The sequence below is a fragment of the Halosolutus sp. YCN4 genome, from assembly GCF_059736495.1.
In genome coordinates, this window is sequence record NZ_JCASSM010000002.1 from 57134 (window position 1) to 112346 (window position 55213).

General features: G+C 67.1%; 59 protein-coding genes (2 of these 59 cut by a window edge). 34 read left to right on the forward strand and 25 right to left on the reverse strand.

The features are described from left to right. From AC6I6X_RS06460 to AC6I6X_RS06475, 4 genes are all read right to left on the reverse strand, one after another. Positions 1-48 carry the beginning of an ArsA family ATPase gene (locus AC6I6X_RS06460; protein ID WP_497929699.1) on the reverse strand. It extends 945 nt beyond the left edge of the window, so 48 of the gene's 993 nt are visible here — the first part of the coding sequence; its start codon is at positions 46-48; its stop codon lies off the left edge, out of view. A gap of 106 nt (positions 49-154) precedes the next feature. Further along, positions 155-1120: an ABC transporter permease gene (locus AC6I6X_RS06465; RefSeq protein WP_497929700.1), complete on the reverse strand. Its 966-nt coding sequence runs from the start codon at positions 1118-1120 to the stop codon at positions 155-157. Beyond that, a complete protein-coding gene (locus AC6I6X_RS06470) occupies positions 1117-2034 on the reverse strand; it encodes an ABC transporter ATP-binding protein (RefSeq protein ID WP_497929701.1) in 918 nt (305 codons plus the stop codon). The genes AC6I6X_RS06465 and AC6I6X_RS06470 overlap by 4 nt, the downstream gene beginning before the upstream one ends. Before the next feature lie 92 nt (positions 2035-2126). Further along, positions 2127-2396, reverse strand: coding sequence for a DUF7967 family protein (locus tag AC6I6X_RS06475; protein ID WP_497929702.1), 270 nt, complete (start codon positions 2394-2396; stop codon positions 2127-2129). A 102-nt stretch (positions 2397-2498) separates the two neighbouring features. On the opposite strand from AC6I6X_RS06475, the gene AC6I6X_RS06480 reads away from it, so the two are divergent. The 6 genes from AC6I6X_RS06480 to nrfD all read left to right on the forward strand — a co-directional run bounded on the left by AC6I6X_RS06480 (position 2499) and on the right by nrfD (position 8226). After that, positions 2499-3158, forward strand: coding sequence for a hypothetical protein (locus AC6I6X_RS06480; protein WP_497929703.1), 660 nt, complete (start codon positions 2499-2501; stop codon positions 3156-3158). 37 nt (positions 3159-3195) lie between these two features. Then, on the forward strand, positions 3196-4998 hold the full coding sequence (locus AC6I6X_RS06485; protein WP_497929704.1) for an excinuclease ABC subunit C: 1803 nt from the start codon (positions 3196-3198) through the stop codon (positions 4996-4998). A 112-nt stretch (positions 4999-5110) separates the two neighbouring features. Next, positions 5111-5407: an SUI1 family translation initiation factor gene (locus AC6I6X_RS06490; RefSeq protein WP_497929705.1), complete on the forward strand. Its 297-nt coding sequence runs from the start codon at positions 5111-5113 to the stop codon at positions 5405-5407. A 103-nt stretch (positions 5408-5510) separates the two neighbouring features. Then, positions 5511-6038, forward strand: a complete 528-nt coding sequence (locus AC6I6X_RS06495) for a GNAT family N-acetyltransferase (RefSeq protein WP_497929706.1) — start codon at positions 5511-5513, stop codon at positions 6036-6038. 181 nt (positions 6039-6219) lie between these two features. Beyond that, complete coding sequence (locus AC6I6X_RS06500) at positions 6220-6702, forward strand: GNAT family N-acetyltransferase (RefSeq protein ID WP_497929707.1); 483 nt, start codon at positions 6220-6222, stop codon at positions 6700-6702. Positions 6703-6906: 204 nt separating this feature from the next. Beyond that, complete coding sequence (gene nrfD / locus AC6I6X_RS06505; protein WP_497929708.1) at positions 6907-8226, forward strand: NrfD/PsrC family molybdoenzyme membrane anchor subunit; 1320 nt, start codon at positions 6907-6909, stop codon at positions 8224-8226. 18 nt (positions 8227-8244) lie between these two features. Here nrfD and AC6I6X_RS06510 read toward each other — a convergent pair whose 3' ends face one another. Further along, positions 8245-8565 carry a hypothetical protein gene (locus AC6I6X_RS06510; protein ID WP_497929709.1) on the reverse strand — a complete coding sequence of 107 codons (321 nt, stop codon included), beginning with the start codon at positions 8563-8565 and terminating at the stop codon, positions 8245-8247. A gap of 191 nt (positions 8566-8756) precedes the next feature. On the opposite strand from AC6I6X_RS06510, the gene AC6I6X_RS06515 reads away from it, so the two are divergent. Then, positions 8757-9983: a putative manganese transporter gene (locus AC6I6X_RS06515; protein ID WP_497929710.1), complete on the forward strand. Its 1227-nt coding sequence runs from the start codon at positions 8757-8759 to the stop codon at positions 9981-9983. A gap of 84 nt (positions 9984-10067) precedes the next feature. On the opposite strand, the gene AC6I6X_RS06520 is transcribed toward AC6I6X_RS06515, so the two are convergent. From AC6I6X_RS06520 to AC6I6X_RS06530, 3 genes are all read right to left on the reverse strand, one after another. Further along, complete coding sequence (locus tag AC6I6X_RS06520; protein WP_497929711.1) at positions 10068-10619, reverse strand: hypothetical protein; 552 nt, start codon at positions 10617-10619, stop codon at positions 10068-10070. Between the two features lie 49 nt (positions 10620-10668). Next, positions 10669-12723, reverse strand: coding sequence for an excinuclease ABC subunit UvrB (uvrB, locus tag AC6I6X_RS06525; RefSeq protein WP_497929712.1), 2055 nt, complete (start codon positions 12721-12723; stop codon positions 10669-10671). Positions 12724-12882: 159 nt separating this feature from the next. Beyond that, positions 12883-13626, reverse strand: coding sequence for a DUF4397 domain-containing protein (locus AC6I6X_RS06530; protein ID WP_497929713.1), 744 nt, complete (start codon positions 13624-13626; stop codon positions 12883-12885). Between the two features lie 333 nt (positions 13627-13959). On the opposite strand from AC6I6X_RS06530, the gene AC6I6X_RS06535 reads away from it, so the two are divergent. After that, complete coding sequence (locus tag AC6I6X_RS06535; protein ID WP_497929714.1) at positions 13960-14226, forward strand: DUF7553 family protein; 267 nt, start codon at positions 13960-13962, stop codon at positions 14224-14226. Positions 14227-14284: 58 nt separating this feature from the next. Here the strand turns inward: AC6I6X_RS06535 and AC6I6X_RS06540 are convergent, their stop codons facing one another. From AC6I6X_RS06540 to AC6I6X_RS06550, 3 genes are all read right to left on the reverse strand, one after another. After that, positions 14285-15415 carry an ORC1-type DNA replication protein gene (locus AC6I6X_RS06540; protein WP_497929715.1) on the reverse strand — a complete coding sequence of 377 codons (1131 nt, stop codon included), beginning with the start codon at positions 15413-15415 and terminating at the stop codon, positions 14285-14287. A gap of 101 nt (positions 15416-15516) precedes the next feature. Beyond that, positions 15517-15684, reverse strand: coding sequence for a DUF1059 domain-containing protein (locus AC6I6X_RS06545; RefSeq protein WP_497929716.1), 168 nt, complete (start codon positions 15682-15684; stop codon positions 15517-15519). A 195-nt stretch (positions 15685-15879) separates the two neighbouring features. Beyond that, entirely contained in the window at positions 15880-16512 is a 633-nt protein-coding gene (locus tag AC6I6X_RS06550) for a hypothetical protein (RefSeq protein WP_497929717.1), read from the reverse strand. Positions 16513-16724: 212 nt separating this feature from the next. Between AC6I6X_RS06550 and AC6I6X_RS06555 the strand changes: the two genes are divergently transcribed. From AC6I6X_RS06555 to AC6I6X_RS06580, 6 genes are all read left to right on the forward strand, one after another. Continuing rightward, complete coding sequence (locus AC6I6X_RS06555) at positions 16725-17495, forward strand: GTP cyclohydrolase IIa (RefSeq protein WP_497930489.1); 771 nt, start codon at positions 16725-16727, stop codon at positions 17493-17495. Positions 17496-17499: 4 nt separating this feature from the next. After that, a complete protein-coding gene (locus AC6I6X_RS06560) occupies positions 17500-18564 on the forward strand; it encodes a zinc-dependent alcohol dehydrogenase (RefSeq protein ID WP_497930490.1) in 1065 nt (354 codons plus the stop codon). Positions 18565-18661: 97 nt separating this feature from the next. Further along, on the forward strand, positions 18662-19039 hold the full coding sequence (locus tag AC6I6X_RS06565) for a 6-pyruvoyl trahydropterin synthase family protein (protein WP_497929718.1): 378 nt from the start codon (positions 18662-18664) through the stop codon (positions 19037-19039). Between the two features lie 4 nt (positions 19040-19043). After that, the gene (locus AC6I6X_RS06570) at positions 19044-20132 is read left to right on the forward strand and encodes a glycosyltransferase family 4 protein (protein ID WP_497929719.1); all 1089 of its coding nucleotides are present in this window, start codon (positions 19044-19046) and stop codon (positions 20130-20132) included. Between the two features lie 43 nt (positions 20133-20175). Next, positions 20176-21117, forward strand: coding sequence for a class I SAM-dependent methyltransferase (locus AC6I6X_RS06575; protein ID WP_497929720.1), 942 nt, complete (start codon positions 20176-20178; stop codon positions 21115-21117). A 94-nt stretch (positions 21118-21211) separates the two neighbouring features. Further along, positions 21212-21475: a hypothetical protein gene (locus AC6I6X_RS06580; protein ID WP_497929721.1), complete on the forward strand. Its 264-nt coding sequence runs from the start codon at positions 21212-21214 to the stop codon at positions 21473-21475. A gap of 144 nt (positions 21476-21619) precedes the next feature. On the opposite strand, the gene AC6I6X_RS06585 is transcribed toward AC6I6X_RS06580, so the two are convergent. After that, entirely contained in the window at positions 21620-23620 is a 2001-nt protein-coding gene (locus AC6I6X_RS06585; protein WP_497929722.1) for a MutS-related protein, read from the reverse strand. Between the two features lie 78 nt (positions 23621-23698). On the opposite strand from AC6I6X_RS06585, the gene AC6I6X_RS06590 reads away from it, so the two are divergent. Then, positions 23699-25282: a SagB/ThcOx family dehydrogenase gene (locus tag AC6I6X_RS06590; RefSeq protein ID WP_497929723.1), complete on the forward strand. Its 1584-nt coding sequence runs from the start codon at positions 23699-23701 to the stop codon at positions 25280-25282. Positions 25283-25300: 18 nt separating this feature from the next. Here the strand turns inward: AC6I6X_RS06590 and AC6I6X_RS06595 are convergent, their stop codons facing one another. Beyond that, on the reverse strand, positions 25301-26080 hold the full coding sequence (locus tag AC6I6X_RS06595; protein ID WP_497929724.1) for a TrmB family transcriptional regulator: 780 nt from the start codon (positions 26078-26080) through the stop codon (positions 25301-25303). A gap of 177 nt (positions 26081-26257) precedes the next feature. On the opposite strand from AC6I6X_RS06595, the gene AC6I6X_RS06600 reads away from it, so the two are divergent. After that, positions 26258-26488, forward strand: a complete 231-nt coding sequence (locus tag AC6I6X_RS06600; protein WP_497929725.1) for a hypothetical protein — start codon at positions 26258-26260, stop codon at positions 26486-26488. A 54-nt stretch (positions 26489-26542) separates the two neighbouring features. Here AC6I6X_RS06600 and AC6I6X_RS06605 read toward each other — a convergent pair whose 3' ends face one another. Beyond that, positions 26543-26884 carry a hypothetical protein gene (locus AC6I6X_RS06605; protein ID WP_497929726.1) on the reverse strand — a complete coding sequence of 114 codons (342 nt, stop codon included), beginning with the start codon at positions 26882-26884 and terminating at the stop codon, positions 26543-26545. A gap of 86 nt (positions 26885-26970) precedes the next feature. Then, positions 26971-27909 carry a metallophosphoesterase family protein gene (locus AC6I6X_RS06610; RefSeq protein WP_497929727.1) on the reverse strand — a complete coding sequence of 313 codons (939 nt, stop codon included), beginning with the start codon at positions 27907-27909 and terminating at the stop codon, positions 26971-26973. A gap of 224 nt (positions 27910-28133) precedes the next feature. Between AC6I6X_RS06610 and AC6I6X_RS06615 the strand changes: the two genes are divergently transcribed. Then, complete coding sequence (locus AC6I6X_RS06615; protein ID WP_497929728.1) at positions 28134-29228, forward strand: glutamate-cysteine ligase family protein; 1095 nt, start codon at positions 28134-28136, stop codon at positions 29226-29228. 113 nt (positions 29229-29341) lie between these two features. Here AC6I6X_RS06615 and AC6I6X_RS06620 read toward each other — a convergent pair whose 3' ends face one another. Beyond that, positions 29342-29911, reverse strand: a complete 570-nt coding sequence (locus tag AC6I6X_RS06620) for a DUF6789 family protein (RefSeq protein ID WP_497929729.1) — start codon at positions 29909-29911, stop codon at positions 29342-29344. A 118-nt stretch (positions 29912-30029) separates the two neighbouring features. Here AC6I6X_RS06620 and larE point away from each other — a divergent pair, with 118 nt between their 5' ends. Together larE and AC6I6X_RS06630 are read left to right on the forward strand one after the other, a co-directional pair. Then, positions 30030-30968, forward strand: a complete 939-nt coding sequence (larE, locus tag AC6I6X_RS06625) for an ATP-dependent sacrificial sulfur transferase LarE (RefSeq protein ID WP_497929730.1) — start codon at positions 30030-30032, stop codon at positions 30966-30968. A 241-nt stretch (positions 30969-31209) separates the two neighbouring features. Further along, on the forward strand, positions 31210-31566 hold the full coding sequence (locus AC6I6X_RS06630; protein ID WP_497929731.1) for a hypothetical protein: 357 nt from the start codon (positions 31210-31212) through the stop codon (positions 31564-31566). Positions 31567-31685: 119 nt separating this feature from the next. On the opposite strand, the gene tatC is transcribed toward AC6I6X_RS06630, so the two are convergent. Then, positions 31686-32873: a twin-arginine translocase subunit TatC gene (gene tatC / locus AC6I6X_RS06635; RefSeq protein WP_497929732.1), complete on the reverse strand. Its 1188-nt coding sequence runs from the start codon at positions 32871-32873 to the stop codon at positions 31686-31688. 153 nt (positions 32874-33026) lie between these two features. Between tatC and AC6I6X_RS06640 the strand changes: the two genes are divergently transcribed. The 3 genes from AC6I6X_RS06640 (at position 33027) to AC6I6X_RS06650 (ending at position 35953) form a co-directional block, all read left to right on the forward strand. Further along, on the forward strand, positions 33027-35384 hold the full coding sequence (locus tag AC6I6X_RS06640; RefSeq protein WP_497929733.1) for a twin-arginine translocase subunit TatC: 2358 nt from the start codon (positions 33027-33029) through the stop codon (positions 35382-35384). Between the two features lie 82 nt (positions 35385-35466). Next, positions 35467-35643 (forward strand): CopG family transcriptional regulator, encoded by a 177-nt coding sequence (locus AC6I6X_RS06645; protein WP_497929734.1) that lies wholly within the window; start codon positions 35467-35469, stop codon positions 35641-35643. A 52-nt stretch (positions 35644-35695) separates the two neighbouring features. Further along, positions 35696-35953 carry a hypothetical protein gene (locus AC6I6X_RS06650; RefSeq protein WP_497929735.1) on the forward strand — a complete coding sequence of 86 codons (258 nt, stop codon included), beginning with the start codon at positions 35696-35698 and terminating at the stop codon, positions 35951-35953. 60 nt (positions 35954-36013) lie between these two features. Here the strand turns inward: AC6I6X_RS06650 and AC6I6X_RS06655 are convergent, their stop codons facing one another. Continuing rightward, positions 36014-36799: a 23S rRNA (uridine(2552)-2'-O)-methyltransferase gene (locus AC6I6X_RS06655; protein WP_497929736.1), complete on the reverse strand. Its 786-nt coding sequence runs from the start codon at positions 36797-36799 to the stop codon at positions 36014-36016. Positions 36800-37059: 260 nt separating this feature from the next. On the opposite strand from AC6I6X_RS06655, the gene AC6I6X_RS06660 reads away from it, so the two are divergent. The 3 genes from AC6I6X_RS06660 (at position 37060) to AC6I6X_RS06670 (ending at position 38288) form a co-directional block, all read left to right on the forward strand. Further along, entirely contained in the window at positions 37060-37353 is a 294-nt protein-coding gene (locus AC6I6X_RS06660) for a UPF0175 family protein (RefSeq protein ID WP_497929737.1), read from the forward strand. Next, positions 37353-37841: a PIN domain-containing protein gene (locus AC6I6X_RS06665; protein ID WP_497929738.1), complete on the forward strand. Its 489-nt coding sequence runs from the start codon at positions 37353-37355 to the stop codon at positions 37839-37841. Before AC6I6X_RS06660 ends, AC6I6X_RS06665 begins: the two co-directional genes overlap by 1 nt. 261 nt (positions 37842-38102) lie before the next feature. Beyond that, positions 38103-38288 carry a hypothetical protein gene (locus tag AC6I6X_RS06670; RefSeq protein ID WP_497929739.1) on the forward strand — a complete coding sequence of 62 codons (186 nt, stop codon included), beginning with the start codon at positions 38103-38105 and terminating at the stop codon, positions 38286-38288. 134 nt (positions 38289-38422) lie between these two features. Here AC6I6X_RS06670 and AC6I6X_RS06675 read toward each other — a convergent pair whose 3' ends face one another. Continuing rightward, positions 38423-38617 carry a hypothetical protein gene (locus AC6I6X_RS06675; RefSeq protein ID WP_497929741.1) on the reverse strand — a complete coding sequence of 65 codons (195 nt, stop codon included), beginning with the start codon at positions 38615-38617 and terminating at the stop codon, positions 38423-38425. Here AC6I6X_RS06675 and AC6I6X_RS06680 point away from each other — a divergent pair. The 3 genes from AC6I6X_RS06680 to AC6I6X_RS06690 all read left to right on the forward strand — a co-directional run bounded on the left by AC6I6X_RS06680 (position 38529) and on the right by AC6I6X_RS06690 (position 40571). Further along, positions 38529-39143, forward strand: coding sequence for a PhnE/PtxC family ABC transporter permease (locus AC6I6X_RS06680; protein WP_497930491.1), 615 nt, complete (start codon positions 38529-38531; stop codon positions 39141-39143). The two genes, AC6I6X_RS06675 and AC6I6X_RS06680, sit on opposite strands and share 89 nt — an antisense overlap. 106 nt (positions 39144-39249) lie before the next feature. Further along, the gene (locus AC6I6X_RS06685) at positions 39250-39993 is read left to right on the forward strand and encodes a DNA polymerase sliding clamp (RefSeq protein WP_497929742.1); all 744 of its coding nucleotides are present in this window, start codon (positions 39250-39252) and stop codon (positions 39991-39993) included. 266 nt (positions 39994-40259) lie between these two features. Continuing rightward, a complete protein-coding gene (locus AC6I6X_RS06690) occupies positions 40260-40571 on the forward strand; it encodes a HalOD1 output domain-containing protein (protein ID WP_497929743.1) in 312 nt (103 codons plus the stop codon). A 71-nt stretch (positions 40572-40642) separates the two neighbouring features. Here the strand turns inward: AC6I6X_RS06690 and AC6I6X_RS06695 are convergent, their stop codons facing one another. Next, entirely contained in the window at positions 40643-41503 is an 861-nt protein-coding gene (locus AC6I6X_RS06695; RefSeq protein WP_497929744.1) for an alpha/beta fold hydrolase, read from the reverse strand. Positions 41504-41749: 246 nt separating this feature from the next. Between AC6I6X_RS06695 and priL the strand changes: the two genes are divergently transcribed. Continuing rightward, a complete protein-coding gene (priL, locus tag AC6I6X_RS06700; protein WP_497929745.1) occupies positions 41750-42829 on the forward strand; it encodes a DNA primase regulatory subunit PriL in 1080 nt (359 codons plus the stop codon). A gap of 111 nt (positions 42830-42940) precedes the next feature. Here priL and AC6I6X_RS06705 read toward each other — a convergent pair whose 3' ends face one another. Beyond that, a complete protein-coding gene (locus tag AC6I6X_RS06705; RefSeq protein ID WP_497929746.1) occupies positions 42941-43204 on the reverse strand; it encodes a DUF7472 family protein in 264 nt (87 codons plus the stop codon). Positions 43205-43491: 287 nt separating this feature from the next. Here AC6I6X_RS06705 and AC6I6X_RS06710 point away from each other — a divergent pair, with 287 nt between their 5' ends. After that, positions 43492-44136 (forward strand): SWIM zinc finger family protein, encoded by a 645-nt coding sequence (locus AC6I6X_RS06710; protein WP_497929747.1) that lies wholly within the window; start codon positions 43492-43494, stop codon positions 44134-44136. Positions 44137-44204: 68 nt separating this feature from the next. After that, positions 44205-46079 (forward strand): acyl-CoA dehydrogenase family protein, encoded by a 1875-nt coding sequence (locus AC6I6X_RS06715; protein WP_497929748.1) that lies wholly within the window; start codon positions 44205-44207, stop codon positions 46077-46079. Here AC6I6X_RS06715 and AC6I6X_RS06720 read toward each other — a convergent pair. The 4 genes from AC6I6X_RS06720 to AC6I6X_RS06735 all read right to left on the reverse strand — a co-directional run bounded on the left by AC6I6X_RS06720 (position 46076) and on the right by AC6I6X_RS06735 (position 54319). Continuing rightward, complete coding sequence (locus AC6I6X_RS06720; RefSeq protein WP_497929749.1) at positions 46076-47428, reverse strand: cytochrome P450; 1353 nt, start codon at positions 47426-47428, stop codon at positions 46076-46078. The genes AC6I6X_RS06715 and AC6I6X_RS06720 overlap by 4 nt on opposite strands. A gap of 144 nt (positions 47429-47572) precedes the next feature. Beyond that, the gene (hjc, locus tag AC6I6X_RS06725; protein ID WP_497929750.1) at positions 47573-48091 is read right to left on the reverse strand and encodes a Holliday junction resolvase Hjc; all 519 of its coding nucleotides are present in this window, start codon (positions 48089-48091) and stop codon (positions 47573-47575) included. Between the two features lie 43 nt (positions 48092-48134). Continuing rightward, positions 48135-48947 (reverse strand): CPBP family intramembrane glutamic endopeptidase, encoded by an 813-nt coding sequence (locus AC6I6X_RS06730; RefSeq protein ID WP_497929751.1) that lies wholly within the window; start codon positions 48945-48947, stop codon positions 48135-48137. A gap of 50 nt (positions 48948-48997) precedes the next feature. Then, on the reverse strand, positions 48998-54319 hold the full coding sequence (locus tag AC6I6X_RS06735) for a PAS domain S-box protein (protein ID WP_497929752.1): 5322 nt from the start codon (positions 54317-54319) through the stop codon (positions 48998-49000). 201 nt (positions 54320-54520) lie between these two features. Between AC6I6X_RS06735 and AC6I6X_RS06740 the strand changes: the two genes are divergently transcribed. From AC6I6X_RS06740 to AC6I6X_RS06750, 3 genes are all read left to right on the forward strand, one after another. Continuing rightward, a complete protein-coding gene (locus AC6I6X_RS06740; protein WP_497929753.1) occupies positions 54521-54769 on the forward strand; it encodes a HalOD1 output domain-containing protein in 249 nt (82 codons plus the stop codon). A 2-nt stretch (positions 54770-54771) separates the two neighbouring features. Continuing rightward, positions 54772-54945, forward strand: a complete 174-nt coding sequence (locus AC6I6X_RS06745) for a hypothetical protein (protein ID WP_497929754.1) — start codon at positions 54772-54774, stop codon at positions 54943-54945. A 170-nt stretch (positions 54946-55115) separates the two neighbouring features. Further along, positions 55116-55213, forward strand: the beginning of a protein-coding gene (locus AC6I6X_RS06750) for a PAS domain S-box protein (RefSeq protein WP_497929755.1). It continues 775 nt past the right edge of the window; only the first 98 of its 873 coding nucleotides appear in the window; its start codon is at positions 55116-55118; its stop codon lies beyond the right edge, outside the window.

The following is a 55213-nucleotide window of genomic DNA, read 5'->3' on the forward strand; positions in this document are numbered from 1 at the left end:
CGTCTTCCCGACGCCGCCTTTCCCGCCGTAGAAGATGCAGTCGGTCATAGCGCCAGTACCACGGACCGGTACCTAAACGTCGCGTCGGATCGTGCGTGGGAGTCGACGGCACTCCCGAGAACGGACCGCAGCGTCGAAACGCAGATCGACGCGTTCAGAGATCGACCTTGTCGAACCGGTAGAGCGCGACGGCGATCGGAACGACGATCCAGAACAGCAGGACGACGAGCGCGAACCAGTCCTGCATGTAGAACGGGACGTTCCCGCCGAACGCCGCTTCGACGTTTTGGACGGCCTCGGGATTTCGCTCGGCGACCGAGGTGGCAAGCGTCAGGACGTTCCGATAGGCGACGCCGGGATCGAAGTTGTTGAACAGGTAGAACACGTCGTGTGGCCGGGTCAACTCGACCGTCTGGCTGTCGGGGCCGGTGACCGTGTACTCGGTGCCGGGGAGGTAATCGAGCCGGACCAGCAGGTTGGCCATGCTAAGGACGGTCTCCCAGACGATGTAGAAGAGGACGAAGACGCCGAACGCGAACGCGCCGGCGAGGGTCGTCGAGCGCGCGAACGACGAGATGGCGACGGCGATGCTGGTGTAGGCGACGCCGTAGAGGATCGAGACCAGGAGCAATCCGACGTAGTCGACGACGTCGAACCCGCCGAACAGGACGGCGACGATGGCCGCCGCCAGGAGGAAGCCGGTGACGAGCGAGACGGACAGCACGCCCGCTCGGCCGATGAGTTTGCCGAGCAACACGTCCTTCCGGGAGTGAGGCAGGGAGAGCAACACCTTGATGCTCCCGGACTCGCGTTCGCCCGCGATCGCCTTCCAGCCCAGGACCAGCGCGATCACGGGGATGACGAGGCGCGTGACGTTGTGGGTCAGGCCGATGAGTCCCTCGGTCGTCGCCCCTGCCTGGGCGAGGTCGGCCCCGGTGTACCACAGGATCACCGTGGGAATCACCAGGATCATGAAGAAGAACAGGCTCAGGCCCATGAACAGCCACGATCGGACCGCGTCCTGGAAGTCCTTCTTCGCGATCGCGCGGATGCTGTCGGGATCGATCGAACTCGACGGGGTCGTGGTCGCTCGCGACCCGCCGGCGGTCTCCGTGCTCATGCTTGCACCCCCGTGGTGTAGGACTTGAAGACGTCGTCGAGCGAGGCCTCGGTCGTCGAGAAGTCCGCGACCTCGATCCCGTGGTCTTCGAGCGTCGAGAGGACGGCGGTCTTCGACCCGTTGACCTGGACGACGATCGTCGGCGGATTCTCGCTCTCGACGCCGGCGTCGCTCACGTCGGGGAGCGAGCGCACCGCGTGCAGAGCCTCGTCGTCGATCCGATCGACGGTGACTCGCAGCGCTTCCCCGCCGCTGACGGAGTCGCGAAGCCCTTCGACGGAGTCGACGGCGACCATCTCGCCCTCGCGGAGGATGCCGACGCGGTCACAGACCGCCTCGACCTGCTCCATGATGTGACTCGAGAAGAACACCGTCGCGCCGCGCTCGTTCTCCTCGCGGACGATCTCGCGCATCTCGCGGGCGCCGTTCGGGTCGAGGCCGGTGGAGGGCTCGTCCAGGATCAGCAGGTCGGGTTCGCCGACGAGCGCCATCGCGAGCATGAGCCGCTGGGACATCCCTTTCGAGTAGCCGCCGGCCTTCTTGTCGATCGCGTCGGCCAGGTCGACCCGTTCGAGGAGGGCTCGGGGGTCGTCGTCGACGCCTTTCGACTCGATCGCGAACTCGAGGTGCTGGCGGCCCGTGAGCCGATCGTAGGTCTGGTAGCCTTCGGGGAGGACGCCGGTCCGCGAGCGGATCTCGCGGCTGTGTGCCTGCGCGTCGAGGCCGAGGACCTGGACCTGCCCGGCGGTCGGACGGACGAAATCCAGGAGGACGTTGATCGTCGTCGACTTGCCGGCCCCGTTGGGACCGAGGAAGCCGAACACCTCGCCCTCCTCGACGTCGAACGAGAGGTCGTCGAGGGCGAGGGTCTGACCGTAGGATTTGGTCAGGTCGTCGACTGTGATTGCGGGCATAGCTATCTGTGTGGACACACCGTTCGCCGATAAGGTTTGTCACTTGCAGGAATGATATACGCCGTATTCGCGCAGGAATTAGTGGTCGGGTTTCAGATCGGATCGTCGGGATCGTACCGCTCAGCGGTTCGTTCGACCTCCGCGGCGTACCGTTCGCGGGTGTCCTCGTCCGGGACGGGTTCGAGGTCGTCCTCGGGAATCTCGGTCGCCGCCGTGACCGTCGGCCCGGTTCGAAGCGACGTCGAGGACCGCTGGCGTTGCTGGTAGCGCGACCCATCCGGCGTCGCGTAGACGATCGTCACGAAGTCGCGGTCGCCGAACTCGCGTTCGACGAGCCAGCACCGTACCGTCGACTCACTCATACCCGGGCCTTGCGGATCGAGGACCGAGAATGTACCGTGTCGGCGCCGCCACCCCGAGAAAGCACCGCCAAACTTTGAGGATCGGGGAGCGAGGGCGACACGATGGAGTGGACGGACCACGTCGATCAGTTGCTCCTCGACGGGGAACGCGAGCGCGAGCGGATCGAACTCGAGTCGGCGATCGTCGTCGTCACGACCCACCGCGTCCTCGCGTTCACCCCCGGGCGCGACGGGGCGGACTTCCGGGCCGTCGATCGGCCGAACGTCCGGTCCGTGACGGTCGACGACGACGGGAGCCGGTCAGCCGCCGGCTGGACGCTCGCGTTCGGCGTCCTCGGTATCGCGTTGCTCGTGACGTCCACGGTCGTCGATCCGAGCGGGATCGTCGGCGACGTCGACGGCACCGGCCCGGTCTCGGGCGTCGTCGAGACCGCGTTCCGGGTCGCCGAGACGGTGTTGACGGGCGTCGAACTCGCGCTGTTCGGCGGCGGATTCCTCCTGCTCGTGCTCAGCCTGCTGTTCGGCCTGTGGTACGGCTACTCGCGATCGCGCCGACTGGTCCTCCGGATCGCCGGCGACGACGACCTCGACCTGCCGATCACGGACGCCGATCTCGAGGCCGGCGCGGTCCCGGCGCTCGAGGCCGCGATCGGGCCGGAATCGGGCGAGAGCGGTCTCGCGGACGGGCCGAACGAGGGTGGCGGGACACCCGACCCCGATCGCGGCGGTGAGGTCACCCGCAGGGACGGGGCGAATCGGTGACGTCAGGCTGAAAGCCGCTCGCTACGTAGGGCCGCCGATGAACGCAGACGGGGTTCGCGAACGGGCGCGATCGGTGCCGCGTGAGCCCGGCGTCTACCAGTTCCAGGAGGGCGAGACGACGCTGTACGTCGGGAAGGCCGTCGACCTCCGAAGTCGCGTCGGTTCCTACGCCGACCCGCGGAGCGCGCGCATCCGGCGGATGGTCGATCGCGCCGACGGGATCGAGATCGCCGTGACCGATACGGAGACGCAGGCGCTGTTGCTCGAGGCGAACCTCATCAAGCGCCACCAGCCCCGCTACAACGTCCGGCTGAAGGACGACAAGTCGTACCCGATGGTCCAGGTGACCGACCACGAGGCCCCGCGGATCGAGATCACCCGCGATCCGGCGGAGTCGGCGACGGTATTCGGCCCGTACACGAACAAGGGACAGGTCGAGACCGTCGTGAAAGCCCTGCGCGAAACGTACGGCGTCCGGGGCTGCTCGGACCACAAGTACGCGGGACGCGATCGGCCCTGCCTCGACTACGAGATGGGGCTCTGTACCGCACCCTGTACCCGTGAGATCGACCTCGAGAGCTACGGCGAGGACGTCACGGCGGTCGAACGGTTTTTCGAGGGCGAGACCGGGATCCTCGCCGATCCGCTCCGCCGGGAGATGGAGGCCGCCGCCGAGGACCGGAACTTCGAGCGCGCGGCGAACCTGCGCGATCGACTCGAGACCGTCGAGGCGTTCCACGGGGCGGGCGGCGAGGCAGTCCAGTCGGTCGGCGACGAACGGGCCGTCGACGTGCTCGGAGTCGCGATCGAGGGCGAGGACGCGACCGTCGCCCGCCTGCGCGCCGAGGACGGCAAACTGGTCGATCGCGATCGGCACACGATGGACGCGCCGGGGGCCGTCGAGCCCCCGGCAGAGAGCGCCGGCGAGGGCGTTCCCGCCGTGCTCGCGGCCTTTCTCGTCCAGTACTACGCCGAGCGCGACCTGCCCGACGCGTTGCTCCTCCCCGAGCGCCACGGGGACGACGAGGTCGCGGCGTGGCTGGACGCCGAGGGGGTCGCCGTCCGGGTCCCTGGCGCGGGCCGCGAGGCGAAACTGGTCGAACTCGCGCTCAAGAACGCCCGCCGCAACGTCGGTGGCCGGGACGAGTGTGGCATGCTCGCGGACGCGCTCGGGATCGACGCCGCCCGGCGGATCGAGGGGTTCGACGTCAGCCACGCCCAGGGGAAAGCGGCCGTCGGAAGCGACGTCACGTTCGTCGAGGGGAGCGCCGAGAAAGCGGACTATCGCCGGAAGAAGTTGACCGACCAGAACGACGACTACGACAACATGCGGGCGCTCGTCGCGTGGCGCGCCGCTCGTGCGGTCGAGGGCCGTGACGATCGGCCGGATCCCGACCTGCTGGTGATCGACGGCGGCGAGGGCCAACTCGAGGCCGCTCGCGACGCGCTCGCGGAGGTCGGCTGGGACGTCCCGGCGATCGCGCTCGCGAAGGCAGAAGAGCGCGTGATCGCGCCCGATCGGGTTCCCACAAGCGGGAGTTCGTCGCGAGCGAAGCGAAGCTACGTCGAGTTCTCCTGGCCGTCCGACGCGCCGCATCTCCACCTCCTCCAGCGGGTGCGCGACGAGGCCCACCGCTTCGCGGTCCAGTACCACCAGACGGTCCGGGACGAGGTCAAGACCGTGCTGGACGACGTGCCCGGCGTCGGCCCCGAGACGCGCAAGCAGTTGCTCGGCCGGTTCGGCAGCGTCGAGAACGTCCGCGAGGCTTCGATCGATGACCTCCGGAGCATCGAGGGGATCGGCGAAAAGACTGCGGAGACGATCAAATCGCGACTGTGACGACGAGCGGGACGAGCGAGTCACCGCCGCGTGGCGCCGAATCACGCGGAGGGAAGCCGACCGTTGCGAGCGCAAGGACAGTAATATGCCCGCCAGCGGAGTATGTGACACCATGTCGAACGAGGACGAACTCGACGACCTGCTCGACGAACTCGACAGCCAGGGCGACCTCGAGACCTCACAGCAAGTCCTGTCGATCCGGACTGAGAGTCGCCGGTACGACAAACCGGTGACGATCGTCGAGGGGTTCGACCTCCCGGCGGACGAGATCAAGTCGATCGCCTCGGACCTGAAGTCCTCGATGGGGACCGGCGGGACGGTCGACGAGGGACGGATCGAACTGCAGGGCGACCATCGCGATCGGGTGCCGGACCTGCTTCGCGATCGCGGATTCGACGTCCGCGAGTGAGACGGATCGGGCGCAGATACCCGCCGAGCGGGACGACATCAACCGCTCGCGAAGAATTCGCGGTTGACGAACGACTTTGTACGATCACTATCAATGACCGGATATGGAGATCCGATCGGCGACCCCCGAGGACTTCGAGGCGATCAACGCAGTCGCACGCGAGACGTGGCACGACACCTACGACGAACTCGACGCCGAGACGATCGAGGACACCGTCGAAAACTGGTACACCGACGACTCGATGCCGCTCGAGGCGCCCGGGACGGTCGTGCTCGTGGCCGAGACCGAGGGGGACGCGTCGACGAGTAGCCGGACGCAGTCCAGCGACGGCGACGTCGTCGGCTTCACCCACGTCGTCGTCCAGGGCGAGCAGGCCGATATCCTCCGGATGTACGTCCACCCGGCCCATCAGGGCGAGGGTGTCGGGACCGCCCTCCACGAGCGGTTGCTCGCGGCGATCGAGCAGTACGACGTCGATCGCGTCCGATCGTTCGACTTCGCGTTCAACGACGTCAGCAGGGCGTTCTACGAGGGACTCGGCTTCGAGAAAACCGGCGAGGGCGAGGTCGAGATCGACGGCGAGTTCTACCCCGAAGCGGTCTACACGCTCGAACTCTATAGTCGCAACTGAAACGAGTTATACACTGATCGCACAGCCGTCCTGCGATCAGGTGTGCATTGACGTTCAGTTGCTACTATAGCGGCCGATCGGTCGCCCGAGAGCATCGCTGGCGGTGGGCCGCCCCGGCGTGCGCGGCCTCCCCAACGAGGCGGGTGGAACCACTTTGGTATTCGATACCGTAGCGACGGGTATGGAACTCCGACCAGCCTCGATCGACGATCGCGAGGCGATCCGCGAGGTCGCGCGAGCCACCTGGCACGACACCTACGACGAACTCGATGCGGAGACGATCGACGAGACGATCGACGACTGGTACGGCGACGAGGCCCTCCAGCAGGCGCTGGAACAGGCCGGGACCGCGTTCCTCGTCGCCGAGAAAGACGGAAAGATCGTCGGCTTCACCCACGGCGTCGTCCAGGGCGACGAGGGCGACGTCCTCCGGATGGCCGTCCACCCGAACCATCAGGGGGAGGGCATCGGAACGGAGTTACACGAACGGCTCCGGGAGGACCTCCAGGACTTCAACATGGAACGGATGCGGGCGATCGACCTCGCCTCGAACGAAGGGGGACAGCGGTTCTACGAGGAACAGGGCTTCGAACAGACCGGCGAGGGAGAGGTCGAGATGGGCGGCAAACAGCGCCGGGAAGTGGTCTACACGCTGGAACTGTAGCGGAGTCGGGAGGAGCGACAGTTGGCTTACGGACCGGGAGGCCGTCACCGCCGGTGTGCGCTCCCGAGATTGCGGACGTCGTTCGAGCGCCAACCGGGTGAGCGGGCCGGAAACCACGTTCGGGAGGACCACATGAAGGGGCTTGCAAATTCACCGGACGGAAGCAAGTGGTTCGCTATCATCTGTTAGTGAAGAACTCCCATCATGGCCACGAAATCGCCGAGTGAGGCGGACATTCTCCGTCCGATCAGACACACGTCGACGAAGTATTACGCGCTGGTCGCCATCGCCGGACTGCTGTTCGGGATCTTCCTGGTCGGATGGGGATACCAGCTCGCACAAGGGCTCGTGGTCACCGACCTCTCGGACTGGGGCACCGGCGGTGGCGTGACCTGGGGGCTGTACATCGGCGCGTTCATCTGGTGGGTCGGCATCGCTCACGGCGGGATCATCCTCTCGGCCGCCGTTCGGCTCCTCGGGATGGACCGGTACATGCCGGTCGCCCGGCTCGCCGAACTGCTGACGCTCGGCGGACTCTCCGCCGCGGGCTTTTACATCATCATCCACCTGGGCCGACCCGATCGGATGGTCACCAGCGTGCTGGGCCACTACCACATCACGGTGCACAACTCGCCGCTGGTGTGGGACGTGACGGTCATCACGGCCTACTTCGTGCTGACCGCGACGTACCTGGCGTTGACGGTCCGGTACGACGTCACGCGCCTGCGTGACGACCTACCGGATCGGCTGAACCCGATCTACAGGGGGCTGACGCTCGGCTACACCGAGAAAGAGGACGAGATCGTCCAGCGGATGGTCTGGTGGCTCGCGCTGGCAATCATCATCATGGCCCCGCTCTTGCTCCACGGTGGCGTCATTCCGTGGCTGTTCGCGGTGATCCCGACGTACCCGACGTGGTACGGCGGCGTCCAGGGACCGCAGTTCCTCACGATCGCGCTCACCTCGGCGATCAGCGGCGTGATCCTCCTCTCGTACGGCTTCCGCTGGAGCTACGACTGGGATCACATCATCACCGACGACATCTTCCGCGGCCTGTTGCTGTGGCTCGGGTTCTTTTGCCTGCTGTTCCTCTGGCTCCAGCTCCAGCAGAACGTCACCGGCCTCTTCAAGCCCCCGGTGGACGTGGGCCACGCGGCGGAGGCACGGCTCGGGAGCCCCATCTATCAGACCTCGATGTTGCTGGTCTTTACGGTGCTCGCGTACATCTTCGCACAGACGCTCCGACCGAGCCTCTTTACGAAGAAACGGGCCGTCGCAGCCGGGATTCTGGTGCTCACCGCGACGGTCATGGAGAAAATTCTCTTCGTCGTCGAGGGCTTTCTGCACCCGACGTTCGACATCTACGAGGCGACGCCCGGCGAGTACTTCCCGAGCCTCATCGAGATCATGTCGCTCGTCGGGACGATCGCCATGGTGACGCTGTTCTTCGCGCTCGTCGCGAAGGTCGTCCCCGTGGTGGAACTGCACGCGATCGAACACCTGCGGGACGACCACGAGGAGTGACGGTCGATCGAGATCGAGCTATTCGAACGCGTCGAGTCGACCGCCGTCCGTCCCGTCGACGATCGCGACCTGGTCGATGATCGCGCCAGGAAGCGACAGCCCCCAGCGCCCGGTCGATTCGGACGGCAGTGCAGCTACCGGGCCGGCAACCCCGGTGTTCCCGGACGAGCCCTGGAACGACGCCCAGCCGAGGGACGTCGAGTCGGCGATCCTCTCGTCGTCCTCGTCGTTCTCGATGGTATCATCGCCGGTATCGCGCTCGTCGGTTTCGTCCGAATCGTCACCGCTCTCGAGCGCGCTCGAACAGCCCGCTTCGGCACACGAAAGCGCACCTATCAACTCCAGTGAGCGTCGGGCGTCGATTCCCCGCGCGAGCGATCGAACGACGCGCGAATCCGATCGGAGACCGCTGCTGAGCGAATTCGGTGGGAACTGCGATCACCAGTACTTATTTATTCTTCGGCGCTAAACCCGTTTTTAGATATGTCTAAATCTACGGTCGGGCGAGGGAACGCTCCGGGTGATCGATCGTGAACGATCTCCTCGTCGTTCTCCTCGAATCGTTGCGGGACGGCTACGTTCAGGTGAGCGCGTTCGTCGCGGTGACGGTGCTGGCGTTCGGGCTGGTCCAGTACCGGACCGACGGCGCCGCACTCGCGGCGATCGAAGACAACGAGCGCCTCCAGGTGCTGTTCGGCGGGATCCTCGGGTTGACTCCCGGCTGCGGCGGTGCTATCGTCGTCATGCCGCTGTACGTTCGCGGGACCGTCAGTTTCGGGACCGTCGTCGCGACGCTGGGCGCGACCGCCGGCGACTCGGCGTTCGTCATCCTCGCGCTCGCGCCCGAAGCCGCCCTGTACGCCTACGCGATCGCCTTCGCGGCGTCGGTCGCCACGGGGTACCTCGTCGACTCCGTCGGACTCGGCGTCTCGCGGGTCGACGCCGCCGTCGCACGGCTCTCGCCCGACGCGACGCCCGACGGCGGGACCGTCGTCAACGGCGGCGTCGGGCCCAACCCCGCCCACGACTACTGCGGCCCGGCCCCCACCCACGCCCACGAATCGGGGCCCGATCGACAGTCGCGAGTGCTCACCCCGCTCTCACACGGAGCCCACGTCGCGTGGTGGCTCACCGCCGTCGCGGGGCTGGTCCTCGGCACGCTCTACCTGCTCCGCGGTGGTCCCGAAGTCGCGCTCGCAGTCGGTCCCGGCTTCGACGGCCTGTTCACCGTCGTCGGCATCGTCGGCGCGTTGCTGTCGCTCTATCTCTACGGCGTCGGCCGCCATTACGTCGGCGAGGGCGAGATCGCCCGCGCACGTGATTCCTTCTCGTCGGCCTACGACACGCTCACCCACGCGGCGATGGAGACCAGTTTCGTCACCGTCTGGGTGCTCGTGGCCTTCCTCGTCTACGAGTACGCCGTCCTCCTGACGGGGATGAACGTCGCCACCGTCGCCGCCGCGGCGGGCGTGCTCGCCCCGATCGGCGGCGCGGCCGTCGGCCTCATTCCGGGGTGTGGCCCCCAGATCCTGCTGGCGAGCGTCTACGCCGAGGGCGGCCTCCCGTTTTCGGCGCTGACCGCCAACGCGATCGCCCAGGACGGCGACGCCCTGTTCCCGTTGCTGGCCGTCGACGCCAGAGCGGCGATCGTCGCGACGATCTACAACTTCCTGCCCGCCGTCGTCGTCGGCGTCGCGCTCAACCTGCTCTGGGGACCCGTCTTCGGCCTACAGGAGTTCGGCTTCGGGGTGCTCTGATCGGCCGACGACCCGGTCGCGACGTCCGCGGTGCCGACGGCGGCGTCGATTCGAGTGAGAACGAGGAAGTCGTGAGGAGAACGCTCAGGCGGTTTCGTTCGCCGCAATCGTGACCGTCCCGTCCGCCGTCTGGGCCTCGTTGATCGTCGCCTCGACCGTGTACTCTCCCGGTTCGGTCGGATTGTCCACGGCGGGGTACTGTGCGACGATCACGTCGCCGGCTTCGAGCGTGTACTCCGAGTCGAGTTCGACGGTGAACGAGTAGTCGTTGTTGTTGACGCCGCTGATGTGCGTCTCGTTGAATTCGCGGTCGATCGCGCCGTCGCCGTTCGTATCCACGCCGAACGCGATCGCATCGTGCTGAGCACCGTCGACGGTGAAGTTCTCGCGCGGGTACGTCACGGTCAGGGACTGCCACTCGCTTCCGGCGACCGATTCGTTCACTTCGATTCGTACCGTCTGATCGGTGTTCGTTGCGTTGAGAGCCGGGTCCTCGGACTCGACGGTTCCGTTGCCGTCGGCGTCGATCCGATCGTCGTCGTCCGACGAGGGATCGGCCGTTTCGCCGCCGAATCCGGAACAGCCGGCGATCGATACGAGTACCGCGAGCGCCACGACGAGCAGTGTTCGTCGCATCCGTGACCCGATCACGGAACGACACGTGAAAGTCTTCCGGTCGGACCTGTCAGAACTCCTCGGCCGGCGGCGCGATCCCCTCGTCCTCGTCGTCGAAGTCGAACTCCTCGCGGACCTCCCGGATCCGATCGCGGATGTCGGCCGCCAACTCGAACTCGAGGTTGCTCGCCGCCTCCTGCATCCGTCCCTCGAGTTCGTCGATGTACCGGGCGGCCTCGTCCTCGTCCTCGAGCGATCGGCCCGACACCTCGCTGGTGTCCGTCTTCGACCCGGGCAGGTTCGTCTCGCCGACCGCCTTCTCGATCGTCGTCGGTTCGAGGCCGTGCTCCTCGTTGTACTCCCGCTGGATCTCCCGGCGGCGCTGGGTCTCCTCGATCGCGGACTCCATCGCGTTCGAGGGATCGTCGGCGTAGAGGACGACCTCGCCGTTGACGTTGCGCGCGGCCCGCCCCATCGTCTGGACGAGCGTCGTCTCCGAGCGCAGGAACCCCTCCTGGTCGGCGTCGAGGATCGCGACGAGGCTCACCTCGGGGATGTCCAGCCCCTCCCGCAGGAGGTTGATGCCGACGAGAACGTCGATCTCTCCGAGCCGGAGCGAGCGGATGATCTCGTGGCGCTCCAGGGTATCCGTCTCGTCGTGCATGTAGGCCACGTCGACGCCGGACTCCTCCAGGTACTCGGTGAGGTCCTCGGCCATCCGCTTCGTGAGGGTGGTGACGAGGGTCCGCTCGTCGCGATCGATCCGCTCGTCGATGCGAGCCATGAGGTCGTCGACCTGGCCGCTGGCGGGCGAGACCTCGACCTTCGGGTCGACGAGGTGGGTCGGCCGGACGATCTGTTCGACGATCTGCTCGCTCTCCTCGTGCTCGTAGTCGCCCGGCGTGGCCGAGACGTACAGCGTCTGGTTGGTCTTCTCCTGGAACTCCTCGAACGTGAGCGGCCGGTTGTCGTACGCCGTCGGGAGTCGGAAGCCGTTCTCGACGAGCGAATCCTTGCGGGACTTGTCGCCCGCGTACTGCCCGCGAACCTGGGGCAGCGTCACGTGCGACTCGTCGACGACGGTGAGGAAGTCCTCGGGGAAGTAGTCGAGCAGGGTGTACGGCGCTTCGCCCGACTCGCGATCGGAGAGGTAGACCGAGTAGTTCTCGATCCCCGAACAGTAGCCCGTCTCCTGCATCATCTCGAGGTCGAAGGTGGTTCGCTCCTCGATACGCTGGGCGGCGATCATGTCGCCCGTGCGTTCGAAGTACGAGATGCGCGAGTCCAGGTCGTCCCGGATCTCGTCCATCGCCTGCTCGAGTTTCGGCTCCGGGATGGAGTAGTGCTCCGCCGGGTGGACGAGGACCGCCTGCTGCTCCCCCTGGGTCTTCCCTTCGAGCGGGTCGACCTTGACCATCCGATCGATCTCGTCGCCCCACAGTTCCACGCGGACCGCGTACCGGCCGTACATCGGGTAGATCTCGATCGTGTCGCCCCGGACCCGGAACGTGCCCTGCGTGAAGTCGACGTCGTTGCGCTCGTAGTTCAGATCCACGAGTTGTGCGAGCAGGTCGTCGCGGCCGATCTCCTCGCCGACCTCGAGGCGCAGGGACATGTCGACGTAGTTGCGCGGGTCACCCAGGCCGTAGATCGCGGACACGGAGGCGACGACGATGACGTCCTCGCGAGTCAGCAGGGAGCGGGTCGCGCTGTGTCGGAGCCGATCGATCTCGTCGTTGATCGAGGCGTCCTTGTCGATGTAGGTGTCGGTCTGCTCGACGTAGGCCTCGGGCTGGTAGTAGTCGTAGTAGGAGACGAAGTACTCGACGGCGTTCTCCGGGAAGAGGTTCCGGAACTCCTCGTACAACTGGGCCGCCAGCGTCTTGTTGTGGGCGATCACCAGCGTCGGCTTCTGGATCTCCTCGATCACCCACGAGACGGTGTTGGTCTTCCCGGAACCGGTCACCCCGAGCAGGGTCTGTTTCTCCATCCCCGATCGGAACCCGTCGGCCAGTTGCTCGATCGCCTCGGGCTGGTCGCCCGCCGGGTCGAAGGGGGCGTCGACCTCGAAGGGGCGATCGACGTCGGGACGGTCCGGCTGGAGTGGGCCTCGACTCTCGCTCATTGTCGGGTTCAGGAGGTCGAGTCACTTTACCCGCTCGCATGCGGCACGCGCCGCGCGAGTCGCCGAGGTCGATCGACGTCGACGCCGCCGACGGCCATCGGTCGGCACGGATGAAAAATACGACTCCTCGATCGGGACGCGGTGTCCGATCGGCCGGAACTACGTCTCGTCGGCCGTCGGCCCGTCGACCGCGAACTGGACGGTGAAGTCGCGATCGGTCGTGCCCTCCGGCGGTTCGAGGTAGCCGATCGCGTAGCCCGTGTACGCCGTCCCCTGCTCGAGCGTGACGTCGAACGAGGCGACGGTCGTCTCCGGATTGCCGGCCGGCCGGATCGAGAGGGTGTAGTCACCGGCCGGCACCGGCACGTAGTCGGTCGATTCTGTGAACGCGACGTCCTCGAAGAGCGGCTCGTCGCAGGCGTAGACGTCGACGTTCGGGGCGTCCGGGGAGAAGTGCGCGACCCGCACGAGGGCCGACCCGGCGTCCAGCAGGACCGCGGGCTGGAACGTCCCTGCGCCGAGTTCGCCGATCGCGGCGACCGTGTAGAACGCCGCCCCGAACGTCACGTCGTCGTCGAACGCGACCGTTCCCGGATCGCCGGCCGCCGTGATCGTGACTCGGTACGTCCCCGGTTCGATCTCCAGGTACGGCGAGACGTCGCCGTAGGCGACGTCCGCGAGCACCCGATTCCCGTCGACGTAGACGTCGACGTTGGGGGCGTCCGGAGAGAAGTGCGCGACCCGGACGGCGGCACCGGGTACGTCGTCCGATTTCTCGTCCTCTTTGGGCTTCTGTCGATCGTCGTCTTCGTGTTCGCCCACGGCGAGTACGGGTGCGCTCGCCGCGGTCAGCCCACCGGCGATCCCCATCGTCTTGAGCGCCGTGCGTCGTGATACTGGCATGGTGCGATCGTGTGGGAGGATCGGACAGAAATATAACCGGTAGTCAGTACTGCGACTAGTTCCGACGTTTCCGTCCCGCGATTTCGAACTATGACCAGCCTGCGATCGGAAGCGGCGTCGTACACCGCCCGTGCGATCGAAGTGACCGCCTACAGCGTCCGCGCGGTCGACGCCGGACTCCCACGTCGTCTGCGGTTCGTGCGTCGTCTCTCGCCCCGCGTCGCACGTAGTGCGATCGTACGGACGCGTACGCCGTCCGTTCCGAACGCCGATCGATCGGACGTGGCTCGTGCCCGGCCGACCGTTATGGGCGGCGACGGGGTAACCCGGGATATGACGGACCACCTCCAGCAGGCCCGTGACGACCTCGAAGAAGCCGCCAAGAGCGCCGACGACGACGTGCGCGGCGACATCCGCGAGACCACCGACGCGTTCGCCGACTACGTGATGAGCGACACCCAGCCGGATCACGCCCTCCTCGACGAACGGCTCAACACCCTCCGGCAGGTCCGCGAGCGGGCCGACGGCAACACCGAAACCAGGGTCGAGTCGGCCATCGACACGATCGAGGACTACCGCGAGACGATCGATCAGCCCTGACGGATCTCGCGACGAACGCGACCGACGAGAATCGGAATCGATCGCGGTCGAATCGCCCTCACTCGAGCCGATCGAGCACGGCGTCCCGGTCGTAGGCCAGCGAGAGCGATCTGGAGCGGCCGCGGCCGTCGACGTCCGCGTAGTCGGCCGCGATCAGCCCCAGTTGATCGAGTTTGTTGACGATTTCGGAGTAGCGGGTGTAGCCGAGGTCGGTCCGTTCGTGGAACTCCTCGTAGACGTCGCCGGCCTGGTCGCCGTCGTTGTTGGCGACGACCTCGAGCAAGGCCCGTTCGGTGTCGGTCAAATTCGAGAGACTGCGGGAGAGCGAGATGTACTTCGATTTCTCGTACGCCTCCTCGACGTCTTCCATCTCGACGGTGCGACTCGCGCGCATCTCGGCGTTGAGGCCGGCCCGGCGCAGGAGGTCGATCCCGACCCGGAGATCGCCGCTCTCGGCGGTCAACTCGGCCACGCGTTCGAGCGTCTCGCGGGAGATGACGCCGTCGTGGAAGCCCCGTTTGACGCGTTCGTCGAGGATGTCGACGATCTCGGGCTGGTCGTAGACCGGGAAGTAGACGTCCTCGGGGCGGAAGACGCTCTGGACGCGGGAGTCCAGTTCCTCGATGACCTCGAGTGCGGGGTCCGAGGAGACGACGATGACGCCGATCTTCGCGCCCGGATACTCCTCGTGGGCCCGGAGCAGAGAGTAGAGCGTATCGGAGGCCTCGTTCTCGTAGAAGAGGTAGTTGACGTCGTCGAGCGCAACGACGAGCACCCGGTCCTCCTCGACGAGTTTCTCGGCGATCTGGCCGAACAGTTTCTTGAACGAGATCCCCGACGACGGCGGTTCGTAGTCGAACGTCCCCTCGAACAGCCGTGAGAACACGGAGTAGCGGGTCGCGTTGACCTGGCAGTTGACCCGGATCGTCCGGACGTCGCTGGTCTGGGCACCGACCTCGTCGAACAGTTTCTGGATCGCCGTCGTCTTCCCCGTCCCCGGCGGGCCCCGAACGATGACGTTCAGCGGTCGCGACCCACGCACCGCCGGCCGGAGCGCGTACGTCAGGCTCCGGGTCTGCTCCTCGCGGTGTTTGAACGTCTCGGGAACGTAGTCGATCTCGAAGACGTGCTCGTTTCTGAACACGGATTCGTCCCACGACAACATCCCCTCGTCGGGGCCGTCTGTCATCACTTTCACCACGCTGTCGAAGCTACTTAGTTGTTCGCAGGATTACGGGTGGGAACTCGAGCGTCCCCGATCCGGTCGATTCGAAGCGGCCCGTCCCACGCTCAGGCGGCCTCGATCCGTTCCGTCCCGCGATCGATGTCGGCCGGATCGATCCGCCCGCCGTGGCTCACCCGGGCGTGGGCCCGGACCAGCCGTTCAATCTCGTCGCTGCTGCTCGATCGGAGCAGGAACTGGCAGCTTCCCAGGGGACATTCGAACTGGTATGGCACACCATAGCAGTGGTCCAGAGCGGAGGTAGGCATTGTACTTGCACAGTCCTGTCGGTCATACGGCCGCAGATCGCGAAAAACGCCCGCGGCGATCGCGTCCTCGATCGCGATTCCGGTCGCAGTTCTCCCGCAAGCGAGCGCCGAACACACGTGCGAGAGCGTCGTACTCGCGGTCACCCCGCTGGGCGGCCGAAGTCACGGCTTCCGATCGCCGCGATGGGCGATCGTTCGGCCGGCCAGTCGCTGGAGCAGGCCCCGGATTCGGGCGAGCATCGGCGCGAGGACCGGGTTCGCGGTCACGGCGACGTAGGCAGGCAGGGGATCGTACCGGCCCGTTTCGAGGTAGTGAAGCGCTGCCGCGGTCACCCGGTGGTTCCCGTCGGCGACGAACCACGGGGTCGCACCGCGACGGGTCCGGACGACCAGCGGATCGAACTGCGTTCCGGCAGCGAGGTCGTCGCAGTACGTCCGGATCGCCTCGGCGTCGATTCCCGCCGATTCGAGCGGGGCGGGCCCCTCCTCGTGGATCCGCTCGGCCACGCCGAACAGGGTGCCGTCCGTCGAGACGGCGCGCCACAGGAGGTCGTCCGGCCCGCCCACCGGACGGAGGGAGACGAATCGGTCCCGATCGAGCGTGAGCCGGTACCACCGGATCGGCCGCTCGCGCCAGACGAACGCAGCCGCGCCGGGCTTCGCCACGAGGAGCGCGTCGCGCACCGCCGCCGAGTCCGTCGGGACCGTCCCCGGATCGACCTCGGCGGTGCCGCGATCGGCCTCCCGCACGAGCCAGTCTCGGAGCACGCGCTCCTCGGGGACCCGCTCAGGCATCCGTCTCTCCGGCGGCGACCGCAGTCGAGTCGGTGCCGCTCGCGGCGTGGGTTCGAGTCACGAGCCGATACTCCGGACGGGATCTATGGGAAGGAATGGCATATATCTGCGGACGAAACCGTTCCCCGTTCGGAACCGATCAGTTCCAGTAACTGTCCGTCCGCCATCGTCCACGAACTATACCGTTCGACGTGGTACGGGGGGAAGTGACCGTGATCGAAACGCAGGTTACACTGATCCAGATCGACAACTACGGGCCGTGGACGGTGGCACCGTCACCGAAACGGGAGGTCGATCTGCAGATGCTACAGTCCCGCCTGTACGCGGATCTCGCAGCGCTCGTCGGTCATCACGACGGCTACGTGTTCTCCACGCGATACGACAACATGATCGCCGTCACGAACGGCCTCGACCTGGCGGAACACCGGCGCATCCAGGACGCCGTCCGCAACCGCTATCCCGTGACGGTGAGCCTCGGCGTCGCCACGGGCGCCTCCCCGCGGGACGCGATCGGCGAGGCGACTGCGAACCTCCAGGCGGCCGGGAGCGCCCAGGACGGAGAGCGAACCGAAATCCTGCGCGGCGATCCGCTGCGCGAGGGGGGGACGGTCCAGATCGCCCACTTCGACGTCAACGACGCAACCGGGCGGTACACCGACGAACTCGACGCCTTCGAAGTGTTCCGGCGCATCGACCGGGGGTACACGACGCTCCTGGAGTACATGTACGACAGCCACGACTCGCTGTCGTTTTTCATCGGCGGCGACAACGTCATCTCGGTAACCGCCGGACTCGATCGGCCGGCGTTCGACGGAGCGATCGATCACGTCGCAGAGACTGCGGGGATCGACCTCAAGGTCGGCGTCGGTCGCGGTCGGACGGCTGGAGACGCCGGGATGGTTGCCAAGGAGGCGCTCGAACGCTGCCGGGAGCACGGAACCCGCGTGGAGATCGGTGCCGGTGAGCGAACGGAGGGGGCGTAACCCGATGCCGGCCCAGTCGGTGTACTTCACGGGCCCACGCGAGGTCGAGGTCCGGGAGACGACGGTGCCCGACCCGGGCCCGAACGAGGTCAAGGTGGCGGCGACGGTCTCCGCCATCAGCTCCGGGACGGAACTGTTACTCTACCGGGGCGAGATGAACCCCCAGATCGACGCTGACGAGACGCTCGACGCACTCTCCGGATCGTTCTCCTACCCGTTTCCGTACGGGTACGCAGTCGTCGGGACGGTGACCGCCGTCGGCGCGGACGTGGACCCGGCGTGGCACGACCGGACGGTGCTCGCGTTCCACCCCCACGCAAGCGAGTTCGTCGTCGGGGTCGACGAGGTGAGCGTCGTGCCGGCCGACGTTTCGCCGGCGGAGGCGGCGATCCTGCCGAACGTCGAAACGGCGGTCAACCTGCTCCTCGACGGGGATCCCCGGATCGGCGAGCGGGCGATCGTGTTCGGTCAGGGCGTCGTGGGACTGTTGACGACGGCACTGCTGGCCGAGACGCCGCTTTCGTCGCTCGTAACCGTGGACTGCTACGAGAAGCGACGCCGGCTCTCGGCGGCGTTCGGAGCCGATCGGTGTCTCGATCCCGACGAAGACGACCCGGTCGCGGCGGTCCGCGAGCCTGCGGGGCCGCCCGAGCGCCCGGACTCGCCGTCCGGTCGGACCGAACGGGACACGCCCCCGCGTCGAGCGGACCTGACCTACGAACTCTCGGGCGATCCGGCGGCGCTCGACGTCGCCATCGACGCGACCGGGTACGGGGGTCGCGTCGTCGTCGGGTCGTGGTACGGGACCAGGACGGCCGAACTGTCGCTCGACGGCCGATTCCACCGGAGCCGAATCCGCCTGATCAGCAGCCAGGTGAGCACCATCGCGCCGGAGCGGCGAGGGCGCTGGACCGTAGCGCGTCGGCTGGCGACCGCGTGGCGGCGACTGGAAGACGTCGCGACCGATCGGCTGGTGACCCACCGCGTCCCGGTCGGGGACGCCCCGGAGGCCTACGCACTGCTGGACGAGCACCCGGACGAGACGGTCCAGGTGCTATTGACGTACTGACCGGTTCGCCACGGTCAGTTTCGACGAGGCCCCGGCGGTCCAGCGTCGAGTCGCGCGCCACCCCGGGTTTTAGTTCGCACGCGTGGTCCGACGGCGTATGTACACGGTGACAGTCACCCGCGATTTCGTCGCCCAGCACTGGCTCACGGTCCCCGACCCCGGTCCCGAGGGAGACCTCCACTCCCACCACCTGACGGTGGAGGTCCAGGTGAAGGGAGAACGGCTCGGGGAGTACGGTTATCTCGTCGACATCGACGACCTCAAGGCGGTCGTGGACGGACTGGTCGATCGATACCGGGACGCGACGCTCAACGATCTTCCGGAGTTCGAGGGGCTCAACCCCAGCGTAGAGCACTTCTCGCGATTCTTCGCCGATCGAGTCGCGGACGGGATCGAGACCGACCGTCTCGACCGCGTCGAGGTGACGATGTGGGAAGAGGACGCGGCAGCCGCCTCGTACGCCACGGCCGTCTGAATCGATGCGGCTGGGGTTAGTCGTCTACGACGGCCTCGAGCGCACGTCCGGCGGCTACCGCTACGATCGACGGCTCGTGACGGGACTTCGCGAGCGCGGCCACGAGGTCACACTCGTTACGATCCCGAGGGACGGGTACGGGGCGAACCTGCTCGACAACGTCTCCGGGGAGGTCGCCGCCGATCTGGCCGCCCTCGACGTCGACGTGCTGTTGCAAGACGAACTCTGTCACCCGTCGCTCGTCCGGCACAACCGGCACCACGACGACGCCGTGCCGATCGTCTCGATCGTCCACCACCTCCGGTGTCGGGAGCCGCGGGCGGCGTGGCGGAACGCGTTCTACAGGGCGATCGAGCGGCGCTACCTCGACACGGTCGACGCCTTCGTGTACAACAGCGAGACCACCCGGGAGACCGTCGAGGCGCTCGTCGGCCCGACGACGGGCGTCGTCGCGCCGCCCGGCGGCGACCACGTCGATCCGGGAATCACACGAGCGCAGATCCGCGCCCGTGCCCACGAACCGGGGCCGCTCGGGGTCGTCTTCGTTGGGACGCTCGTCGAGCGGAAGGGGCTCCACACGCTGCTCCGGGGGCTGGCCGCCCGGCCGGCCGACGAGTGGACCCTGACCGTCGTCGGCGATCCGACGATCGATCCGGGTTACGCCCAGCGAATCGACCGGCTGATCGACGCGCTGGGCGTCGAGGAGTCGGTGACGGTCGCGGGCCGAGTGACCGATTCGACGCTGTCGTCGATCCTCCGGGACGGGCACCTCCTCGCCGTTCCCTCCGGCTACGAGGGGTTCGGCATCGTCTACCTCGAGGGAATGGGATTCGGCATGCCGGCACTCGCCTCGACCGCCGGCGGCGCGGGCGAGGTCGTCGACGACGGGGGGACGGGGGTACTGATTCCGCCGGGTAAACCGCAGGCCGTGGCCGAGGCGGTTGGCTCGCTCGCGGCCGATCGCGAGCGCCTCGCCGAGATGGGAGTCGCCGCCCGGGACGCCTACGAGGCCCACCCCACATGGAGCGAGATGGTCGATCGCGTCGCGTCGTTTACGACCGGGCTCCGCGAGGCCGCGGGACCGTCGCCGTGACGACCGGAGTTAACCCACCGGGGGTTGACAGACCGATAGAGACGTGACCGAACCCGATCACTACTCGTTCCGTCGATACCTCGACGCCAAGCGGACCGTCGACCGACGCGCCCGGGACCGGCGCGTCGCGGACGCGTTTCGCCGCGCGCTCGAGGGGTTCGACGAGCCGGTCGAACTCTGCGAAGTCGGGGCCGGGACGGGCGCGATGGTCGAGACGATTCTCGACTGGACGGCCGGCACCGAGGTCCGGTACACGGCCATCGACGCCGAACCGACCCTGATCGAGGCCGCCGCGGAGGGCGTCGTCGACCGCGCGTCGGACCGGGGCTACAGCCTGGATCGGTCGGATCGAACGGGACGGCCGGGTGGGACGGTACGCATCGATCGCGACGGGGCGGCGTTCGAAGTCGAGTTTCGCGCCGCCGACGCACTCGCCCATCTCGTGGACCACGACGAAACGTACGACGCCGTCGTCGCCCAGGCGTTCCTCGATCTCACGGACGTGCGAGCGGCGCTGGAGGCGGTCACCGACGGGCTTCGATCGGGCGGGGTCGCCTACTTCCCCATCACGTTCGACGGGGTGACGGCGCTGTTGCCGCCGATCGATCCCGAACTCGAGGACCGGATCGAGCGGCGGTTTCACCGTCGGATGGACACGACCGAGAAGGTCGGCGGCGAGACGGGCGACAGCACTGCCGGCCGCCACCTCCTCACCGCGGTTCCGGCGACCGGCGGCCGGGTCGTCGCGGCAGGCGGGTCCGACTGGGTGGTTCAGCCGATCGATGGCGGGTACGAGGCCGACGAGGCGTACTTCCTCCATCACGTCGTCGACACGATCGAGTCCGCGCTCGCGGCCGACGGGACGCTCGACGCCGAGCAGGTGCGCGCGTGGGCGGAAACCCGCCACGAACAGGTCGAGGCCGCGGACCTCGTCTACCTCGCCCACCAGCTAGACGTCCTGGCCCGATGGCCGGAATCGGCGTAGCAGACCGAATCGCGCCGGCGTCGAAGCTTCGGATCCGGAGACGGAGATGGAGACCCCGACCAGCTATACGGCCCTCGGAATCGTAGCTCGCGCTATGCACTGGACCCGACGACGCGACCTGGAGGGCGGGAAGGAACTGGGCGTCTGGCTCCTCCTCGACGACGACGGCGCGGTCGAGGAAGAACTGTACGTCGAGACCCACGAGTATCGCGGTGGCGGGTTCGACGTCTACACCGCAACCCCCGACGGGGAGTGGACCGAGAAGGGCGAGTTCGAAGCCGTCGAGGCCGCCTTCGAGCGGGCGCTCGACGTGATCGAGGCGAGTCCACATCCGCTGGAGGGGCCGCGATCGGAGTGATGCCGTTCCGATCGGTCACGGCCACGTCGGCCGAGGTGGCGCTCGATCGGGGCCGAGCACGCGCTCGAACCCGATAGGGGGTGCGTGGTCACCGGCGAGAGGACGCGTCCGGCGTCGGACGACCACGCGGAGCCGAGACGCGGACTACTCGAACTTCTCGAGCAGGCGATCGTAAAAGAGCGCCTCGCTCTCGCCGGCGAGTTTCTCGACGATCAGTTCCGGGGTCGATCGGGCGAGGTGGTCCTTGACGGGCGATCGGTTCACCTCGAGTTCGCCGTCCACGAGCCCTACCGCCTCGATCCCGTCGACGGTGACGTCGTGGTCGGCCATCTCGCGGATCTCGCCGGCCAGGTGCGAGACGAACACCGCGGTCGCGCCGTTCTCGGAAAGCGCCTCGAGGATACCTGCGATGATCTTCGCGCTGGCTCCGGGTTCGGTGATGCTCTCGAGTTCGTCCACGAGGACGAGCGAGCCCTCGCCACCCTGGGCGAGATCGGCGAATTCGCGAACGGTCGACTCGAACGCGCCCGCGTCCAGCGTCCCCTGGGTCTTGGCGTGGTAGTGCAGATCGTCGAACCGCCGGAGGCGAACGTCGTCGGCGGGCACCGGCAGGCCCATGTGTGCGAGCACGACGACGCTCGCGACCAGGTCCAGCGTCGAGGTCTTGCCACCGCTGTTGACCCCCGAGAGGAGGGCGACGCCCGACACCTCGTAGTCGACGGGGTCGATCGCCGCGAGCGGTTCGTCCAGCAGCGGCGAGCGCCCGCCCTCGATCGCAAAGCCCGCGGGGTCGCCCCTGGCACCGGTGGGCTCCCAGACGAACTCGGGCATCGCACACTCGTACTCGCGGGCGAAGCGGGCGATCGCGAGTTCGACGTCGAGTTCGAGCGCGTCCCGGACCAGTTGCCGGGCCCCCTCGCGCTGGTCGGCGAGGTCGGCCGCGAGATCCCGTTTGAGACGACCGGCGCGGCGCTCCTTCGCGGCGGTGAGTTCCTCGCGAAGGCGACCGATCGCGTCCTCGTCGCGCTCGACCGGAAACGTCGGTTCGTCGCCGAAGGCGCGGCGGGCGATCTCGGCTTCGCCCTGATCGAGGTCGAGCGCCTCGACCAAGTGCTCGCGGGCGGCCTCGACGGCCGCGGCGTGCTCGTCGGCCAGTTCCCGCGACAGCAGGGAGTCGACCCCCGCCCCGCGTTCGACCAGCGAGAGGAGATCGGAGCCCTCGATCGTGACGTCCTGCTCGCGGATCGCCTCCCGGAGCCGATCGTTGGCGACGCTCTCGGCGGTCCCGGCCGCCGCGTCCAGGTCGTCGACCGCCGTCGTCAGCCGATCGAGTTCGTCGTCGCCCGCGACCGTCCCGTCCTCGGCGAGTCGCGAGAGGCCGTCCGCAAGCGCGTCTATGTCGCAGGCCGGGTCGAGGTCGGCTGCGCGGTGAACGTCGATCGCCGCCCGCAGGCGGTCCCGGTTCCGCGCGAAAAAGGCGAGCGGACGCTCGGGAACGACCTCCGCGGGGGTCTCGAGGGCGTCGGGCCGGACCTGTACGTCGCCCTCGACGGTGACGCCGGCGAACGACTCGTCGAGCGCGATCACCGTCGAGTAGCCGCGCGCGAGTTCGGCCAGCCCCTGCGCGTCCTCGACGACCTCGACGGAGAGTTCCGGGATCGCCGCCCGGGCCTCGCTGTAGCGCTCGGCGTCGGTCGTCGCCAGACAGCGCTCCCGGACCCGGACGTCGCCCGGGTTCGCGAGCGGTTCGACCCCCTCGAACGCGTCGAGGACGTCCGCGTCGTACTCGCGATCGATCGCGTCGGCCGCGAACGCCTGCACCTCCTCGATGCGCGATCGGCACGGACTCGGGTAGATCGTTTCCAGCCGCTGGGCCGCGTAGTCGGTGACGGTCCGCTCCTTGAGCAGGCCCAGCACCGCGCGGTAGACCTCGCGAGCGCGATCGGTCGCGAGGAAGCCGCCGGGATCGTCGTGCTCGCGGCGAATCGCGCCGCGGGCGATGCGGGCCGCCCGCCCCTGCGTGATCCCGGGTGCCTCCGCGATCCGCGCGACGTCACCCGATCGCAGCGCTCGTTCGGGGTCGTCGAGTTCCGACAGCGCCCTGGCGGTCTTCTCACCGACGCCCGGGATCGACTCGAGGTCCATTGCTCTCGACCGGGCTATTCCATCGAAGCGAGAAAAAGCTCCCGCCCGTTTTTTCGGGACGACGTGGTACCACCACTCATGCCAGTCGGCGCCCGCGAGTACCACGAACGGACGAAACACTCCCCGAGAAGCGTTCGCGAGGGAAGCCACGGCCTGAACTTCGACAACAAGCCGCGACCGTACAAGACGTACGTCGACCTGCCGACGCGGCCGCTCGCCGATCGGCTCCGCCCGCCCCAGCAGCCCGCACTCGCGGCGATCGCGGAGTCGACGCCGGACGGCGAGGGATCGAGAGCCGACGGGTTCGACGCCGATCGGGCCCACGAGCCGGATCTCGAGACGGTGACGACGCTCTGTTACTACGCCGCGGGGATCACGAAATCGATCGATCGGCGTGGCCGGACGCTCCTGTTCCGGGCCGCGGCGACGACCGGCGCGCTGTACCACGTCGATCTCTACGTGGTCTGTGGCGACCTCGGTGAGGGAGACGACGCTGACGGCCCGCCGCTCGAGGCCGGCGTCTACCACTTCGACCCGCGCACGCTGTCGCTGGACGTGCTCCGCGAGGGCGACTACCGGGGCGTCCTCGCCGCGGCCGCGGGCGACGACGGCGTCGCCCACGCCCCGTTCTCGATCGTCGCGACCTCGACGTGGTGGCGAAACGCCTGGAAGTACGAGGAACGGACCTTCCGGCACGCGTTCTGGGACTCCGGCACGACGCTGGCGAACCTGCTCGCGGTCGCCCACGCGCTCGACTACCGGGCCGAGGTCGTCACCGGCTTCGCGGACCGGCCCGTGGCGAAACTCCTCGGTCTCCACCCAGAACGGGAGGCGCCGCTGGAGATCGTTCCGATCGGCGACGGCACGCCGACGCTCCTGGCCGGCGTGACGGCACCCGAGCCGATCGATCCCGCCACCGAACCGCTCTCACCCGACGAGAAGGCGTTCCCGCTGATCCACGAGGCGTGGGCCGCCGGCACCCTCGCGGACGGGGACGAGGCCGACTCGTGGCGTGCCGATCGGCCGGCGGGCCCGATCGGAACCCGGGACCCGGGCGACGGCGATCGAATTCCCCTCGATCCGGTCGACCACGAGACGGCGTCGAGCCGGCCCCTCCACCGGACGATCGAGCGTCGCGGCTCCTGTCGCGAGTACGATCGCGAGGCGATCAGCTTCCGCAAACTGTCGACGGTGCTCGATCGGGCCGTTCGCGGGGTGCCGATGGACAGCCGTCGAGACGACGACCCGCCCCTCTCGTTCGTCGACCCATACCTGATCGTCAACGGCGTCGACGGCCTCGAATCCGGAAGCTACCAGTACCACCCCGGCGAGGGCGAACTCGAGCGACTGCGCGCCGGCGAGTTCCGGAGCGAGGCGGGCCACCTCGCGCTCGATCAGCGACTCGGTGCCGACGCCGCGGTCTGTCTGTACTTCCTGACCGATCTCGACGAACTCGTCGACGCCCTGGGCGATCGGGGCTACCGGGCGGCCCAACTGGAGGCGTCGCTGACCGCCGGTCGGCTGTACCTGGCGACCTACGCCCACCGCAACCTCGGCGGGACCGGATTGACGTTCTACGACGACGTCGTCACCGACTTCTTCGAGCCGCGAGCGACCGGGCAGACGCCGACGTTCCTCTACACGATCGGCCGACCGGCCTGACGGCGTGGCTGGCGGGACTCACGCCGCTCGATCGCCGGCGAGTCGCCACGTGAAAATCGCTCGAAGGACGACGACGAGACTGTTTCGGTCGCCAGCACCCCAGATCGCCGTCTCGCCGATCTCCGTCCCGTCCACGAGCGCACTGACGAGCGCCGTCTCCTCGTCGGTGATCAACAGGCTCCCGGCGGGCGTCTCGTCCCACTCCCAGAGCGTGTCGAACAGTTCGGCCGACGGCACCGTCTCCTGGATACGGTCCTGGACGTCGTCGGAGACGCCCGCCAGATGGATCTCGACCCCGCGATCGGCGGCGGTCTCGAGCCGCTCGAGGTGTTCGTCGGTGAGCAACTCGTCGACGGTCATGTAGACGATCTGCTCCTCGGCGTCGGCGATGAACTCGTCGATGCGCGAGGACACCGCCTCCCGACCGGTGACCGTCCAGACGCCGAACTGTTCGCGCTGGGGCTGGGCTGGTCCGATCGCCTCCAGACACTCCGCGAGTTCGGTAATGGTGTGTTCGCGCTGGGCGTTGAGCGTGCGGACGATCGTCTCCTCCGAGACCACCGTGAATTTTCGCGGCGTCGTGTGCTGGATGTCGATGAATCCCCGCTCGTGGAGTCGATCGGCCGCCTCGTACACGCGAGTCCGGGGGACGTTGTTGACGCGGGTGATGTCCTGGGCGGTCCCCGTCCCGAGTTGAAGGAGATTGATCAGCGTCTGGGCTTCGTACTGGGAGAGTCCGAGTTCCTGAAACCGGTCGAGTGCCTCGGCTTCGGCTTGCTCTTCGTCGAACGACACCATACGAGAGCCGACGACGGAGAGTCGGAAAAAGCCACCACCAGCCGACGGAGGCCGCTCGGGAGGACGGATGCGGCCGGCACCTGCTCGCGGACTGGCATTCCGGTTACCGAGACGCCCGCGCGAACCCCTTGCGCGCTCCGGCGGGTCCGTTATCCCGTCGGCGGGCCAACGACGGGTATGGGACTCACGAAACTCCTCCGCTCGAAAGCGACCCGATCGCTGACCGTCGTCTCCGTCCTCAAAGACGCGAAAACCGCGCTCGATCGCGGGAATCGGACGCGAGCGATCGCGTTGCTCGGCGTCGCGGTCCTCGCCTGGAAGTGGACGGTGGTCGGCCTCGCCGCACAGGGCGTCGTCAAACTGCTCCGGGCCGGTCGGGGCGGATCGCCGCCCTCGAAACCGGCGTAGACGGCGGTTCGACGGGTTCGACGGGAGTCACCGTTCGTCACCCGAACACCCGCACTAGTCGCCGAAATCCGCGTCGTCGAAGTGCTCGTTTGCCAGGTCGTCGATCAGATCCGCGATCTCGTCGGCTTTTTCGTCGTCCAGATCCTCGACCGCGCCAATCCCGTGACCGCCGCTTTTGGCCGTGCTGAGCGCGTTCTTGTTCAGGTTCCCGTCAGGATCGACCACGGGGAGTTTGAGATCGGTGAAGTTCTCCGGCGGGAACCCCGACGCCGAGAGGATGAAGTGGTCCGCCACCTCGCGCAGATCATCAGTATCGAAATCCTCGAGTTGCGGCTCGTCCCACTCATCGGTGGTCGTCCCCGAGAACTCGGGGTCGTGCATCTCGTAGTCCGTCATCGCCGACGCTACGATCGGCCGAAAAATCGGCGTGATCCTTGCAGATGCAGGACATTGAGACGGGGTACAGCGGTGCGAACCGGCACCTACGCGAAATCGTCGACGAGCGGGAACGTCGCCAACTGGGCCGCCGAGAGCAACACCCGATCCTTCTCGTAGCCGTGCGCGATCGACTCGACCATCCCGTCGCCGTCCGTCAGCGGGACGAACCGGACGATCGTGCCCCGCTCGTCGATTTTGAGCACGAGGAGCCCGTGCGGAAACGACGAGACCGCCGGCACGGTGAGTTCCGTCACGCCGTCGGCGCGCTCGATCGCGGGGAAGTGGAGGTGGCCGGTGACGACCAGCGCGACGTCGTGGCTCGCGAGGAGTTCGACCAGCGGTTCGGGATTCGAGAAGCCGGGGACCTCGCCGGCGACCGGCAACTCCGCACGGTAGCGCTCGTAGAGGTCGCCCGTCGCCGGCAGGTTGTGGTGGACGACGACGATCGACGCGTCGGCGTCGGCGTCGGTCAGCGCCTCGTCGAGCCACATCAGCTGTTCGGCGTCGATTCGCCCGTCCCACGTCTCCGCGGGCGAACCGGGGGTCGCGGCGTGACTATCGAGGCCGAACACGGCGAGGTCGCCGAACTGAATCCGGAACGGGAGGCCGCCCGGCGTGTACCGGTCTTCGAACGACCGAATCGACAGCGACTCGCGGTCGTCGAACGTCGTCGGGTAGTCGTGGTTGCCCGGTACCGCGACCGCGGGCGGATCGAAGGCGGCGAGGTCGTCGAACAGGTCGAACTCCGCGGGCACGCCGTTGCGCGTCAGATCGCCCGCGACGACCACCCCGTCGACGGCCCGCTCGTTCACGGCCCGGACGGCGCCGCGAAGGTGCCGTTCCGTGCGGTGAAACACCTTCCACGTCCCGGTCGCGTCCGTCGCGAGGTGGACGTCCGAGAGGACCGCGATCCGTGTCGGCTCGGTCGCCGTCGGCCGATCGAGACGGGCGAGCGGTTGTCCGGAGTGGGGTCGAACGGTCATCGATCGATCGAACGGGACGGAGGCCGGTAATCTTCACCCCATCGCTCGCGGCGTCGAGCGGCGACGTCATATACCGCAGGCGGCTGCAGGCCCGGCCGATTCGGCGAAACGCGTCCGAATTGTGACAACGGAGACCGACGCAAGATTTTCACCGACCGATTCGATCGAATCGCCGGGACAGGACCCGAATCGCCGAGCAGATCCCGTTCGAAGAACCCCGAGCAATGAACACGAGCCTCGAAGTCGAGTACTGGGTGATCGATCGAGACGGCGCCCTCACGTCGCCGGGCGACCTCACCGACGTCTCCGAGCGGACGGTCGAGGAGTTCGTCGAGCCGGTGGTCGAACTGAAGACGCCGCCCTGCGAGTCGATCGAGGAGCTCCGGCGACGGTTCCTCGAGGAACTCGACGACGTCCTCTCGCGAGCCGACGAGGTGGACAAGCGACTCGTCCCGCTGGGGACGCCGATCAACTGTGACGGGATCACGCGCCGCCCCGGCGAACGGGCCCGGATCCAGAAGCAGGTCGTCGGGTCGGACTTCGACTGTGCGAAGCACTGCGCGGGAACCCACATCCACGTGGAGAAACGGAACGTCACGGACCAGCTCAATACGCTCATCGCGCTGGATCCGGCGCTCGCGCTCGTCAACTCGTCGCCGTACGTCCAGGGCGATCGCGTCGCGAACGGCGCACGCGCCTACTGGTACCGAAAGGAGGGGTATCGACAGTACCCGAAACACGGCCAGCTCTGGGCGTACGTCGAGACCGTCGGCGAGTGGCACCGCCGCCTCGAACACCGCTTCGAGGAGTTCAAAACGGCGGCGATCGAGGCCGGCGTCGACGAGGCGGCGGTCGAGGAACACTTCTCGCCCGACGACGTCGTCTGGACGCCGATCCGGCTCCGGGACTCGATGCCGACCGTCGAGTGGCGATCGCCCGACGCCGCGCTCCCGAGTCAACTGCTTCGACTGACCCGTGAATTCCGGGCCGTGATGGAGCGACTCCACCACACCAACGTGCAGATCGAGGTCCGGCCCGGCGAGGAACCCGGTCGCGTCGCGAGCGACGGCATCTCGCTCCCCGAGTTCGACACCACCTGCGACCTCGCGGAAGCCGCGATCCACGACGGTCTCGAGGACGACCGCGTCACCGCCTACCTCGATCGCATGGGATTCTCGGTCGGTGACTACCACCCAATCTCGACGCGGATCGACGGCCGCCAGTACGTCACCAGGAGCGACGCCCGCGACCTGCGACTCGAGTACGCGAGCGCGCTCGAGGCCGACGTCGACGCACTCCTCGGCGCGATCGAATCCTGAACGCGGGACGCTCATAGGGATTATCGTAGCCAACCGGAGATCTCGAAACCCAGCCTTCGGCGCTGTGTCTCGATTCTTCAGCGAGAAACTATGAACTCCTACGATAATCCCTATCAGTTCCCGTCCCTGTACTCGTACTCCGCCTCGGGGTCCTCGACCCCCTCGGTTCGCGATCCGATCCAGGCCCCCAGCGAGAGTCCGTAGACCAGGTGCCCCGCGTGGAAGAGGGCGAGTTCGTCGCTGTCGAGTCGGATCCCGAGCAGTTTCTTCAGCATGAACTGCGAACCGAACGCGGAGAGCACCAATCCGTAGACCGACCCCCAGATGAGGCCCCGCTGTTCGGGTTCGATCGATCGCTCCGCGTCCTGAAGCGCGAACAGGCCGCCGAAGAGCGCACCCGCCTGGATTCCGTACGCGAAGTGCAAGACGAGTCCGGCGATCGGGTGCTCCTCTGGATCGCCGCCGGTGACGTACTGTGCCCAGAAGTTCGCCGACGGCGGCAGCGAGCGCAAGATCGGTAGCCGGAACGCCGTCATGATGAGCGTGGCGACGAACCCCGCCTGTAGCCCGCGAATCGCCGCATAGGTCGCGTGTTCCAGCCGCGATTGCTGAGCCATCGCTCGTGGGCCTTCCCGAGATTCGCTCGTCGTTCGGAGCCGTTGGACGCGGTCTCGCAGAGACATCGCTTCGCGGCGTGTACCACCGACGGCGCCTTAACCCCCCGGCACGCGGTGTAATGCCGGCCTCGTCGATCGGGCCGACGACAACGCGCTTTTGCCCGTCCGGGACGAACGGGGGGCCATGACACGGGTCGAGGCGAAACTCGAGGCTGCCCGCGACGACCTCGCAACCCACGACGGCGTACTGGTCGCGTTCTCCGGCGGGGTCGACTCCAGCGTGGTCGCCGCGCTCGCCCACGACGCCCTCGGCGAGGACGCGGTCGCCTGCACCGCACAGAGCGAGACCCTCCCCGAGGCCGAACTCGCGGACGCGAAACGGGTCGCCGAGGAGATCGGTATCCGCCACGAGATCGTCGCCTTCTCGGAACTCGAGAGCGACGACTTCGTCGCGAACGACGACGATCGGTGCTATCACTGCCGAACGATGCGGCTAGGCGAGATGCTCGAGACGGCCCGCGACCTGGGCGTCGAGACCGTCTGCGACGGGACCAACGCCGACGATCCGGGCGCGGGCCACCGGCCCGGTCTGCAGGCCGTCGACGAGCTAGACGTCTACTCGCCGCTTCTGGCACACGACATCACGAAGGAGGAGGTCCGGGCGATCGCCGACCACTACGGCCTCTCGGTCGCGGACAAACCCTCGATGGCCTGTCTCTCCTCGCGCATTCCCACCGGGCTGTCCGTCACCGAAGACCGACTCACGCGGGTCGAGCGGGCCGAAGCGCTGCTCCGGCAGTGGGGGTTCGACCAGTTCCGGGTCCGGGACCACGACGGCCTCGCGTGCATCGAGGTCTCGCCCGACGAACTCGATCGCGCGCTGGAACTGGAGTTCGTCGAGACGGTCCGCGCGGAACTCTCGGAGATCGGCTTCGACCACGTCACCCTCGACCTGCACGGCTACCGGACCGGGAGCGTCAGTCCCGGAGGGGAGAGCGAGACCCAGGACGAAACCGCCCACGGGGACGAGCGCGAGCACGAGACCGACCGGGATTCCAAGACCGGAGTCGACGACCCCGTCGTCTCCGACGTCTTCGCGGCCGACTCGCGAACCGACGACTGATACTGACGATCGATTCCGCTGGAAGGGGTTCGAACGTCGATCCCGCGACGATGCTACTCCGGCCACGTCACGGACCACAACTCCCCGATCGTCCGAATATATCTGGATGGAGAATACGACCGTCCAGAATATAACCGGGTTTTGCGTAGTGAGGTTATCGATAGACGTGTTTCTTAACTCACGTCCGATAATATTGCACAATGCGATACGGACGTCACCGTTCCCGGGGTAGAGGTGATCGATGGACGCCGACCTGCCGCCGAACTGGACGATCGAAGAGTGTCGGACCTACACCGCAGCCAGCAGCGATCGCGAACTGGAGTACCGGATCTACCGCCACGAGTCGGGCGACCTCCGGGTAAAGATCGCCCCGGCCTCGCTCGACGGCGAGGAACACCCTGGCTATACGCTCACCGTGACGAGCTATCCCGGCCTCGAGTTCTCCGAGACGACTCGGGTCAGGACCGTCCTCCGATTCGAACGCTGTGACCGGATCGGTCGCCAGTTCATGGCCCTCTTTTCGGCTCGCTACGACGGGCCCGGGTCGCTCGAGGACGCCCTCGAGTACGCCGCCGATCGGACCCGAGAACATCGATAGGAGCGATCGCCGCGCCGATCACAGTAACCGACGGTCCGCAATCGCTGGGGCCGATCGACCGGTCGAACTGGCGATCGGGTTCGGGACCGCACCGATCGCTCGAAAAGCGCCGACAGACGTCACTCCCGCCCGACCCACTTCAGCACCAGGAGCGTCCCTTCGAACAGGAGGATCATCGTGATCGCGACGAGGATCGGTGCCATCCCCGTCGGGTCGAACGCGAACATGAACGCCAGCCCCGCGAAGGCCGCCCAGAAGTACAGTCGCTTCTGGGCCAGCCAGCGGCGGGTGGTCACGCCCATCATGATCGCGAGCATGATGAACAGCGGAATCTGGAAGACGATCGCGAGAAAGCCCGTCAGCGTGATGATCAGGTTGAACGTCTCACCGAGCGCGTAGGCGATGCCCGCACTCCCCTCCGCGTAGTAGGTGAAGTACTGGAAGAGGATCGGCAACACGAGCAGGTACGAGAACACCATCCCCAGTGCGGCGAGCACGACGCTCGTCGGGACGGCCGCGAGGTAGTACTTCCGCTCGTGGGGGTACAGCCCCGGCCGCATGAACAGGTAACACTCGTAGACGAACGCCGGTAAGGCGACCATGATCCCCAGTAGCGCCGAGAGCTTGATCCGGGTCAGCCACAGCTCCAGCGGGTGGTAGATGTGCGGCGACGGCAGTTCCTCGGCGGTGTAGGGAAAGACGTTGAGCCAGATGTGCTCGATCGCCTGTGAGGCCCACAGCAGTCCGATCGCGGTCCCGGCCGCGCCGACGAGGAGGACGACCGCCAGCCGGAGCACCATCTCCTCGATGTGATCGGCCAGCGGCATCTCCTCGTCGTCCGGGGGCGTCGAGATCCCGCCGACGTCGGTGTCGTCCGGATATCCCGGGCCACCGGAGCCGGGTTCGGGACGGTCGCTGACGACACCCTCGCCGTCGGTCCGGGCCTCGATCGAGTCCTCGTCCGCGTCCGTCGCGGAATCCTCGTCCGCGTCCGTCGCGGAATCCTCGTCCACGGTCGATGCGTCGTCGATCGCCTCGTCCGCACGCTCGTCGTCAACCGCCTCGTCCGCGTCGCCGGAGAAGATCGACTCGTCAGTTCCGTCGTCCGCGGCGGGCAACGATCCACCCGCGTCAGGGTCGGCGTCGTCAGTCCCGTCGTTGAAAACGGAGTCGACGTCCTCCCCGAAAAACGAACCGGTGTCCGAGTCGTCGTCGCGGTCGGCGGACTCGCTCGCTCGATCGGCGGGTGCCACCTGCGGCTCGTCGGATCCGTCATCGTCAACCCTCTCGTCCGACTCGTCCGGCATCTATCGGGATATAGATAGGCCGCCGGTTATAGGCCTTTTTCTTACAGAGACTGTGAATCGTTGACAAGGTAGTGGCAGGATACGCGTCCCGCGCTCGACGGCTCGCCTACTCGAAAGGTTGATAACCGGATGTCAGTTACCAACGAGCAGTCAATGAGTTCTGCCGTCGACGAGGACACAGCCCGAGCCATCAACACCGGCCGGGAGACGCTCGGCGCACTGTTGTCGAGCGTGCAGACGCACCTCCAGAAGGTGTTCATCGTGTTCGTGATCGGTTTCATCGGCTCCTTCTACGCGCTTCGCGTCTTCATCTGGGACTTCCTCGAGACGACGGCAAAAGCGGAGATGGGCCAGGAGGTCGCCGACGCGACCACCATCATCACCCGAACGCCGTTCGAGGTGATCCTGTTGCAGGCCAAGATCGGGATGCTCGTCGGCGTCATCGTCGCGATTCCGGCGCTGCTGTACTTCTCTCGGGACGCGCTCCGCCGCCGCGGCATCCAGTCGGCCGTTCCGATCACCAAGTGGTACGCGGCTGGATTCGTCGCGATCTCGCTCACCCTGTTCGTGATCGGCGTCACCTACGCCTACGCGATCTTCTTCCCCTACGCCTTCGACTTCCTCGGGGCCGTCGCCCACGACGCCGGCGTCACCCCGAGCTGGGGGATCACCGAGTTCACCGAGTTCATCGCCCTGCTGACCCTCTCGTTCGGTCTCGCGGCACAGCTGCCGCTTCTCATGAGCGTGCTGTCCTACACCGAGATCGTCCCCTACGAACTGTTCCGTGACAAGTGGCGACACGCGATCGTCGCCATCACGGTCTTCGGGGCGTTGTTCTCCCCGCCGGACCCGTTCACGCTGGTCATGTGGGCGCTGCCGCTCGTCGGCCTCTACGTCTTCAGCCTCGGACTGTCGAAGGTCGTCACCAACATGCGTCGCCGCGGGGCCGCCGAACTCGACACGGGAGCCGGGTTCGTGAAACGGCGACTCCTCCAGTTCGTCGGCGCGCTGGCGATCGTCGGCGTCGGGACGGCCGCCTTCGTCAACCAGGACGGCTTCGACCAGCTAGAGGAAACCGTCTATCCGATGGTGCCCGCCCCCTACCGGCCCGAGGGAACGTTCGGCCTCGAATCGATCGCGGCCGAGTACGGACTGCTAGGTGACGCCGCCGTCGGCGCTATCGTCGCGGCTGTCGTCGGCTTCCTCGTACTGATCGGCTACACGCTGAAGGTGTTGCAGTCCCCGGTCTACCCCCGCGAGGGGGACCTCCGGAACGCGGACGACCCCGACGACGTCGATTTCGAGACGCTCGCGGCCGAGGACGTCGCGGAGGTGCCGACGCAGGTCTTCCTCGCGATGGAGGAAGAGGAGGCCCTCGAGTACTCCCGGCAGGCGATGTACGACGACGATCGGGCGAAGGCGGAGGCGATCCTCAACCGGTTCGACTCGCTCGAAGACCAGCGGGGTGCCGACGGAAGCGACGGAAGCGCTGCGGGCGGGGCCGCCGAAAGCCCGTCCGGCAGTGGTGCGGCCGCCGAAGGCGGCGACGAGGAGGAGAGCCTCTTCTCGAGCACCGCCGCCGGGATGCTCGATCCGTTCACCGAGGAGGAGACGACCGAGGAGGACATTGGCGGCTACGCCTACGACCTGGCCTTCATCGTCGACAGCCTCACCTCGAAGACGATCTACATCGTGGGCGTGTTCATGGCCGTCCTCGCGGGCACGTTCCTCGCGATGTACCAGGGCGGGTTCGGGATCATCCTCGCCCAGTTCGTCGATCGCGTCCCCGACGAGGTGCTCGCCGAGGTGACGGACAGGGACGTCTCGGAGATCGCCGCCGCGGATTCGCCGGCCGAAGTGACCGACCTCATCAACGAGATGGGGCTCGTCGTCGCGCTCCACCCCGTCGAGGTGCTGATCTTCATGGTGAAGGTGAGTACGATCCTCGCGTTCATCGCGGTCGTCCCGCTGATCTTCTACTGGGGCTGGCCCGCGGCCAGGGAGCGCGGCCTCGTCCGCGGGGACCAGCGCGTCTTCCTCGTCTGGGGCGGGACGCTGTTCGCCGGCTTCGGTCTGGGGCTGTTCCTCGGGTTCTACTGGGTCGCACCGGCGGTCATCTCGTATCTCATCACCGACGCCGTCCAGAACGGGATGGTCGTCTCCTACCGGATCAACAGTTTCTCGTGGCTCGTGATCTACACGACCCTCGGGATCGGCTTCCTGTTCAACATCGTCGTTACGATGGCGCTGTTCCACGTCGGCGGCATCGTCAACTACCGAACGATGCTCGATCGGTGGCGGCCGGTCATCGTCGGCATCTTCACCGTCGCCGCCTTCGCCAGCCCGAAAGGCATCCTGACGATGCTGCTGGTGGCGATCCCGATCGCGCTGACCTACCTGCTCGGTCTCGCCGTGCTGTACGTGCTCACGCTCGGCGGACGACTCTTCGGCGGTGGCGGCGCGAGCGGCACAGAGCCCGACCCGGAGGCCGACGCCGCCGCGGCCGAATAGGAGCGCGAACGCGTCCGGCCGATCGTCGTTCGTGACGCCCGAGAAACGACGCTTAAGGCGTCCGCCTGCGAACGCCCCGCACATGCCCAAGATCAGCGTCGAAATCCCACAGGAGTTGCTCGACGACCTGGACGACCACGTCGGGGACGACGGCAAGTTCGTCAACCGAAGCGACGCCATCCGCGCGTCGATCAGGAAGACGCTCGACATTCTGGACGAGATCGACGAGCGCCACGATCGACTCGAAACGGACGAATAGTGTTAGCGCTCGGCAAAAGCAACTAAATAGATCCCGGTGAACGCCACTGGTAATGGCAACACAGAGTGGCGATCAGTGTGACCGAACGTCCACCGAAACGATCGACCTGCCGGCGACCGAGGCAACCCAGCGCGCGCTCCACGAGGCGATCGGGCACCTCTACGACGAACTCGCGGTGACCGGCGACGTGGCCGCCGCGGAACCGGACCGCATCCCGGGAGTGGTGTTCGAGGGAATCGAGGACCTCTACGTCGCGACCGCGGAAGAATCGATCGAGAGCGTCGAGATCAGGTACGAACTGGTAAAGTAGAGGAGAGCGCGACCGAGGTCAGCGGCGACTGGCGACGTCGACGCGCCGCCCGATCGGCGGTCAGTCCCGATCGACGAGTTCTGCGAACCCGAAGTTGGGCTTGACGTCCTCGACGCGAACCCGGACGGTATCGCCGGTCTCGGTATCCGGAACGAACAGTCGGTAACCATCGACGGAGGCGATGCCGTCGCCCTCGCTACCGACGTCGACGATCTCGACCTCGAGTTCGTCGCCCGGCCGGATCGGGGCCGTGAGTCGGCCTTTCGCGACGAGGTAGATCTCTGACGACTCGTCGCGAGACGCCTTCGGGGCCGTCGCGCGGACGTACTGGAACTCGTCCTCGACGTCCGCCCGGAAGTCGTCGACGTCCGGCCCCTCGAAGACCTTCACGACGAAGTTGCCACCCGTATCGAGGAGTTCGAGCGCCGTCTCGAACGCCCGTCGCGCGAGGTGGAGCGATCGGGCCTGGTCGAGCGAGTACTCACCGGACATGTTGGGTGCCATGTCGGAAACGACCGCATCCACGGGACCGCCCGCAGCGTCGACGACCCGTTCGCGCGTCTTCGCCTCCGTCATGTCGCCGCGAATCGTCTCGACGCGATCGTTCAGGGACGAGTCGTCGAGGTCCTTGATCCGCTGGAGGTCGACGCCGATGACGCTTCCGGGCGGGCCGACCTTCTCGGCGGCGACCTGCAGCCAGCCGCCGGGTGCGGCCCCGAGGTCGACGACCGTGTCGCCGCCCGAGATGACGCCCTCGAGGTCGTCGAGTTGTTTGAGCTTGTAGGCCGCCCGCGATCGGTACCCCTCCTGTTTCGCCCTGTTGTAGTACATGTCTCGTCGTGTCATGGGAGGCCCACCCGATTGTATCGGTCGCGTGTCCCCGACGAATTCACGTTCATATTCGTTGTGAGACGGGCGACCCGGAAAGGCCCGTCGGATGCGAGGCGGGCTGCTCTGGAAACTCACTCCGCGCAGCAAACTCGAGAGTACTCTGACGTCTGTCCGGATTTCGCACGGTCGTCTGGTACTACGGAAAGATGAGTTCCCAATTCGGATGCGATCCGGCGTTACATCTATACCGTATCGTAACGTGGTAAATCGTAACGATGAAGACGGTCACAACGCGCATTCCGGAAGACGATGAGGAGGCGCTCGCCGAACTGGAGGCGGAGATGAGCGCGGACAGGTCGGAGGTGCTCCGTCGTCTCATCCGACAGGGGCTCGACGACTGGCGCACGGAGCGGGCACTCGACCGGCTCCGAGACCACTCCATCACTCTCCGGAAAGCGGCCGAACTGGCGGACGTCTCGTACGTCGAGATGCTGACGCTCGCCTCCGAAGAAGGGATCGACGTGGGGTACACGACTGACGACCTCGAACGCGACCTCGATCGCATCTAATGGTCGTCGTAGATTCTTCCGCGTTGATTCCGCTCGCGTGGGTCGGGCGACTCGACCTCATCTCGACCGCCTTCGAGGACATTCGGACGACCGAGGAGGTTCGAGAAGAAGTCCTCACCGAGGGAAAGCGCGGTACCGCGGCGCTCGACGAGTTTCTGGAGGGCGTCGCTGTTCACAACACGCCGGAGGCAGCCGACGAGGTGGCGTCGATGGAGGGGATCGCGGTGGCCGACGCGTCGGTGATTCTGCTGGCCGAAGACGACGAGGAGATCCTCCTCGCCAACGACAAGGGGCTCATCGAGGTCGCCCGGAGCCACGGTGTCGAGTGCTGGTGGGTGACGACGCTGTTGCTCAGTTGCACCAAAGAAGGTGATTTGACGGCCGACGAAGCGACTGACGTCCTGTACGACCTCGCGGACGAAGGGATGAATCTCCACCCGAAAGTCTACGCGCAGGTGCAGAAGAAACTCCGAGAACGTGGGAACTGAATCAGCGTGTCCGGGCAACTGGGGAGACGTGTCCAGTTAGTAGTCACAACAGCCGGGACGAATGGTTGTAGCAGTCGTCTCGTCGTGTCATAGGCACGCCACCGAATTTAGCGACCTGTACTGGTCGTAAGTCGCCGACGAATTCGCATTCATATCTGTTGGGACGCAGTCCGAGATCTACGGCGACATCGACACCGAAGGGATGGTCGTGGTGAGAGACGACGACGGGTCCTCCGCCGTCGACAACCAGGGGGCAGTCTGATGAGCGGGACCACCGCAACCGACCCCGAATCGGGAGCCGACGCCACCGACCGCGTCGTCGATCGACTGGAGCGGATCCGCCACTCCCGTCGCGTCCAGGCCGGCGTCGCCGCGGGCCTCGTCGTCGCCATGCTCTTCGCCCAGGCACTCAGCGCGGTCGGTTTCTTCACCGAGAGCTACCAGTAGGACTTCTTCTTCGAATCACTCCGTGACTTCTTTCCGATCACGCTGTACGCCGGCCGGTTCCCGTTCCTCGACGTCCAGCAGTACTGGGCGTTCATCTCCGACCGGAACCTCCTCTTCGATCCGGCGAGTTTCGATCAGTTCGTCGCGAACCCGATCAGCTTCGTCTTCGGGACCAGCCTCGGGATCTTCTCGATCTTCAGTGAGGCGGGGATCACGCTGGCGATCGGCTTCACCGGGACGATCCTCGGCTTCCCGCTCGCGTTGCTGTTCGGCATCCTCGGCTCCGAGCGCGTGACTCCTTTCCCCTTCAACTTCCTGTTCCGGAGCACGATGTCGGTGATCCGGTCGATTCCGGCACTCGTGTGGGCGCCGATCTACATTCCTCTGGTCGGATTGACGCCACTCGCGGCGCTGCTCGCCGTCGGTACCGATACGGTCGGGAATCTCGGCCGCCTGTTCACCGACGAACTCGAGGAGATCGAGGACGGCCCGATCGAGGCGATGGAGACCACCGGCGCCAGTCGTCCGCAGGTCACCGTGTTCGGGATGCTGAGCCAGGTGCGGACCTCCTTTATCGCCTGGACGCTGTACATCTTCGAGATCAACGTCCGCATCGCCGTCTCCCTGGGGATCATCGGCGCCGGCGGACTCGGCGAGATCCTCGACATTCAGCAGGGACTGTTCCAGTTCACCAACGCGATGGCGACGCGTTTGTGTATCTTCCTGCTGATCGTCTCCGTCGAACTGTTCAGCCAGCGGATCCGATCGCGCCTCCGGGCGGACGACGAACCGATGGGTCTCGGCGAGTTGCTCCTCGGATTGCCACAGCGACTGATCGAGTCGCTCGCGCGCTGATCGGCGCAGCCCGACGCGCTCCGTGTCCCCGTGGCGGGACGCTCCGGCGGCCCCGCCCGCGCGTAAAGGGTGGCTTTTTATGGCAACCGTCCGTACCCCGACGCATATGTTCAAGGCCATCGTGAGCGCGGAAACGCTCACCAGCGCGCTCGACTCGGTGAGTGTGCTGGTCGACGAGTGCAAGATCCACCTCGAGGAGGACGGCCTCGAAATCCGGGCCGTCGATCCCGCGAACGTCGGGATGGTCGATCTCTCGCTCGATTCGGCAGCGTTCGAATCCTACGACGCTGACGGCGGGCTGATCGGCGTCGACCTCTCCCGGCTCGAGGACATCGCGGGCATGGCCGAATCCGGCCAGTTGATCCAGCTCGAACTCGACGAAGAGACCCGGAAACTCCACATCCAGATCGACGGGCTCGAGTACACGCTCGCGCTGATCGATCCCGACTCCATCCGACAGGAACCGGACATCCCGGACCTCGACCTGCCCGCCGAGGTCGTCCTCGAGGGCAAGGACGTCAACCGATCGGTGAAGGCGGCGGACATGGTCTCCGATCACATCGCGCTCGGCGTCGACGAGGACGAGGAGTACTTCTACGTGGACGCGGAGGGCGACACCGACGACGTCCACCTCGAACTCACCGGGGAGGACCTGATCGACCTGCAGGTCGGCCCGGCCCACTCGCTGTTCTCGCTGGACTACCTCAAGGATATGAACAAGGCCATCCCGAGCGACACCGAGGTCACCCTCCACCTCGGCGAGGAGTTCCCCGTCAAGATCTACTTCGGCTTCGGGGACGGACAGGGCCAGGTCACGTACATGCTGGCACCGCGGATCCAGAGCGACTGATACGGGTTGCTGTAACGATTTACCGGCGCAACCGCCGCCCGGATCGCGGTTGCACCGGAAATGACATACAGTAAACCGCATGAGACGGACGCCATCCGTCAGTTCCGGCACACCCGTGCCCTGCAGTTGTGCCGGGAAACCGACACCGAAGACCGTACGAGACGACCGAACCGCGGATCCGCTCGTTCCCCGGTGATCGAGCTACCCATATAAAAGCGCCACATGGGAACCACCCCTTCTACCAGTATCGCCGCAGTAGGGAGCGTATGCCCTCCAGAGACGACGCGAGTCACCGCGAGGACGCCTTCGTGACGACGTTCGATCCCGGTGCCGGCGAGCGAGCGAGCGACGCCGTCGTGACGGCAGTTGCGTCGCTAACCGGCGACGAACCGGCCGATCTCGTCCCGCTGTACGACGTCGTGGAACCGGACGCGCTCGACGCCCTCTGTGCCCACGCCGATCGGACCGGCGGCGACTCCGTCCACCGGCTGTGGTTTCCCTACGAGGGGTTCGACGTCTGCGTCCGCAGCGACGGCGAGGTGCGCATTCTCGAGACGCAGTCGACCGCGAGCGCGTAGTCCGACGGCGTAAACCTGGCAGCGCGAGCGCGGCCCCGCGCCGACGGTTCGGGCGTGCCCGCGGCGATCGCTCACTCGTGTTCGGCCAGAAACGACAGCAACGCTTCGTTGACGCGGTCTGCATCCTCGATGAAGAAACAGTGTGACCCGCCTTCGACGAGTTCCAGCCGTGCGCCCGCGATCTTTTCGGCCAGGAGTTCGCCGTTTGCGACCGGAACCACCCGATCGTTCGTCCCGTGGCAGACGAGCGTGGGGACGCGGATCCCGTCCAGCCGATCGCTCACGTCGAAGTTCAGGACGGCGGCGGTCTGGGCCTCGCGTGCAGGGTCGCTCGCGTCCTGTTCGAGTCGCCACTCGATGATCCGGTCCATCAGGTGCGGGTTCCGGTTCGTGAATCGCTCGTTGAAGGCCGGTCGCATCCGGTGGCGGAGCGTCTCGCGCTCGTTCGCGCCGGACGGGACGTCGAAGATCCGTTCCCGGGTCTCCTCGGGGACCGGGACGGCGTCGGGTCCGCCGTGGGTCGTACAGCAGAGAGTGAGCGTCTTCGCCCGCGAGTACTCGAGCGCGTACCGCTGGGCGATCATCCCGCCCATGCTCGCGCCGACGACGTGTGCGTCGTAGATCCCCGCGTCGTCGAGCACCGCCTCGAGGTCGGCGGCCAGGCCGCCGATCGAGTAGCCCGCGAATTTGAGGAGCAACGGGGTCCGGAGTTTGCCGGGGAGCCGCGGGAGAAGCGGCGGCAGACCCGCGTCCGATCGACCCGTCCCGCGGTTGTCCGGGGCGATCACGCCGTACTCGCCGGCGACGGCCTCCCGCTGCCAGCGCCACATCCACCGCCCGTACCCGAGCCCCTGCACGAAGACGACGGGCGTTCCGTCGCCGTCGTCGCGCTCGTAGTAGATCGACACGCCGTCCCGAGTCGCCCGTGGCATACCCGGAGTGACGTGTCGGGAGCCCTTGAAATCGACCCTCCCGACGCGGGCCAATCAACAATTACTCTCACGGCCCGCCGCGGCCAGCGGCCGACGGGCGGCCTCGTAGGGTGGTAAAATCGATTTACCGCCGTCGCCGGGATCCGATCGATTCACGACGATCTATCGGGAGAGAAAGACAGTCACGTCGATCGAGGGACCTGGCAACCAGCACGTTTACCCTGCCGCAGTAATATCTCGTTACCGATGCAGCGACTGTACGCCCGGTACCCGTTCCTCGAGGCCACCCGCGACGCCGTGGCGACGGAGGCCGTCGATCTGGCCACCGTCGTCGAGCAGGATCGGGCGGTCGTCGACCGCGCCCGCGAGCGCGTCGTCGCCTCGCTCGAGGACGGCGAGACCGGTGATCCGCGCCGCGACGCGCGCGTCGAACTGCTCTCCTATCCGGTCGCCCGAGTGCTCGTCTCGATGGTCGACGAGCGGGTCCTGATCCGGAAGTACGCCCGCGCCGAGGCGGCGACGGCCTACGATCGGTTCACCGACGACCTGACGGACACGACGGAACTGAAGAGCGTCGACTCGACGGGACTCGACGTCGACGCCCTGCTGGCCGAGTTCGATCTCCGGGACGCCGTCAGGGAGACGGCAGACGGGTACCGCATCGACGTCGGAACCTACATTCCGCTCGCGGCGGATCTCTGGGCGGACGAGTGGCGACTGGTCAACCGGGCACTGGCCGACGGCGAGGTACCGGTCACGGAGTCGGAACTGCTGACCCTCCTCCGGGAGGCGATCCGCGATCGGATCGAGGACGGACTCCCGTTCGAGGTCCCCGACGCGATCGCGACGGCACTGGAGGACGAGGCCGCCGAGATCCGCGACGTGCTGGCCGACCTCGAGTTGACCCGCGAGATCGACACCGTCGTCCCCGACCTGTTCCCGCCGTGTATGAAGGCGCTGCTCGATCGGATCCAGAAGGGCGAGCACCTGCCCCACCACTCGCGGTTTGCGATCACCGCCTTCCTGACGAGCATCGGAATGGGGACGGACGAGATCGTCGACCTCTACCGCGTGAACTCCTCGTTCGGCGAGGAGATGACCCGCTACCAGACCGACCACATCCGCGGTGACACGTCGCCGACGGAGTACTCGCCACCCTCCTGTGCGACGATGCAGTCCTACGGCGACTGCGTGAACAAGGACGATCTCTGCGAGACGATTCCGCACCCGATGGCCTACTACGAGAAGCGGATCGACGACGCCGACGACGACGAGATCGAGGACTGGCGCGAGACCGACGGCGAGAGCGCCTCCGCCGGCGACTGAAACGGTCCCCTGTACCGGGTTCCCGGCGCAACCGCAGGACGATCGCTTCGCGATCGGCGTCACCGGTCGCTATCGACCGCACCGAAACGAGAGAGTGAGAGAGTCGACGCTTCAGACCGCGTTCTGGCTGTCGGCGTCCTCGTCCGGGTCGAGGCCATCGTCGGAATCGTTCAGGACGTACGCCAGCCCGATCCCGACGGCGGTTAGCAGAAAGATGAAGCCGACGATCGCACCGACGAGCATCTCGCCGCCGTCGCTCGAGAGGCTTCCGTTGTCCCCGCCGTACATCGTCCCGATACCGATCATAATCCCGAGCATCAGGAAGACGGCGGAGACGGCCACGACGATTTCGATGAGCTGCTCGCGTTCGACCATTGTACGTTCGATTTCTCCGGCCCGGTCAAAAGCGCTTCGAAGGGCGGTTCGCGGGCGTCGCGCCGGAACCGCTCGCGCTGGCCCGTAGCGGCCGAGCGGGGGGGTCGATCGACGTCGCGGCGCACCCGACCCGATCGAGTATATAAAGGGGCGGCTGGAGCATGCAGGCGCGGTCGTTATACCGATCGAATCCCTACTCGACTCGAATAGCCGCTCGATAGCTCAACCGCCGGCACGACCGCCGAAATCGCCGCTCGCGGCCGCTGTCGGCCACCCTCGACGCACCCATGAAAACAACAGCGTCACCGAAAGCACCACTGCAAGTTCCGTCCGAGGACCACCTCGAAGAGCGATCGCGCCGCGCCCGCACCGAACCGATGTCCGTGCTGGCGCTCGGCGACGGCCTCTACGAGATCGAATCGGCCAGCGACCACACCTACCTCGTCGACCTCCCTGCGGGCCGGTGTACCTGCCCGGACCACGTCTTCCGCGGCGTCCGGTGCAAGCACATCCGCCGGGTCGCGATCGAGATCAACGAGGGACGGTCGCCGCCGCCAGGCCAGATCGCCGTTGAGTGTCACGACTGCGAGACGGCGGTCTTCGTCGACGAGGATCGCGACGGACCGGTCTACTGCGACGACCACGAGATCCGGCCGGGCGATCGCGTCGTCGATCGCGAGACGGGCGATCGACTCACCGTCGTCGACGTCTCCGTGCTCCGGGCCGACGCCGTCCGGATTCGGCCGGAGGGGACCACCGTCGCCGAGTACGGGACGAACGAGAACTACGACCCGGACGTTCCCGTCGTCGGCGCGATCTACCCGCACGCGACCGTGGCCCGGAACGGCGTCGTCCCCGAGTCGCTGAAGGTCTACGTCTTCCCGCGGACGCGTCTCGAGAAAGCGACGGAAGACGTAGGCCGGCCCCGGTGAACGGTCGAGAACGGACGGCCCGTTGACTGTCTCCCGTTTTATTACCGATCGCGGACGATTGTCACGGTATGTCATCCGGGATCGACTACGGCCAGTTCGAGGAGGGCCGCGGCGTCAACTACTGGGCCCTCGATCGCGCCCTCCAGCGCGAACTGGAGCGGATCTACACCGACGCGGAGTTCGAGTGGGCCGAATCTCGATTGAGCGAGTTCGGCGAAATCGTCGGCCACACGATCGCCGACAACGCCGATTACGTCGACGACCACGGGCCGGAGCTCGAACTGTACGACAAATACGGCGACGTCCAGAACCACGTCCGCTACCCGGCCGAACAGATCGAGAACGAGCGGCTGACCTACGAGATGGGGATCGTCGCGGACGCCTTCGAGGCGCCGCCGGGACGCGACGAGCCGATGCCCCTCTCGCACAACCTCGCGATGCAGTACCTGCTGTGTTACGCGGACCCCGGCTTCGACTGTCCGGTCGCGATGACCGCGGGGGCGGCGCTCGTCCTCGAGAAGTTCGACGACGGCTCGCTGTCGGCGTACTACGACGGCCTGACCGCGCGCGAGTACGAGGACGTGATCGAGGGCGCGATGTTCCTCACGGAAGAGCAGGGCGGCAGCGACGTGGGCGCGAACGAAACCCGCGCCGAGTGGGACGAGGACGCGGCGTGCTGGCGGCTCACCGGCGAGAAGTGGTTCTGCTCGAACATCGACGCCGAGGGGACGCTCGCGCTCGCTCGGACCGACGACGCACCGGAGGGGACCGAGGGGCTCTCGATGTTCCTCGTCCCCCACGGCGATCCGGAAGGACGTCCCATCACCAAGGGCGATCGGGTCAAGGACGGCCCGCTCGCGCCCGACGCGGTCAACGACCAGCTCTACCGCCGGCTGAAGGACAAACTCGGCACGATCGCCGTCCCCACGGGCGAAGTCGAGTTCGACGGCGCGAAGGCCTACCTCGTCGGCGAGGAGGAGAACGGCTTCAAGCAGATGACCGAGATGCTCAACTTGGAGCGCCTCTCGAACGCCGCGGCCTCCTGTGGCATCATGGGCCGAGTGTTGCTCGAGAGCAAGATCTACGCCGCCAACCGCGAGGCCTTCGGCGACACGATCGACCAGTACCCGCTGATGCGCGAGGACCTCGTCGACATGACCGTCGATCACGAGGCCGCCCTGGCGTACGTCTTCGAGGCCGCGCGGCTCTTTTCGGAGCGCGAACGTGCGGAGCGGCGCGCGGAGCCGCGCTCCGCGGAAACGGCGAGCGGTGAAACCGCGAGCGCGGGCGAGGACGCCGAGGACGCGTACCGGCTGATGCGGCTGCTGATCCCGATCGCCAAGGCCCGCACGGCCCGGATGGCCGTCGACACGGCCTCCTACGGGATGGAGGTCCACGGCGGCAACGGCTACGTGAACGACTTCGTCACGAACCGGATGCTCCGTGACGCGCAGGTGCTCCCGATCTGGGAGGGCACCGAGAACATCCTCTCGCTGGACGTCCTCCGAGCGCTCGAACGCGAGGGCGCCCACGAACCGCTGCACGAGGCGATCGAGGACCGTCTCGAGACTGTCTCGCACCCGGCGCTCGCCGATGCCGCCGAGACCGTCGAGTCCGAGTACCACGACCTCGCGAACGCGCTGGCGACGCTGGCCGGCGAGGACGGCGAGTACGCCCAGCTCTCGGCGAAACGGCTCGCCCACTACGTTTTCGACGTCTTCACCGCGGCCCTGCTGCTCGAACAGGGCCAGGCGGACCTCGAAGACGGGAACGGGCGGATGGCCCTCGTCGCCCGGCGGTTCGTCGCGAACGAACTCGAGGCCCGGGACGCGCGGGGGATCACGAGCGGCGATCGGTTCGCGCTCGAGGCCTTCGAGCCGATCGTCCGCCACGCGCCGGTCGATCCCGAGACCGTCTCCGAGACGGTGACGGCCGACGATTAACGCCCCCCGTCGCGACGCTCGAGTACCATCGGCATCCCGCCGTCCGGATGCGCGGTCAACGATCCCCGGAGGTCGATCGGGCCCGAGTCGGCCCGCCGCAGGCGGAACTCGCGGGCGACGACCGCCGCGATGATCGGCGCCTCGAGCATCGTGAACCCCTTGCCGATGCAACTGCGCGGGCCGGCCCCGAACGGGAAGTAGGCGTAGGTGGGGTGGCTCGGGTCGATCCAGCGATCGGGATCGAACCGGGCGGGGGCCTCGAAGTGGCGCGGATCGCGGTGGGTCGCCCACTGCGAGAGCAGGACCAGCGACCCCGCGGGGAGCCGGTACCCCGAGAGTTCGACCGGCCGATCGACCTGACGGAAGAGCGCGTACACCGGCGGGTAGAGCCGCATCGTCTCCCGGAGGACGTTCCGGAGCGTCGCGAGTTCGCGAACGTCGGCCGCCGTCAGGTCGGTCGGATCGTCGAGCGGCGCGAGCAGGTCGTCGACCTCCTCGTGGACGCGCCGCTCGACGGCGGGGTGGTCCGAGAGGAGCGCCCACGCGTAGGTGAGCACCAGCGCCGTCGTGTCGTGGCCCGCAAGCAGCATCGTCAGGAGTTCGTCGCGAATCCCCTCGTCGTCGATCGCGCCGACCTCGCGGGCCCGCAGGAGGAGTGCGAGCAGGTCCCGATCGGTCTCCTCGATCCCCTCCCGTCGCCGCCGGTCGACGAACCCCTCGACGAGCCGCTCGAGTTCGGCGATCGAGCGATCGAACTCGCGCTGGCCGGCCGTCGGCACCCACTCGGGCACCAGGAGTCGCCGGGGGTCGGGTTCGAACCGGCGGCCGATCGGCTCGAGGAGGCGGCGAATCTGGCGCGCCCGGCCGGGGTCGAGGTCGATCCCGAACATCGCGTCTACGATGATCTCGAGGGTGGTCCGGGTCATCTCCCACTCGAGGTCGCGCTCGTCGCCGTCGGCCCACCGATCGACCATCGCGGTCGCTCGTGCGGCCATCAGCGGGGCCAGCGAGGCGACCCGATCGGGGGCGAACGCCGGGCCGGCGAGGGAGCGACGCTCGCGCCACGTCTCCCCTTCGCTCAACAGCAGCCCCTCGCCGAGGAGGTCGCCCAGCGCGTCGATCTGGAACGACGGTTTCGAGAAGGCCGATTCGTCGGTCACCAGGACGCGTTCCACGGCGGCCGGCGACGTGAGCAAGAACGTCCGGTTCGGGCCGAGATCGAAGGCCGCGACGTCGCCGTAGGCGTCGCGCAACTCCGTCACGAACCGGAACGGGTCCTCGGCGTACCGGGGGAGAGAACCCGCGATCGGGACGCCGCGCGGGCCGGGTGGACGGGAGTGGGAACTCATCACACGGGAGTAGGGCCGAATCGTAAAGAGGGTTTGGCCGCTCTCGGGGCGTAACGATCGGTTTCGGCGGTCTCGATCGGCGACGGATCCGGCGGCGAGTTCGTCGACGGACTCGATCGATCGGAGCCGAACCCGGGTCCCGGATTACTCGAGGATCCCAGCCGCCTCCTCGACGTCCATCACGCCCTGTTCGACCGCGTTCAGGACGCGAACGATCTCCTCGTCGGGGCCGGCGTCGGCCTCGTCGACCTCCGCGAGCGTGACCTTCTCGCTCTCGCCGACGAACTCCGGGAAGTCCGTCCCCTCCGCGAGCGCGGTCTCCTTCTTGACCCGGTAGTTGCCGCCGTCGGTGACGTGGAGGTCGGCGGGGTGAAAGAAGTACCAGTCCTCCCGATCGAACCGGACGCCGATACGGGGTTTCGCGCCGAAGTTGCGGGCGAAGTAGGTCAGCGCCTCGACCTCCTCGCCGGTGAGGTAGATCGGATCGCCGGCGCTCGATTTCGCCTCGATCGCGTAGAACTGCTCGCCGTCGCCGGCGAGCACGTCGGGGAGTTCGCGGTCGGTCGCAGAGCCGCTCGCGGGCGCGCGCATCACCGCGAAGCCGGCCCCGTCGAGTTCGTTGACGAGTTCCCGCTCGCGGCGGTCGCCCTTCGCCTGGGACATACCCGATCCTCACCGCCGGTGAATAATAAAGGAACGGACCCGACTACAGCGGGACGAACCCGACGATCGCACCGAGCAGCGAGGGTCCCGTTTCGGCGCCCTCGATGTCGTACTCGAGGGCCAGATACAGCAGGCCGAACTGAAACGCGTTGAAGGCCGCGTGGGAGGCGATCGGCACGACGAGGTTGTCGGTCCGGGCGTAGACGTAGCCGAAGATGACGGAGCCACCGAAGACGATCGAGAGCGAGACGACCGTCGCGAGCGCCGACTCGGCGAAGACGACGTAGACGGGGAAGTGAACCAGCGCGAAGATCGCGCTGGCGACGCCGACAGCCTGGAGCCGCGTGAAGGCCTCGTAGAGGCGCTTCTGGACGATATTGCGAAAGAGGAACTCCTCCGCCGGCGCGTTGAAGAAGACGACGATGAGGATCATGATCAGGATCATCGTCTGGTCGTCGTCGATGAACTCGAGGACCTGGCTTTCGGCGGCCGGCAACGAGAGGACCTGCACGAGCAACCCGACGACGAAGTAGAAGACCAGACTGGCGACGATGCCGCCGACGACGTACAGCCAGCCGCGCTTCGAGGGGAAGCGGACATCGACGTACGACCAGCCCCGGCCGGTCGCGGCCAGGTAGAGCGCGCCGGCGAGGACGAACCCGAGGAAGTTCAGGATCATGAAGACGGTCCGGGCTTCGATCGAGGCGTTCGCCGGCGACTCGAGGAGGGCGGGATCCAGCAGGAACGCCGGGAGCGTCGTAATCTGGGAGGCGAGGATACCGAGCGCCGCCAGTCCGATCGCGACGAGCGTCGAACGAACTGGCCCGTCCGTTCGTTGTCGTGGAGGAGTCTCCATGCTACGGGGTATGGACACCGGCTCCTTGTGCGTTCCTCTCCCGGCCCGACCTACGTCGCTTCCGAGCCCCGATCGCCGACGAGCGTGTGTCCCTCGCCCCCGAACAGTTCGGCGAGCAGGCGTTGTTGCCCGATCCGGAGGTGGCGGTTGACCGTCGGCTGGGAGACGTCGAGCATCGCCGCGACCTCCTCGCCCGTCGACGTGCGGGGCCACTCGAAGAAGCCGGCGAAGTACGCCGCCCTGAGCACCTCGAGCTGGCGATCGGTCAGCGGTTCGAGCAGCGCCGACACCAGTTCACCCCTGGTGTGCATCGCGCGCTCGACGTCGCGACGGCCGGCGAGTTCGACGCTCGGGTACGCCTGGGCGAGCATCTGGACGAACTCGCGGACGTCGGTCGACGGCGAGACGTCGACGACGACCTCCATCTCCGGCCCGGACGCCGTGATCGATCGCGGACTCGCGCCGTGACGGAGCAGTCGCGAGACGAGTTCGGTCCCGGTGACCGTCGCCTCGAAGAGACACCGACGGTCGGCCTCGGCGTCCGCTTCGTCGTCGGCGTCCGTCTCGGAGACCAGCCGCCAGTCCGTCACGGTGACGAGGTCTTCGAGGACCGACTCGACCGCGGCCGATTCCGCCCCGTCGGTCGTGAAGAACAGGCGAGTCTCGTCGGCCGAGTGGGAGGCGACGCCCTCGTAGGCGACGGTCGCGTCGGTCTCGCGGGCGATCCGCGCGAGGAAGGCGTCCGAGTCGTCGAACTGGAGCGAGAGTTCGAGGAGTACGTCGGCGTGCAGGGCGTGGCGCGTCTGGACGGCGGTGATCGAGTTGGCGATGTTCTCGCCGAGTTCCTCGAACACCGTCCGTTCGAGGTCGCCGAACGTGTCCGGTTCCGTGCCGTACACCGCCAGCACGCCGTAGGAGTACTCGTCGAACGAGATTGGAACGCAGAGACAGGACGCGAAGTCGCTGGCGAGTGCGGTCTTGCGCCACGGCTCGGCCTGTAGCTCGGCGACGACGTTCGAGACGACCGTCGATTCCTCGGCGAGCGCGGTCCGGACGGCCGGTTCCGGCCGCTCCGCGTCGGTCGACAGCGAGACGGCGTCCAGGTACGCCTCCCCGTCGCCGTCCCAGGCGCGCGGTTCGACCGCCGTCTCGGTGGCGTCGACGCCCCCGATCCACGCGAAGGCGATGTCGTCGGTGTCGACCAGCCGTTCGCAGACGGTCCGCTCGATCTCCGCTCGGCCGGTCGCGCGGACGAGCGACTGGTCGATCGAGCGGATGATCTCGTTGATCCCCATCTGGCGCTCGAGCCGTCGGTTCCGCGCCTCGAGTTCCGCGTCCCGATCGCGCAGGCTCGCCTCGCTCTCGAGGCGATCGAACGCGGCCTCGGTCGTCGCGACGAGCGTCTCGACCAGCCGTCGCGTCTCGTCGTCGATCGCGGACGGCTCGGCGACGAAGACGAACACGCCGTGGTCGCCGATCGGGACCAGCAGCCCGCCCGGCACGTCATCCCCGAACAGCGTGGAGCGATCGACGACCGAGACGTCGTCGAAGACCGTCTGCGTGCCGGTCACGAAGGTGTTCCAGAGCGCGGAGTCGTCGTCGCCGAGGGGAACCGGCGGCGTGCCGCCGCAGATTTCGGCGAACCCGTCGGTGCAGGAAGCCGGCTCGAACGCGTTCGCGTCCGCGTCGAGGAGGTAGACGCCCACGCCGTGGACGTCGAGGACCTCCGCGGCCGTCTCGACGACGAGATCCGCGACCGCGGACTCCGACTCGACCTGCAACAGCCCGCGTGCGGTCTCGTGGAGCGACTCGAGCGCGAGTTCGCGTCGTTTCCGGTCGGAAACGTCCTGTACCGAGCCCCGATACTTGCGGAGGATCCCGTCGTCGTCGTAGATGGGTTCGCCGATCGCCCGGACCCACCTGCTCTCGCCCGCGTCGGTCGCCAGCCGGGCCTCGAAATCGTACTCCGTCTCGGACGCGATCGACGACTCGATCTGGTCGCGAACGAACGCTCGATCCTCCGGGTGATACCCCTCGATCGCCAGTTCCAGGTCGGGGGTGACGTGGCTGGGCACGTCGTGGAGCCGATAGAGTTCCTCGGTCCAGGTCTCGGGCCGCTTGTCGTCCCGGACGTCCATCTCCCAGCCGCCGACTTCCGCCAGCCGCTGGACGCGCTCTAACAGGTCCGTCGTCCGCTCGAACTCCTGCTCTCGCTCCTTGCGATCGGTGATGTCCTGGATCGACCCGCGCACCGCGACGACCTCGCCGTCGTCGAACGCGCTCCCGGCTCCGGTCGATCGACGGCCCTCGTCGTCCTCGAAGACCGGCTGGGCCATCGTGCGCATCCACCGCACACTCCCGTCGGCCCGGAACATCCTGACCTCGAGGTCGTATCCTTCGCCGTCCTCGATCGCCCGGTCGACGGCCGAGACGACCCGCCGCCGATCGTCGGGATGGTACCGTGCGAGCGCTTCCCGCAGATCGATCTCCGTGCCAGGTGGCTCGTCGAACAGGCGGTTGAGTTCGGCCGTAACCGTCAGCTCGTACGGCTCGGTCGTCACGTCGAGCTCCCACCCACCGATACCCGCGATCTGCTGGGCCTGTTCGAGCAGTTCCGTCGTCCGCTCGAGTTCGCGCTCGCGGTCCTTGCGATCGCTGATATCGCGGACGACGCCGGCAGTGCCGGCGAACGAGCCGTCGTCGGACGGCAACAACGCCACGTGGTTCTCCGCCTCGATCACCTCGCCCCCGCTCGTCGGCAATTCCATCTCGAACGTCTGATAGGGGGTGTCGGTCCGGCGCAGGTCGCGGACCAGTTCCTGGGCGTCGTCGAGGTCACGCTGGCCCATGAACGACGAAACGTGCTCGCCCACGAGATCCCCTGGCTCGTATCCCGTCAGGGATTCGATCGCGTCGTTGACGAACTGGAAGTACCCCCCCTCGTCGAGCGAGTACACCGGATCACCGAGCGCCTGCACGATCGTCTCGTAGCGCTCGAGTTCGCGTTCGGTCTCGATCTGCTCGGTGATGTCGATGATGACGCCTTCGAGACTCTCGAACGAGCCGTCGGCGGCGTACACGCCGCGCCCCTGCTCGCTCACCCACCGGCGCTCGCCGTCGGCCGTCTCGATCGGGTACGTGACCTGGAACGGCTCCCGGTTCGCGAGAGCCTCCTGGACCGTCTCCCAGAGATCGTCCTGCCCCTCGAGCACGACGTCGGTCGCCCAGTTCACGTCGCCGTCGACCAGCACGTCGGGATCGTAGCCGGTGAGTTCCGCACAGCCCTCGCTGACGAAGTCGAACGGCCAGTCGGGTTCGTTCCGGCAGCGGTAGACCATCCCGGGGATGTTGCTCATCAGCGTCGAGAGCTGTCGTTCGCGGTCGCGGAGTTCCCGCTCGCGCGCTCTCCGATCGCTAATGTCCCGGGCGATGCCCGCGATCACCGGTTCCCCCTCCGGATCCTCGAGTCCGGACGCGACGAACTCGTAGGGGACTGCCTCCCCGTCACTGGTGAACGCCTCGCACTCGAGGCGGGTACTCCCCGTCTCCTTCGCTTCGACTATCGCGTCGGCGACCGCGTCCCGATCGTCCTCGGCGAAGAACTCGAGGGCGTGCATCGACGTCAGTTCGGCCTCCGAATACCCCATCGCCCCGACGAACCGCTCGTTCCAGCGCTGGAGGGTCCCGCCGGCGTCGATGACGAAGAAGACGTCGTCGAGCGCGTTCAACACGTCATCGGTGTACTCCCGGTAGCGCTCGAGTTGCCGCTCGCGTTCGCGGAGTCGCCGTTCGGTCTCCACGCGCTCGGTGACCTCCTGCTGGAACCCGACGAAGTGTGTCACCTCCCCGTCGTCGTTCTCGACCGGTGCGAGACTTACCTGGTTCCAGAACGGCGTGCCGTCCCGGCGGTAGTTGCGCAGTTCGACCGACACCGGTTCCTCCGCGTCGACGGCCGATTCGAGTCGCTCGACCGTCTCCGGGTCGGTTCCCTCGCCCTGGAGGAATCGACAGTTCCGGCCGAGAGACTCCTCGGACGAGTAGCCGGTGATCTCCTCGAAGGCGTCGTTGGCGTAGACGATCGGGTTGTCCGGCATCGTCGGATCGGTCATCGTGATCCCGACCGGGGCCGCCTCCATCGCCCTGTCCGCCCGCCGGAGTTCGCGCTCGTGCTCGCGGCGCTCGTAGACGTGAGACACCCATCGAGCGAGGAGATCGGCGAACGTCTTCTCCGTCAGGGAGAACGATTCCTCGCGGGGCTCCCGGTCTACGAAACAGAGCGTCCCGTACGGGTCGCCGTCGACCCGGATCTCGCTGCCGAGATAACAGCTGAGTCCCCACTCCTCGCGGGCCGGGTCGTCGGCGTACCCCTCCTCGGACGCGTGGGAGATCCCGAGCGCGTCGTCTGTCCCGATCGTCCGCCGACAGAACGTCTTCGATAGTTCCGTTTCGATGCCCTCCTCGACGAAGCCGGGTCCGACGGCGGTTTCGACCCGGTGGCGGCCGGTCGCCTCGTCGATGCGGGTAGTGAACCCGTTGGCCACGCCGAAGTGGTCACAGCCGAGTTCGAGCAACCGCTCGATCGTCGCCGATCGACTCAGCGACGGATCGGACACGATCCGGGAGAGTTCCTGCCTGGCGGCGTCGACGGCTTCGATCTCCCGTTCGCGTTCCGTCCGTTCGGTGACGTCGCGGCCCGTGACGGCCGCGATCGGGGCCCCGTCGGGACCCTCGACCCGCTCGAGGACGAACTCGTAGGGGACCGTCGCGTCCTCCGTTTCGATCGACACCTCGACGCGCGCAGAACCGGTCTCGATCGCAGCGTCGATCGCGTCGCCGAGCCGATCGCGTTCGTCGGCGGGAACGAACGCGGCGAGGTGGCTCGATTCGAGGTCGTCGTCCGCGGCCCCCGTGACCCGGGAGAGTGCGCCGTTCCAGCGCCGGAGCCCGCCGTCCCGCTCGACGACGCAGAACACGCCGGCGACGCCGTCGAAGAGCGCGTTCGCGTACGTTCGCTCGCGGTCGAGTTGCCCCTCGTACTCGCGGAGGGCGTCCGCGAGGTCCGCGACTGCCGCAGAGAGGCGTCCGATGTTGTCGGGTCGATCGGTCGGGAGGGTCACGTCGTCCGCACCAGTCGACAGCCGTTCGACTGCCGCCGTGAGATCCGCGATCGGGTTCTCGGGCTCGTCCTGTCGCGTGAGTCCGAGGATTCCGACCAGTTCCAGTCCGCCGAGCGGGAGGCCCGAGACGCCGAACCGTTTGAGCCCGATCCACTGGCCCGCAACGACGGCGACCGCGACGCCGATCGCCACGAGCCACAGTCGCCGGGCGGGAGTGCCGGTCCGCACCGACCACCGTGCCATCGTGTCACTCATGCCACCCGAGTCTACTGGCCGAATGCTCATTACAGTCGTGGATGCCACGAGACTACATGCCACACAGCGGGCGCCGAGCCACCGGACCGCATTCCTGTCCCACGATCGGCGCGACCTTCTATACATATAGCCACTTTCCGCGAGCCGTCGCTATACAGATAATGGACATTCCAATACCAGTCGTGGTCGTAGGAGACGATGATGAACGGCTCCACCATGACACGGCAGCGCAACCCGACCAGCGTCCGCGTCGTCGAGGCCATCGCCGACGCGACGAACACGGACGTACTCGACCTGCAGCCGCCGCTGTACGACGCGATCGATCCGAGCGCGCTCGACCAGTTGATCACGGGAGCGGAGACCGTCTCCGTCCAGTTCGACTACCAGGGGCACGCGATCACGGTCAGCGGTGACGGCACTATTGCGGTCGACGGTCGCGTGTACGACTGACGATGACGGACGGCGACCGACGCTCGACGGCGGTCGGCACCAACTCCCGGAACGGGTTCGTTCGTGAGACCTACGAAGAGTACGACGTCGGCTCGATTCGGGTCGGCATGATCGCCGACCCGGAGAACGAACACGCCTGGATCCAGTCCGACGTGACGATTCAAGTCCACCCGTAATCTGAGCCGCTGCCCCCGGTGCGCCGCCTTCCCCGTCCAGCGGTCGCGCCGACGCCCGAACGGTGCGGTCGATCGCACAGACCGGAGAACGCAGACAGCCGACGAGGCCAGGAGTCGCCGTCGTCGGCCGCCCGCCGCGGAACCCACCCCGACGGACACAGCACCGACACATGGCACACCCCGACTGGAACTCGACGATCCCCGATCGAGCACCGCCCCTGACGTCGATCACCGTCCACTACGCCGGCGGTACGTCGGACGACGACCG

Coding starts and splice junctions, on each gene's coding strand:
- AC6I6X_RS06570 (WP_497929719.1), top strand. CDS start 19,044: ATGCGGCTGGGGTTAGTCGTCTACGACGGCCTCGAGCGCACGTCCGGC.
- AC6I6X_RS06495 (WP_497929706.1), top strand. CDS start 5,511: ATGGAGATCCGATCGGCGACCCCCGAGGACTTCGAGGCGATCAACGCA.
- AC6I6X_RS06730 (WP_497929751.1), bottom strand. CDS start 48,947: ATGGAGACTCCTCCACGACAACGAACGGACGGGCCAGTTCGTTCGACG.
- tatC (WP_497929732.1), bottom strand. CDS start 32,873: ATGCCGGACGAGTCGGACGAGAGGGTTGACGATGACGGATCCGACGAG.
- AC6I6X_RS06465 (WP_497929700.1), bottom strand. CDS start 1,120: ATGAGCACGGAGACCGCCGGCGGGTCGCGAGCGACCACGACCCCGTCG.
- AC6I6X_RS06540 (WP_497929715.1), bottom strand. CDS start 15,415: ATGACAGACGGCCCCGACGAGGGGATGTTGTCGTGGGACGAATCCGTG.
- AC6I6X_RS06550 (WP_497929717.1), bottom strand. CDS start 16,512: ATGCCTGAGCGGGTCCCCGAGGAGCGCGTGCTCCGAGACTGGCTCGTG.
- priL (WP_497929745.1), top strand. CDS start 41,750: ATGCAGCGACTGTACGCCCGGTACCCGTTCCTCGAGGCCACCCGCGAC.
- AC6I6X_RS06695 (WP_497929744.1), bottom strand. CDS start 41,503: ATGCCACGGGCGACTCGGGACGGCGTGTCGATCTACTACGAGCGCGAC.
- AC6I6X_RS06615 (WP_497929728.1), top strand. CDS start 28,134: ATGAACACGAGCCTCGAAGTCGAGTACTGGGTGATCGATCGAGACGGC.
- AC6I6X_RS06735 (WP_497929752.1), bottom strand. CDS start 54,319: ATGAGTGACACGATGGCACGGTGGTCGGTGCGGACCGGCACTCCCGCC.
- AC6I6X_RS06705 (WP_497929746.1), bottom strand. CDS start 43,204: ATGGTCGAACGCGAGCAGCTCATCGAAATCGTCGTGGCCGTCTCCGCC.
- nrfD (WP_497929708.1), top strand. CDS start 6,907: ATGGCCACGAAATCGCCGAGTGAGGCGGACATTCTCCGTCCGATCAGA.
- AC6I6X_RS06470 (WP_497929701.1), bottom strand. CDS start 2,034: ATGCCCGCAATCACAGTCGACGACCTGACCAAATCCTACGGTCAGACC.
- AC6I6X_RS06690 (WP_497929743.1), top strand. CDS start 40,260: ATGCCCTCCAGAGACGACGCGAGTCACCGCGAGGACGCCTTCGTGACG.
- AC6I6X_RS06665 (WP_497929738.1), top strand. CDS start 37,353: ATGGTCGTCGTAGATTCTTCCGCGTTGATTCCGCTCGCGTGGGTCGGG.
- AC6I6X_RS06535 (WP_497929714.1), top strand. CDS start 13,960: ATGACGGACCACCTCCAGCAGGCCCGTGACGACCTCGAAGAAGCCGCC.
- AC6I6X_RS06650 (WP_497929735.1), top strand. CDS start 35,696: ATGGCAACACAGAGTGGCGATCAGTGTGACCGAACGTCCACCGAAACG.
- AC6I6X_RS06620 (WP_497929729.1), bottom strand. CDS start 29,911: ATGTCTCTGCGAGACCGCGTCCAACGGCTCCGAACGACGAGCGAATCT.
- AC6I6X_RS06610 (WP_497929727.1), bottom strand. CDS start 27,909: ATGACCGTTCGACCCCACTCCGGACAACCGCTCGCCCGTCTCGATCGG.
- AC6I6X_RS06720 (WP_497929749.1), bottom strand. CDS start 47,428: ATGAGTTCCCACTCCCGTCCACCCGGCCCGCGCGGCGTCCCGATCGCG.
- AC6I6X_RS06605 (WP_497929726.1), bottom strand. CDS start 26,884: ATGACGGACTACGAGATGCACGACCCCGAGTTCTCGGGGACGACCACC.
- larE (WP_497929730.1), top strand. CDS start 30,030: ATGACACGGGTCGAGGCGAAACTCGAGGCTGCCCGCGACGACCTCGCA.
- AC6I6X_RS06530 (WP_497929713.1), bottom strand. CDS start 13,626: ATGCCAGTATCACGACGCACGGCGCTCAAGACGATGGGGATCGCCGGT.
- AC6I6X_RS06740 (WP_497929753.1), top strand. CDS start 54,521: ATGAACGGCTCCACCATGACACGGCAGCGCAACCCGACCAGCGTCCGC.
- AC6I6X_RS06480 (WP_497929703.1), top strand. CDS start 2,499: ATGGAGTGGACGGACCACGTCGATCAGTTGCTCCTCGACGGGGAACGC.
- AC6I6X_RS06715 (WP_497929748.1), top strand. CDS start 44,205: ATGTCATCCGGGATCGACTACGGCCAGTTCGAGGAGGGCCGCGGCGTC.
- AC6I6X_RS06565 (WP_497929718.1), top strand. CDS start 18,662: ATGTACACGGTGACAGTCACCCGCGATTTCGTCGCCCAGCACTGGCTC.
- AC6I6X_RS06560 (WP_497930490.1), top strand. CDS start 17,500: ATGCCGGCCCAGTCGGTGTACTTCACGGGCCCACGCGAGGTCGAGGTC.
- AC6I6X_RS06710 (WP_497929747.1), top strand. CDS start 43,492: ATGAAAACAACAGCGTCACCGAAAGCACCACTGCAAGTTCCGTCCGAG.
- AC6I6X_RS06630 (WP_497929731.1), top strand. CDS start 31,210: ATGGACGCCGACCTGCCGCCGAACTGGACGATCGAAGAGTGTCGGACC.
- uvrB (WP_497929712.1), bottom strand. CDS start 12,723: ATGAGCGAGAGTCGAGGCCCACTCCAGCCGGACCGTCCCGACGTCGAT.
- AC6I6X_RS06640 (WP_497929733.1), top strand. CDS start 33,027: ATGAGTTCTGCCGTCGACGAGGACACAGCCCGAGCCATCAACACCGGC.
- AC6I6X_RS06485 (WP_497929704.1), top strand. CDS start 3,196: ATGAACGCAGACGGGGTTCGCGAACGGGCGCGATCGGTGCCGCGTGAG.
- AC6I6X_RS06475 (WP_497929702.1), bottom strand. CDS start 2,396: ATGAGTGAGTCGACGGTACGGTGCTGGCTCGTCGAACGCGAGTTCGGC.
- AC6I6X_RS06585 (WP_497929722.1), bottom strand. CDS start 23,620: ATGGACCTCGAGTCGATCCCGGGCGTCGGTGAGAAGACCGCCAGGGCG.
- AC6I6X_RS06490 (WP_497929705.1), top strand. CDS start 5,111: ATGTCGAACGAGGACGAACTCGACGACCTGCTCGACGAACTCGACAGC.
- AC6I6X_RS06685 (WP_497929742.1), top strand. CDS start 39,250: ATGTTCAAGGCCATCGTGAGCGCGGAAACGCTCACCAGCGCGCTCGAC.
- AC6I6X_RS06520 (WP_497929711.1), bottom strand. CDS start 10,619: ATGCGACGAACACTGCTCGTCGTGGCGCTCGCGGTACTCGTATCGATC.
- AC6I6X_RS06600 (WP_497929725.1), top strand. CDS start 26,258: ATGGGACTCACGAAACTCCTCCGCTCGAAAGCGACCCGATCGCTGACC.
- hjc (WP_497929750.1), bottom strand. CDS start 48,091: ATGTCCCAGGCGAAGGGCGACCGCCGCGAGCGGGAACTCGTCAACGAA.
- AC6I6X_RS06500 (WP_497929707.1), top strand. CDS start 6,220: ATGGAACTCCGACCAGCCTCGATCGACGATCGCGAGGCGATCCGCGAG.
- AC6I6X_RS06590 (WP_497929723.1), top strand. CDS start 23,699: ATGCCAGTCGGCGCCCGCGAGTACCACGAACGGACGAAACACTCCCCG.
- AC6I6X_RS06670 (WP_497929739.1), top strand. CDS start 38,103: ATGAGCGGGACCACCGCAACCGACCCCGAATCGGGAGCCGACGCCACC.
- AC6I6X_RS06580 (WP_497929721.1), top strand. CDS start 21,212: ATGCACTGGACCCGACGACGCGACCTGGAGGGCGGGAAGGAACTGGGC.
- AC6I6X_RS06745 (WP_497929754.1), top strand. CDS start 54,772: ATGACGGACGGCGACCGACGCTCGACGGCGGTCGGCACCAACTCCCGG.
- AC6I6X_RS06655 (WP_497929736.1), bottom strand. CDS start 36,799: ATGACACGACGAGACATGTACTACAACAGGGCGAAACAGGAGGGGTAC.
- AC6I6X_RS06645 (WP_497929734.1), top strand. CDS start 35,467: ATGCCCAAGATCAGCGTCGAAATCCCACAGGAGTTGCTCGACGACCTG.
- AC6I6X_RS06595 (WP_497929724.1), bottom strand. CDS start 26,080: ATGGTGTCGTTCGACGAAGAGCAAGCCGAAGCCGAGGCACTCGACCGG.
- AC6I6X_RS06660 (WP_497929737.1), top strand. CDS start 37,060: ATGAAGACGGTCACAACGCGCATTCCGGAAGACGATGAGGAGGCGCTC.